Source organism: Duganella dendranthematis (assembly GCF_012849375.1).
GTDB classification, from domain to species: Bacteria; Pseudomonadota; Gammaproteobacteria; order Burkholderiales; family Burkholderiaceae_D; genus Rugamonas; species Rugamonas dendranthematis.
Genome location: NZ_CP051684.1, coordinates 2,675,516 through 2,731,100, shown reverse-complemented (window position 1 = coordinate 2,731,100; position 55,585 = coordinate 2,675,516). Strand labels below are relative to the sequence as shown.

The following is a 55,585-nucleotide window of genomic DNA, read 5'->3' as shown; positions in this document are numbered from 1 at the left end:
CAGCGTCAGCCAGCGGATGGCGCGCTTGAAGTTGACGGCGGCAATGCCCTGGCCCTGGCGCTTGCCGTCGCTGTCCATGCGCGCGAACCACAGGCCCAGCGCCAGCTGGGCGTTGCGCTCGCCGCCATGGGCGGCCAGTTCGCGGCAATGCTGCAATTCGGCGTCGACGCCATCCGCTGGCAGCAGTGCGGCGCAGCGCGCCAGCAAGCCCAGCAACTGCGGTCCCGCTTGCCACTCGGCCATGCGCGCTGCTTCGGCGTCGGCCGGCGCGCGCGCCAGCAAAGGGCGCAGCAAGGACCGGGCCTGTTGCAGAAATGCCGCGTGGTGATGGCGCCACAGTTGTTCCAGTTGCGCCGCCTGTTCCGTCGTCAGCGCCAGGTCACCGGCTAGCGTGGGCAGCGCCGGCGCCGCAGCCGGATGCAATATGGATGGGCGGGCCCCGCACTCGGGCAAGGGCTGGTGGTGCACCGGCATGCTGGCCGGCGGCGCCGTCTGCTGCAATTCCGCCAGCACCAGCGCGGCCGCTGCGCTGCCGGCGTCACTAGCGCGTTGATACCAGCACAGCACCTCCGGCAGCGCGTTGCGGGCGATTTCAAACGGAATGTGGTTGCCGATCAGACGCCAGGCGTCATCGCGCTCCTGGCGCGCGGCGCGCGCCAGCCAGTGCAGCGCGGTCGGCACGTTAAGTGGCAGGCTGGCGCCACCGAACAGATACAGCTTGCCCAGCGCCAGTTGGCAGTCCGCGTCTCCGGCGCGGGCGCCCCTGATGATCCCTAACTCTTCTCGATTTGCCATTGTCTCTTGTTATGCATGTCATCGAAGTGGGATGCGCCGCTGTGTTATCTGCGGCGCCATTTGTATCCTAGTGTAGCGTGCCATCCGCGCCACACGCTAAAACAATATGCGGGTGGGCTTGATTTGCCACAAGCGGCGCCCCCCTCCCTCGCCTGTACGCTAGAACTGTTTTCATGCCCGGCTGAAAGAAAATGCCGTCCAACCTGGGCCGAATACCACGGCAAACAAGCGTTTCAAAAATACAACAAGAAGTTGGCCTTGCGCGGCTTTCGACCAAAACAAGCCGTCCCAATCGACCATTCCGGCGCCACCGGTCCAAGCAACCATTAAGGTTTAAGCAACCGGTCATGCAACAGCGGGGATGAGAAGTACACTTATAAAGGAAAAAAAATGAAAAAAACTCTGGTGGCTCTGGCACTCACGGGTGTGCTCATGGGTGTGACCTCGGGCGCGGTGGCGCAATCGTCGGTCACCATCTATGGCACACTGGACGCCGGCATATCGCGCCGCACCGATACTGACGTGACCGCAGTCGGCAAGCGCGATAACAACAAGCTCGGCTTCCGTGGCGTGGAAGACCTGGGCAGCGGCCTGAAAGCCCTGTTCCAACTGGAAATCCGCTATGAGCCCGACACCGGCGTCATCGAAAACACGGTGCGGCCGCTGTTCCAGGGTCAGAGCCGGGTCGGCCTGCAAGGCGACTTCGGCACGCTGCGCCTCGGCCGTGGCCTGACCGCCTTCCAGGAAACCAGCACCGCCTTCGAACCATGGTCCGGCATGCCGGCCGTGGCCGGCTACCAGACCGACCTGCAAGTGGCCGGCTACACCAGCGATCCGATGAGCGTGGCCGGCAACTCGCTGAACCGCTTCTCCAACGCCGTGTTCTACAACACGCCCGTGATCGGCAACATCTTCCAGCTGAACGTCACCGTGGCCAGCCGCGAAGCCAACAACAATCCAGTCATCATCGGCCGCGGCACCACCACCGCGCCGCAGTTCCCGGCCAACAGCATGGCGGCCAAGTATCCGTACTCGGTCAGCGCCACCGCCACCCAGGGACCGTTTGCCGCCTACGCCGCCTACGAGCGCAACGCCGTGGCCACCAAGCTGTGGTCGGTCGGCGCCTCGTTCAAGCCGATCAACGACCTCAAGCTGATGGCCACCTACCAGCGCCAGGATCAGGACTTCAGCCTGCCGATCAACCCGATCACCAAGGCCTGGATGATCGGCGCCAACTACAACATCGGCCTCGGCCTGGTACGCGCCGGCATCGGCCGCAAGACGCCGGACAATGCGCTCAACGTGCCGACCATCGCCAAGACCAAGCAATTCTCGCTCGGCTACGACTACAACCTGTCGCCGCGCACCTATGTCTATGTGGACGGCACGCGCCGCAAAGCGACCGCCACCACCACCTTCAATTTCTACAGCGTCGGTATCCACCACAACTTCTGAGCGGGCGCAGTCACAGAACTGCCGGTGCGAGTTGGGGAATCACGGGCATGGGTCCACCATGCCCGTTTTTTTTCGTTTAAAATTGCACACCAACCTCGCCTACAAAGTACCTCATGACCGCCCCACTGGATTCCACACTCGTCGCGCAATACCTGACCGACCACCCGCAATTCTTCGAAGAACACGCCGACTTGCTGGGTGAAATCAAACTGGCCAGTCCGCTGACGGGCCGCGCCGTCTCGCTGCAGGAACGCCAGATGGAAGTGTTGCGCGACAAATACAAAACGCTGGAACTGCGCATGAGCAACCTGATGCGCCTGGCGTCGGAAAACGAAGCCATCGCCAACAAGTTCCACCGCTGGACCCAGGTGCTGCTGCAAGCGGAAGATGTGGGCTCGATGCCACACTCGGTCACCAGCGGCCTGAAAAACAGCTTCGAGGTGCCGCAAGTGACCGTGCGCATCTGGGGCGCGGCGCCGGATTACGCCGACGAGTGGTTCGTCAAGGGCGTGTCGGAAGACGCGCGCATCTTCGCCAACAGCCTGCTGGCTCCGTACTGCGGCGCCAACAAGGACTTTGAAGCGGTGCGCTGGCTGGACGATCCGTCCGCCGTGGTGTCGACCGTCATCATCCCGCTGCGCAAGCCGGGCGACAAACAGGCGTTCGGCCTGCTGATCATGGGGTCGCAGGACGCCAACCGCTTCACCGGGCTGATGGCCACCGACTTCCTGGTCCACATCGGCGAAACCTCCAGCACCGCGCTGGCCTGGCTGCTGGCCTGAGCAACACCATGAGCGACGCTCCAGACAGCAAGCTGGCCTGGATCGACGCCTATATCGCCCAACTCAAGGGCGTGCGCCAGCTGTCGCCGCACACCTGCGCCGCCTACGCCCGCGACCTGCAAGCGCTGGTGACGCTGACCGGCGACACCAGCTGGCCGCAGCTGGACCACCATGCGGTGCGCCGGCTGACCGCCAAACTGCACGCGCAGGAACTCGATCCCCGCTCGATTGCCCGCAAGCTGTCCAGCTGGCGCGGCTTTTTCAACTGGCTGGGCGAACAAATCCCGCTGGCGGCCAACCCGGTGCAGGGCGTGCGCGCCCCCAAACGGGCCAGGACGCTGCCGCGCGCGCTGTCGGTGGACGATGCCGTGCAACTGGTGGCGCCAGGCAGGCCGGCGGCCGGCAACGGCGCCGAACCGGCCGACCTGTGCAACCGCGCCATGTTCGAACTGCTATATTCCAGCGGCCTGCGGGTGTCCGAACTGGCCGGACTCGACCTGACGCCGCACAAGGACAGCCTCGGCTGGGTCGACCTCGACAACCGCGAAGTGCTGGTCACCGGCAAAGGCAACAAGCGCCGCACAGTGCCGGTCGGCAGCGCCGCGCTGGCCGCGCTGCAAGCGTGGCTGGCGGTGCGGCCGGTGCCCGTCGATGGCAGCGACGCGCTGTTCCTCAGCACGCGCGGCAGCCGCGTCTCGCCGCGCGTGATCCAGCAGCGGCTGCAGACCCACGGCGTGGCCAACGGCGCGCCGGTGCACGTCCATCCGCACATGCTGCGCCACTCGTTTGCCTCGCATGTGCTGCAATCGTCGGGCGACTTGCGGGCGGTGCAGGAAATGCTGGGCCACGCCAGCATCAGCTCGACGCAGGTCTACACGGCGCTGGATTTCCAGCATCTGGCCGAGGTCTACGACAAGGCCCACCCGCGCGCCAAGGTGAAGTAGCACACGCGTGCTGATATTGCTCAATTGGACGAATTGCTAGCCGCCGCAGAATTCCGGCATAATCAGCCGATTGCATTTCCGCATTTTGAATTAAAGACAACCACCATGATCCCTACCACCATCCTGACCGGCTTCCTCGGCGCCGGCAAGACCACGCTGCTCAACCGCATCTTGCAAGAAGATCACGGCATGCGCATCGCCGTGATCGAGAACGAATTCGGCGAGGAAAACATCGACAATGAAATCCTGGTGCGGGATACCGGCGAGCAAATCGTTGAAATGAACAATGGCTGCATCTGCTGCACCGTGCGCGGCGACCTGATCGTCGCGCTCAGCAACCTGGCGCAGAAGCGCGAGGCCGGCGAAATCGCGTTCGACCGCGTGGTGATCGAGACCACCGGCCTGGCCAATCCCGGCCCGGTGGCGCAGACCTTCTTCGTGGACGAAGAAGTGGGCGCTAACTACATGCTGGATGCGGTGGTCACCGTGGTGGACGCCCGCCATGCCATGGACCAGCTGGACCAGCACGAGGAAGCCCAGCGCCAGGTCGGATTCGCCGACAAGATCCTGTTGTCCAAGACCGATCTGGTCACTGCGGACGAACTGGCGACGTTGACCGCCCGCCTGGCGCGCATCAACCCGCGGGCGCCGATCAGCAAGTCCGACTTCGGCCGCGCGCCGATTGCCGAGGTGCTGGACCTGAAAGGCTTCAACCTCAACGACAAGCTGGAACTGGACCCGGACTTCCTGCTGACCGACCAGGTGCATGAAGACGGCCACGTCCACGACGAACACTGCGGCCACGATCACCATCACCACGATCATGGCCATGACCACGATCACCACCACAGCCACCACACCGACGACATCGCCGCGTTTGTGTTCAAAAGCACCCGCCCGTTCGACACGGCCAAGCTGGATGAGTTCCTCGGCGGCCTGGTGAATGTCTACGGTCCTCGCATGCTGCGCTACAAAGGCGTATTGTTCATGCAGGATGCCGACCGCAAGGTGGTATTCCAGGGCGTGCACCAAATCATGGGCAGCGATCTCGGCGCGAAATGGGGTGAAAACGACGTTCGTGGCAGCAAAATGGTATTTATCGGGAAAAATCTGCCCAAAGACATCTTTATTAGCGGTTTAGAACAATGTCTGGTATAAACTATCCCGGTTTTGTGGGGATGGCTAAATAGCCACAAAATTCGGGCTGATTAATTTGATTGAAAACTCTGTCGTATCGAAGGTAAGCGAAGTTATGACCAAAACTAATAAATCGACCCCCGCCGCCGCCGAGCGCATCCTGACCGAAGAAGAAATTCTGAAGATGGATGACAAGGACTATATGAACCCAGCGCAAATGGCTTTCTTCAAGGCCAAGCTGCAACAGCTGGAAAAAGAGCTGCTGAAAAACGCCGGCGAAACCACCGAACACCTGCGCGAAACCGTGCTGGTGCCGGACCCGGCTGACCGCGCCACCATCGAAGAAGAACACGCGCTGGAACTGCGCACCCGTGACCGCGAACGCAAGCTGCTGAAAAAAGTGCAGCAATCGATCGCCGCGATCGACGCCAACGACTATGGCTGGTGCGAAGAAACCGGCGAACCGATCGGCATTCCCCGCCTGATCGCCCGTCCGACTGCTACCCTGTCGCTGGAAGCGCAACAGCGTCGTGAACTGAAGCAAAAATTGTACGGCGATTAATGTCGCCGCACACCAAGGAAGCACGCGCCTGACACCGCGTGCTTTTTTTACGTAAATTTTCATTTCCCCTCCGACCTGTAATGCGGCAAGCGCGACGCTTCCGGCTACACTATGGCGATGGGATTGTTCTCTCTTTTCAAGAAAACCGACACGCTGCCGCCGCTCACCGACGACGAGCAGGCGCGACTGGCCGCGAATAGCGAACTGGAGCGTCAACACCAGCAAGCGCGCCAGCGCGAGATCGCCCGCGCCACCGCCATGAAGATCGACGCCATCGAATCAGCGATGGAAGCCGACATCTTCAACCTGCCGGAACCGGCGTGGGGCAGCCAGCGGCCGGTCCGCCCGGCGCCCGCCGTCGCAGTCACCGGCGATGACGAACTCGGCGACTTCCCCACCACCTTGCTGCTGAGCGACGAACTGCCGCTGGCGGCCGCCGACGACCACGCGCCGGCGGTGGAAGAAATCGCCATCCTGTACGCCAACGGCCAAGCCGCCGTGGCGCAGCAGATGCTGCTGGCGGCGGTGGCCGACAACAGCCGCCTGAATAGCGACCGCAACGCCTGGTGGATGCTGTTCGATCTGTACCAGGTCAGCGGCCAGCACGACGCCTTCGATAACCTGTCGATCGACTACGCCAGCACCTTTGAAACCTCGCCGCCGGCATGGCAGGCACCGGCCGTGCTGGCGGCCGCCTCGCCCGGCTGGGCCGGCCTGACGCCGACCGCCGCGCTGTCCGGCATGCTGGACCGCCACAGCGCGCCGCAACTCGACCGGCTGCGCCAACAGGCCGACGCCAGCCCGGTGCTGCGGCTGGAATTCAGCCGCGTGACGGCGGTCGACGCCGACGGCTGCACCCTGTTGCTGGCCGCGCTGCGGCAGCTGCAGGCCGGCCAGCGCGAGCTGATCCTGGTGGGGCGCCGGCGCTGGCCGCACTGCTGCGCGCCAGCATCGCGGTCGGCCGCCGCGACGACGGCGAAGCGCCGTGGCTGCTGTTGCTGGAACTGCTGCAACTGCAAAATAGCGAAAAGGAATTCGAGCACGCCGCCATGGACTATTGCGTGACCTTCGAGGTGTCGCCGCCGTCCTTCGTGGCGCCGCACAAGGTGGCAATGGCGCCGGCGCAACACCTGAGCGCCTCACCCGACCGGTTTATGTTGCCGCCGGTCATAGAACATCAACTTGGCGCTTTACTGCCGGGTATCAGGCAGTATGCTGAACAGTATCCGGCACTGGTGTTCGACTGCTCGCGCCTGACGCGCATCGACTACCCCAGCGCCATCCAGCTGCACGGCGTGCTGCAAGCGCTGGCCGACGCCGCGCCGGGGCGCAAGATCGCTTTCCGCGACGTCAATCACCTGGTGACCGCGCTGTTGCGTTTGCTGGGTTATGCTTCCCTGGCCAGAATCTATCCCCACAAGTATTAACTTGCATTTCGCGTTCCCGGCCCCACTTTTTGGTCTTGAAGCAGTCTGCATCATTACTTTGAGGTAACTATGGAACAATTTCACGGCACCACCATCCTGTGCGTGCGCCGCGGCAAGGAAGTCGCGCTGGGCGGCGACGGCCAGGTTACGCTGGGCAATATCGTCATGAAGGGCACAGCCCGCAAGGTGCGCAAGGTCTACCAGGGCAAGGTCCTGGTCGGCTTCGCCGGGGGCACCGCCGACGCCTTCACCCTGCTCGACCGTTTTGAAGGCAAGCTGGAAAAGCACCAGGGCAACCTGCTGCGCGCCTCGGTCGAGCTGGCCAAGGACTGGCGCACCGACCGCGTGCTGCGCCGCCTGGAAGCGATGCTGCTGGTGGCCGACAGCGAATCGACGCTGGTGATCACCGGTAACGGCGACGTGCTGGAACCGGAAGACGGCGTCGGCGCCATCGGCTCCGGCGGCACCTACGCCCAGTCGGCCGCCAAGGCGCTGGTGGAGAACACGGAACTGTCGCCGGCGGAAGTCGTCAAAAAGTCACTGACCATCGCTGGTGAACTGTGCATCTACACCAATCTGAACCACATCATCGAAACACTGGATCCAGCATGAACATGACTCCACAGGAAATCGTCGGCGAACTCGACAAGCACGTGGTGGGCCAGGGCAAGGCCAAGAAGGCAGTCGCCATCGCCCTGCGCAACCGCTGGCGCCGTCAGCAGGTGGACGAGCCGCTGCGCCATGAAATCACGCCGAAAAACATCCTGATGATCGGCCCGACCGGCGTTGGCAAGACCGAGATCGCGCGCCGCCTGGCCAAGCTGGCCGATGCGCCGTTCATCAAGATCGAAGCCACCAAGTTCACCGAAGTGGGCTACGTCGGCCGCGACGTCGACACCATCATCCGCGACCTGATCGACATCGGCGTCAAGCAGACCCGCCAGGCCGAAATGGCCAAGGTGCGTGCGCGCGCCGAAGACGCCGCCGAAGACCGCGTGCTGGACATCCTGCTGCCGCCGGCGCGCGATTTCGGCTTTACGCCGCCGACCGCCACCGCCGAAACGCCGAAGGACGACAGCACCCGCCAGACCTTCCGCAAGCGTCTGCGCGAAGGCGAGCTGGACGACAAGGAAATCGAGATCGAACTGGCCGAGGCTGGCCCGCAGATGGAAATCATGGCGCCGCCGGGCATGGAAGAAATGACCGAGCAGATCAAGTCGATGTTCTCCGGCATCGGCGCGCAGCGCAAGAAAGCGCGCAAGGTCAAGATCAAGGAAGCAATGAAGTTCCTGGTCGACGAGGAAGCCGCCAAGCTGATCAACGAAGACGAGATGAAGCAGAAGGCCATTCAGAACGTCGAGCAGAACGGCATCGTCTTCCTCGATGAGATCGACAAGATCGCCTCGCGTTCGGAAGTGGGCGGCGCCGACGTGTCGCGCGCCGGCGTGCAGCGCGACCTGCTGCCGCTGGTGGAAGGCACCACCGTCAACACCAAGTACGGCATGATCAAGACCGATCACATTTTGTTCATTGCCTCGGGCGCCTTCCATCTGGCCAAGCCGTCGGACCTGATTCCCGAGCTGCAGGGCCGCTTCCCGATCCGGGTGGAACTGGAGTCGCTGTCGATCGCCGACTTCGAACGCATCCTGACCAGCACCGACGCCTGCCTGACCAAGCAGTACGAGGCGCTGCTGGCGACCGAAGACGTCAAGCTGGAGTTCGCGCAGGAAGGCATCACCCGCCTGGCGGAGATTGCCTACTCGGTCAACGAGCGCACCGAAAACATCGGCGCCCGCCGCCTGTACACGGTGATGGAAAAACTGCTGGAAGAACTGTCCTTCACGGCCAGCGGCGACAGCGGCAAAACCATCGTGGTCGATGCCGCCTATGTGAACGAGCGCCTGGATGCGCTGGCGGTCAACGAAGACCTGTCGCGCTACGTGTTGTAAGCGTTGTAGCAGAACCCTCAGCGGGCGCCGGTGGTGGCGCCCGCTCTCAGGTTATCTAGAAGTCGTAACGCAAGCCGGTGCCCAGTATCGGCGCGGTCTTTTCAATATCCGGCGTGATGCGTATCGGCATGTACGTCACATCCACTGTCAACGACACATGCGGCGTCAGCTTGTACGCCAGTCCCACGCCGGCCGTCATGGCAGTGCGCTGATAGTTGCTGTCGCCGGTTTCATACCGGTAGCGCACGGTGGACCAGGTACGATTGATACCCAGCCGGCTGGTCAGCGACCAGTTATCGCTCAGCTTGGTGGACGTGGTCCAGTTAAGGCCAATACCTTTGGTACGGATGCGCTCATCGCCAAATACAAAGCCGTCGCTCAGCACATATTTTGGGGTGTTGGCGTGCGACGTGAACACCATCAACTCCAGTGCATGCACCTGCTGCAGATCGAGCCAGGCGGTGTTGCCCACGTTGTAACCCGCGTACGCGCGGTAGATGGGACTGTCGTTGCCATTGATCCGCGCGCCGACGTCCACGCCGACGTAAGCCGGGGACTGGTCGGCCGCCATCGCGCCGCCGCTGCTCGCCACGGCGATCAACGCTGCGGCCAGTGGTTTCCATATCTTCATCGTTGCTCCGGGTGAGTATTCCAAGGCGCCGTCACTTCTACGAGAGACAGCCGGGAAAGTGTCGCCCAGTTCGAGACCATGTACTAATAGATTATTCCAAGCGCTGGTTTTCACGCCAACGGGTATCGTGTTACGATACCTTGTTATTTTTGTAAGGCGGAAATATGAGTTCACCGGAATTGCTGTTGCAAGTGCTGCGCACGCAGATGCGGGCGGCGGGCGTCACCTACAAAGTGCTGGCCGAACGGATCTCGATGAGCGAGTCCAGCGTCAAGCGCATGTTCGGCCAGCAGGATATGTCGCTGTCGCGGCTGGCACAGATCTGCAAGGCGGCCAGCATCCCGATGGAAGACGTATTGCGCGGCGCCGCCGACGCCACGCCGCAGTCGGACAGCCTGACGCTGCCGCAGGAAAAGTCGATGCTGGCCAATCCGCACCTGCTGCTGATGGCGATCTGCTGCCTGGGCCACTGGACGCTGGAACAGGTGCTGGAAACCTACGACCTGAGCGAACCCGAATGCATCATGCTGCTGGCCGAGCTGGACCGCCTGGGGCTGATCGAACTGAAGCCGCTGAACCGCTACCGCCTGCGCGTCTCGAACGCCTTCCGCTGGCTGCCGGACGGCCCGGTGCAGCAGTTCTTCCGCGAGCACGCGGTGGACGACTACTTCAGCGGCAGCTTCAACGGCGCCGGCGAAACGCTGCTGTGCCTGCCCGCCAGGCTGTCGCAACCGAGCGCGCAGGAACTGGTCGGCCGCATCCAGCAACTGGCCGGCGAACTGGCGCGCCTGCACCAGAGCGACCGCCGCCTGGCGCCAACCGAACGCGATGGTTTTACATTACTGGTAGGATTCCGTTCCTGGGAATTCGCAGCGTTCACCGCGCTGCGCCGTACAGCACCATCCAAATCGACCGCATGAAAATCGCAACCCTCATCAGCCTGGCCGGCACCGTCACCTGTTCCGGCGTCTTCACCGCACAAAAACAATGGATGATGGCGGCCGCCTTCATCTGCATGACCATCTACACCTTGCTGGACCGCGTGATCCACCTCGGCTTCATTCCGCCGCTGGTGGTCACCGCCTTCCCGGTGGTGGCGCTGGTGCTGGTGCTGTACGAAGTGCTGCGCAAGGTGGTGGCTAAATAGTGTTCGTCACGGTCGCTATCGACAGCGCCATTCTGGCCGGCAATCCGCTGGGCGATCCAGCGCGCCGCCGCATTGGCGTCTACCTGCCGCCGGGTTATGAACACGGCACGCAGCGCTATCCGGTCGCGTATGTGCTGGTCGGCTTCAACAGCCGCGGCACCATGCTGATGAACGAATCGCCGTGGGATGAAAATATCGCGCAGCGCATGGACCGGCTGATCGCCAGCGGCGCCGTGCAGCCGATGATACTAGTGATGCCGGACTGCCTGACGCGCTACGGCGGCAGCCAGTACATCAACTCCAGCGCCATCGGCCATTACGAAGACCATCTGCTGCAAGAGCTGGTGCCGTTGATCGACAACAGCTACCGCACCATCGCGCAGCGCGACTACCGCGCCGTGGTGGGCAAAAGCTCCGGCGGCTATGGCGCCGTGATGCTGGCCATGCGCCAGCCGCAGGTGTTTGGACTGGCCGCGTCGCACAGCGGCGACCTGTATTTTGAACTGTGCTACAAGCCCGCCTTCATCGCCTGCGTGCGCGAGCTGCAACGGCGCGACGGCGATCTGGCCGGTTTCCTGCGCGATATCCACATGATCCGCCCCCGCGATGCGGCGTCTCACACGCTGCTCAATACCATCGCCATGGCCAGCTGCTACTCGCCCAATCCGGCGTCGCCGCATGGCTTCGACCTGCCGTTCGACCTGCATACCGGCGAAATCATCGACGCGGTGTGGCAACGCTGGCTGCAATGGGACCCGGTGCATCTGGTGGGGCAGCACGCGGAAGCGCTGCAATCACTGAAGCTGCTGTTCATTGATGCCGGCCGGCGCGATGAATTCAACCTGCAATTCGGCGCGCGCATCTTCTGCGAAAAGCTGAAGCAGCACGGCATCGCCCACGTGCATGAAGAATTCGACGACGGCCATCTGAACATCCCCTACCGCTACGACGTCTCGTTGCAGCGCATCTCCGAGGCCATGGGGAGGCTATGAACAAACTGCTGCTTGCCCTGCTGCTGGCAACACCGGTCGCCCACGCCACCGAGTGGACCGCGTTTCGCTGGGAGAGCTTCGGCGCCTTTCCGCATGCGGCGCTGATGCTGCCGGCAAAGGTCGATAACGTGGCCTGTTTCGTGCAGCTCGATACCGGCGCCAATGGGCGCTTCATTCCTTCCGGCCGCGCCGTCGCCGATGCGCCGGGCCGCGATGTCGCCATCGAGATCGGCCACCACACCGTTACGGCGCGGGTGCCGCAGGCGGTGCTGGCCGCGCTGCCTGCCAGCGGCGACTGCCACGCCGGCACGGTCGGCAATGCCTTCTTCGAAAACGGTTCGCTGATCCTCGACCTGAAACACGCGCGCTTCGCCTACAGCGATGACGCCGTCCTGCGCGACGACAGCGCTGCCGCCCCCATCAAGTACGTGCATCAGCAAGGCTGGGATGGTGGCCACATCGTCGTGCCGATCGCGCTGCCGGGACAGACGCCGCAAGAGGCCATGTTCGATAGCGGCGCCGCACTGTTTACCTTCACGCCATTCAAGCAGTCGCTGTATGAAGCGCTGCGTGGCGCCGATAGCCAGCCACTCAGCGCGCCCAGCTGGGGCAACGAAATCAGCTGCCAGACCAGCCGCCTGACCACGCCGCTGCGCGTCAGCCAGTACACGCTGGACAGCGGCATACTGGGGCACTGCAAGATGGAAGTCGGCATCGGCATGCCGCTGGCCGGCATCGTCGGCCTGGCCGGCTTTGCGGAACAGACCATCACCATCGACTATCCGTCCCGCAAGTGGAAGGTCACCAGATAGGACCGAGGAACAGATAGGCGCTGCTGTTGCCGCCCTTGGTGGTGCCGGCGCCAAAGTACAGCGGCCCGAAACGCGTGTCAACGGCGATAAAGCCGCTGGCTGCATTCTTCAGCTTACCCCAGCGCAGCGGGTCGGTCGGGCTGTACGCGCCACCGGCTTCCAGCGAGAAGCCGAGCCGCACATCGCCGCCCAGCGCGGCCGGCATGGCGCCGATGCTGCGCGCCATCACCACCCGTCCCAGCACGGTGCGGCTGCCCACCACCGACTCCGGCGTGGTGCCGGACAAGCGCAGGAAGCCGCCCAGATTATTATCCGCAGCGCCGCCCTGGCTGCGCGCCCATTCGGCATACACATGGCCCGCCCAGCGGCCGACGTGGAAGGCCTCTAGGCCTTTTACCTGCTGCTGCGCCGGTACTGCCGCCGCCACGTCGTTGGCATGCAGGGCGCGCTGCCAATCGAGGCTGAACAAGGTGCCGCGCGTGGGGAAGGCGATTGTGTCCAGCGTGTCGACGTTGAAGCTCAGCGTCTGCACTGTCTGCGACACATGCTGCCTGGTCAGATCCTCGGGGATCGTGTAGTGGGCATTGCTGTTGGTGCGTGCCACTGTATAGCGCAGATCGCCCCAGCGGCCCAGCTGCCGTCCCAGCGCGATCTGGGTCGAGGTGTAGTCGTAGGCGTAGCGCGCCTGCCGCAAGCCGTTATTGTTGAAGATGTCGGTGGCGCCGGACGCAAATTCCAGCGTCGGCGCCACATACCATTGCGATCCCGCGCCCAGCGGCTGCCAGAACTGGTTACTCAGCACACGCGCCGTGCCCACCCGCGCCGTGGTGCGCAACTCGGCGCCCCAGTCGTTCAGCGACGACAGCACATGCAGCGCCTTGATCTCAAAGGCGTTGTTCTCGCTGAAGTCACTATTCAGCTCGAGGCCCACGCGCAGGCGGCTGTGCGCCCATTCGGCCTCGGTAGGCTTGATCAGCACACTGCGGCCGCTTTCGTCGTCGCGCACCTCGGTCTCCACGCGCGCCAGGTCGCCGCGTCCGAACAGCTGGTTGCCGGCCGCCGTCGCCTGCTCGCTGGTGACCATTTGGCCGATCTTCAGGCCCGATTGCACTTCCAGTTCCTTTGGATTGATGCGGCCACTCGGTGCCACTTCCAGTTTGGTCAGCAGCACCGGCTGGTCGATCGCCACCGGCGCCGACAGACGCTTCACCTCATAGGCGGCATACTGCGCTTCCGGCAAGGCCAGCTTGACCAGCTTCTCGCTCATGGCGCGCACCGCCGCTTCGCCCTCCTTCATGGCGCGGTCGTAACGGCCAAAATCCAGGAAGCCGATGCCGCCCAAATTCGGCTGCACCAGGATATCGCTGGGGCGCAGCTCCTTGAGCGAACGCTGGACGTTTTGCTCGGTGAGGATTTGCAGCATCTGCTGCGCCACGCTGACTGCGCTCACCAGTTCCTTCTCCGGCGCCAGCGGCGTGCCGACGTTGACGGCGATGATGATGTCCGCGCCCATCTCGCGCGCCACGTCCACCGGCAGGTTGCGCACCAGGCCACCATCCACCAGCAGGCGCTGATTGACGCGCACCGGCGCAAACACGCCCGGCACCGCCAGCGAGGCGCGCATCGCCAGGAACAGCGGCGCGTCGCTCAGCTCCACCAGTTCGCCCGTCACCAGGTCGGAAGCGACCGAGCGGAAAGGCAGTTGCAGCAGGTTGGCCGGCTTGTCGCGGGTGCCGGACGGCAGGATGCTGGTCAGCGCCAGTTCCAGCGCCTCATTGCCGGCGGCGGCGGGCGGCAGCGAGACGCCGTCTTCATGCACGCCGAATTCAATCCGCGACGGCAGCAGCAGGTCTTCCTCGCGGCGGCGATAAATCAGTTCATCGCGCGGCGGACGGTCGGCCACCACGGCGTTCCAGTCGGTGCGGCGCACCAGCAGCTCCAGCTGCTCGACCGAACTGCCGGCCGCATAGGCGCCGCCAACCACGCTGCCCATGCTGGTGCCAACCACAAAGTCCACCGGAATGCGCAGCTCCTGCAAGGCGCGCAATACGCCAATGTGGGCAAAGCCGCGCGCGCCACCGCCGGACAGCACCAGCGCGATCTTCGGCCGCGGCTTGACGCTGGCGTCCGGCGCGACGGAGGTGGCGTTGGGCTGCTGCGGCGCCGGTGCACCAGGTGCAGCCAATGCGGCAGACAAGAAAAAGCCGCAGCATAAAGCTGCGGCCAGCGTGCGGATAAAAGCCATGGGCTTGTCCTACTGACGATCGTTGGATGGAATGGGCGGAATCCCCATCGGCGCGATGGGCCGCTGTGCGCCGTTCTGCGGCTGCGCCGGCACCTGGGGCTGCGACTGCACTGCCGGTTGCGCCATCTGCGGAATTTGCGTCGACGTCGGCTGGATCGGCTGCATGCCCGGCTGGGCGACCGGGCTTGCCTGGCCAGGCATGACTGCCGGCCCGCTGGACACGCCGATATCGCTCGGCAGGTCGACGCGCTTGTTCACGCCGCCCTCGGACAGGATCACATGCTTGGCATGCACTTCCTTGACCGTCACGCCCGGCACCACTTCCTTGCCGATGGCGACCGACATCGCCGGCTTGCCGTCCACCGCGATAATGGCCGCGCTGTCTTCACCGCGCGCCGCCACCACGCCTTTCAGCTGGTAGTTGCTGACCGCAGCCACCATCACCTGGCCGCCGAACAGGCCCTTGGCCGCATCGACGTTGATGCCCATCGGCGGCGGCGCCGGCGGCGCGGCAATCGCGCGCTGCTGCGGTTTGAACAACTGCAGTCCCCAATAAGCCAGCGATGCGGACAGCAGCACCACGGCGAGAACAGTAACGATTAAGGGCAAACGCTTCATGGTGTCCTTGTTGTATTCCTGACGATCAGCGTACCAGCTGATTGATTTCGATAATAGGCATCAGCACCGCCAGCACGATCAGCAGCACCACCACGCCCATGGCGAGGATCAGCACCGGCTCCAGCAGGCCCGCAATCGTCAGGGTGCGGCGCTCCAGATCGGCTTCCTGCGCGGCGGCGGCGCGGTCCAGCATGGCCGGCAGCTCACCCGTGATTTCGCCGGCGCGGATCATGTGGATCAGCATCGGCGGGAAGTGCTTCTGCGCCGACAGTGCGCGCGCGAGGCTCACGCCCTCGCGCACGCCGTCGCTGGCTTCTTCCACCAGCTCCTGCATGGCGACGTTGTTGAGCGTATCGCGGCTGGTTTCGAGCGCGCGCAGGATCGGCACGCCGGAGCCGGTGGTAATCGCCAGCGTGCTGGCGAAGCGCGCGGTGTTTAGACTGCGTTCGAATTTGCCGTACATCGGCGCGGTCAGCAGCCAGGTATGCCAGCGCCGCTTCAGCACCGGATTTTGCAAGGCGCGCCGCCAGCCGAACCAGGCGCCGATCAGCGCGATGGCGACGACGATGCCGTAGTGCCGAACGAAGTCCGACACCGCCAGCATGACGATGGTCAGGAACGGCAGCTTCTGTTTAGTGTTGGCGAACACCGAGACGATCTGCGGCACCACATAGGTCAGCAGGAATATCACGATGGAGAACGCCACCACCGTAACGATGGCTGGATAGGTGAACGCCAGCTTCACCTTCGACATCAGTGCATTGCGGCGCTCGATGTAGTCGGCAAGGCGCGACAGCACGCGCGACAGCTGTCCGATCTGCTCACCCGACGCCACCAGCGCGCGGTAGATTTCGGCGAAATCGCGCGGATGGCGTCCCAGCACGGCAGACAGCGAATCGCCGCCGATCACTTCCGAGCGCACCGAGGCAATCAGGTCGCGCAGGTACGGGCGCTCGGCCTGCTCCAGCAAGGCGGTAAACGCCTGCTCCAGCGGCAGGCCGGCTTCCAGCAAACTGGCCAGCTGGCGCGTGAACAGCGCCAGCTCGTTCGACGTCAGGCGCTCGCCGAAGCCGCGGCTTTTGGCGGCGCCGGACGAATCGACTTGCGCGGCGATGGCGTCGACCTTGAGCGGCACCAGTCCCTGCACGCGCAACTCGGCGCGCGCGGAACGGGCGCTGTCCGAATTGAGCACACCTTTTTTGGTGGCGCCGCCGGCATCGACGGCTTCATAACGAAATGCTGGCATGGTTGTTCGCCTAGTCCTTGGTCACGCGCATCAACTCGGCCTGGGTGGTGACGCCTGCCGCCAGCCAACGTTCGCCATCGTCGCGCATGGTCTGCATGCCGTCGCCGACAGCGACCGTCTTGATCTCGGCTTCCGATGCGCGGTTGTGGATTTGCGCGCGGATCTGCTCCGTGGTCTCCAAAAATTCGTACACGCCCACCCGGCCCTGGTAGCCGGTGTGGCCGCAATGTTCGCAGCCGACCGCGTGCCACAGCGTGCCGTCGAAGGTCTTGCAGCTCGGGCACAGCTTGCGCACCAGGCGCTGCGCCAGCACGCCGAGCAGCGTGGACGACAGCAGGAACGGCTCGATGCCCATGTCCAGCAGACGCGTGACGGCGGCGGCGGCGTCGTTGGTGTGCAGCGTGGCCAATACCAGGTGGCCGGTCAGCGAAGCCTGCACCGCGATCTGCGCGGTTTCCAGATCGCGGATCTCACCGATCATGATCACGTCCGGGTCCTGGCGCAGGATGGCGCGCAGGGCCTTGGCGAAGGTCATGTCGATGCGGGTATTGACCTGCGTCTGGCCAACGCCGGCGAGGTCGTACTCGATCGGGTCTTCCACCGTCATGATATTGGTGGTGGAGGCGTTCAGCAGCGCCAGCGCAGCGTACAGCGTGGTGGTTTTACCGGAGCCGGTCGGACCGGTCACCAGCACGATGCCGTGCGGCTGGTTGATGATGGCGTCGAACTTCGGCAGCATGGTCTCGCTCATGCCGAGGTGGTTCAGGTCGAGGCGATTGGCCTCCTTGTCCAGCAGACGCAGTACCGCGCGTTCGCCGTGGCCGGTCGGCAGCGTAGAGACGCGCACGTCCACCGGCTTGCCGCCAATGCGCAGCGTGATGCGGCCATCCTGCGGCAGGCGTTTTTCAGCAATGTCCAGCTGCGCCATGATCTTGATACGCGAGATCAGCGAACCGTGGATCGCCTTGCGTGGACGGACGATGTCGCGCAGCGTGCCGTCGACGCGGAAGCGCACCACCGAGGTTTGCTCGAACGGTTCGATGTGGATATCGGAAGCGCCATCGCGCAGCGCCTGCGTCAGCAACGCGTTGATCATGCGGATCACCGGCGCGTCGTCAGACGATTCCAGCAGGTCTTCAATCGCTGGCACGTCTTGCAGCAGCTTGGTCAGATCGAGGTCGGCGTCGAATTCCTCGGCCACCATGGAAGCGTTGCCGCCGGAGCTGGCGTAGGCCGCAGCGATTGCGGTTTCGAGGTCGGCGCGCGTCATGCTCTTCAGCTGGATGCGGCCGAAACGACGCGACACCTCGGCGATGGCGGCCGGCGCGGTGGCGCCGCAGACCAGCACGTCGACGGTGCCTTCGGCATCCTCGCTGTGCTGGGCCAGCACCACGAAATCGCGGGCGAAGGCGTAAGGAAGAAGATTGCTCATATTACTGCTGCACTGGCTGAGGTACTGGCTGGATCGACGCACCGCCCGGCAGACGTGCAGGCAGCGGCGCTGGCGGCACCGGTGCGGCAATCCCACCGCCGCCGGCTGGCGCGCCGTTCTTCAGCTCCGGCAGCACCGGCTGGCCCAGGTCCTTGACCAGCACACCCTCCGGTGGCGCGATGTTCTGCTGCTGGTCGCGCATGTAGTCGTAGCGGTCGGTGGCAAGGCTGATGCTTTGTTCCTTGTTGCGGATCACGACCGGACGCAGGAACACCATCAGATTGGTCTTGGTACGGGTGCGGCTCTGGTACTTGAACAGATTGCCGATGATCGGCAGACTGCCCAGGCCAGGCACTTTGTCGTTGCCGTCGCCGACGGTATCCGAAATCAGCCCGCCCAGCACGATGATCTGGCCATCGTCAGCGATCACGTTATTCTCGATCACGCGGTTGTTCAGCGTGATGCCGGAAGCGGCGGTCAGCGTCGACTTATCCACGCTGGAGGTCTCGTGGTAAATCGCCAGCTTGATGGTGCCGCCTTCGGAAATCTGTGGTCGCACTTTCAGCGTCAGGCCGACGTCCTTGCGGTCGATGGTCTGGAACGGATTGCTGTTGGTGCCCGAAGTGGTGGTGAACTGGCCAGTCAGGATCGGCACGTTCTGGCCGACGCGGATCGTCGCCAGTTCGTTATCCAGCGTGATCATGTTCGGCGTCGACAGGATGTTGGCATTGGCGTCCGATTCCAGCGCGTGTGCCAGAAAGCCCAGGCCACTCTTGTTGAACAGGCCAAGCGAGAAGCCGTTGCTCGGCAGGACAGTACCCTTGCCGGCGTAGATCGAGGTCAGGTTATTGGTGGTGCCGCCGGTGGTGAACGATTGCAGCACGCCGACCCGCGTACCGCTGTCGGAGTTGCCGGAGGCGCCGGCCCACTGCACGCCGAATTCCGCCGCTTTGTCGGACGTGACTTCGACGATCAGCGATTCGATGTAGACCTGCGCGCGGCGCACGTCCAGCTGGTCGATCACGGCGCGCAGGTTGCGGTACACCGATTCCGGCGCGGTGATGATCAGCGTGTTGGTGGTGGCGTCGGCCTGGATGTAGCCGGCGCTGCCGCCACTGCCGCCTTGCTGCTGCTGGTTGTTGTTACCGGTTAGCAGGGGGTTGCTCGGCCCGGAGCTGCCGCTGCCGGAACCGCTGGTGCTGGAGCTGCTGCTGGAACTGTTATTGTTGAAGCTATTGCTGCCGCTGCTGTTCTGCGCATTGGTGCCGCTGCCGCTGTTGTTGGTCTGCGCGGTATCGCCGGACACCACGGAGCGCAGCGTCTGCGCCAGCTTGGTGGCTTCGGCGTTCTTCAGGTAGACCACGTGCACATTGCCCAGTTCCTGGGTCGGCTGATCCAGCTTGGCGATCAGCGACTTGGCCAGGTTGGCGCGCGCCTGCGATGGCGCGCGCAGGATCAGCGCATTGGTGCGCGGATCGGCCAGCACGCTGACCTTGCCGGAATCGCCGCCACTGGCGCCGCCGCTGCTGCCGTCCAGCAGTTTGTTCATCATCACCGCCAGGTCGGTGGCGATCGCGTAGCGCACCGGGATCACATCCAGGTCGGTGACCGCCGGCGCATCCAGCGCGGCGACGATCTTCGCCAGGCGCTTGACGTTGTCGGCATAGTCGGTAACCACCACGCTGTTGTTGCCCGGGTTGGCGTTGACGGTGTTGTTCGGCGAGATCAGGGGGCGCAGCACCGTCACCACATTGGCGGCCGACTCATAATTCAGGTGGAAGATCTGGCTGATAATCTGGTCGCCCTTGGCGGCAGGCTGCATGCCGATCTGGGTGGGACTGGCTTGCAGCTTGGCTTCCGCTTCCGGCACCACCTTGGCGAAGCCGTCGCCGCTGACCACCGCAAAGCCATTCAGGCGCAGCGCGGACGTCAATAGCGCAAACGCCTGCGACTTGGTCACCGGCTTTTCCGACACCACCGTCAACGTGCCTTTGACGCGCGGATCGATGACGAAGGTGATGTTGGTGTAGTGGCCCACCGCCTTGATGACCGACTCGATATCGGCGCCGACAAAATTCAGTGCCGCGTCATCCGCGGCGGCTTGCGCCTGCAAGGGCAACAGCAACATGGCGGCGGTGGGCGCGGCGCTGATCGCACAGCACAGCATCGCACCTACGCTCAGGCGGCGCAGCGCAGGAAGACGGGATTTGCTCATGGACTGATTTTTCATAGTCGGACTTTAATTTAGTGGAACTCTAATGCGATGACGTTACGATCACTACCTGGCTTGCGCTGGCCCAGCAAATTCAATAGATTGGCCAGCGTCTCTTCGTATCCCTGTGCTGCCTCGGCCTGCCCGGAAAACTGCAGGCGGCCGTTGTTCAAATTGCCCCGGCCACTCAGCAGCAGCGGCCCTTTGACGGAATCCAGCGCCAACTGCGCCTGCTGGCCGTGCCAGTCCAGCGCCAGCGTGTAGCTGCCCAGTGGCCGGATCGACGACAGGCGCGAGGCCATGTCGGTCATCTCCAGCGTGGTGCGGCCGTTGATGCTGGCCTGGCGGTTTTCCAGCGCCAGCTCCAGCCCGGTCCACGACAGCCGCATGGCGCCGCTCGGCGCCAGCGTATTCAATGGCGCGCCCAGGCCGGACAAGCCTTCCGCCGGCAGCAGCAACGCCGACGGACTCAATTGCCAGTGCGACCAGCTGCCGCGGAACGTCACCGGCTGCGCCAGCGCTTCCGGATTCTCCAGCTGCAGCTCGACCATGCCGATCAGCGACAGCGGCGAAATCTTCCAGCTGAAGCGACCCGGCAGCAGCGGCGTGACCGGGCTGTTATTGCCCGCCGCGCCGCCGATGAAGGCCGAACCGCGCCACAGCGTACCTTGCGCATCCCCCAGCGTCAAACGGCCGCCCGTTCGCGATTCAACGATGGAACCGAGCCACGCCGCCGGAAAGAATACCAGCAGCGTGATAGCCATCGTCAGCGCAATGGTCAGCAACCATAGCATGGCGCGCTTCATCGGACTCCCTGGCGCAGCGTCAGCGTGCCGTTCACCACGCCCGCCGTGTCCTGCGCGGTAAAACTGGCGTCCACCACGCTGATGCGGCTTTCGGTGCGGATCGCGTCCAGCCACGCCACGATGCCGGCATATTGCGCGCCGTTGAATTGCAGCTTGGCGTATTCGCCGGTGACGTTGAGCGACTGCGGATTGAGGCCGCGCGCGGTCAGGCCGGTGCTCAAGGTTTCACGCGTCATCGGCGTCGGCGCGATGGTGTTCTGCCCTTGCAGCGCCTGCGCTTCACGCGCCATCCCCTGCATCTCGGCGGCCTGCTGGTGCAGCTGCGGCAGTTGCTTGTGCAACTGGTCAGTGCCGCTGACGGCCGGATCGACGGCGATGCTGTAGAACAGCGCCAGGCCGATGACGATGCCGCCGATGCGCAGCAGCTTGCGTTCCTGCTCGGTGCGCACCTGCCAGAAGGCGTCGGCGCGCGCGCGCAGCGTGTTCAATGGATTCGGCTTGCTCATGATTTTCCTCCAGCGCTAAGCGGCTGGATCTTCCAGGCGCCCGGCACCGGCTCCTGCATATCCAGCTTGCGGCCGGCCAGGGCGGCGCGCAGTTGCTGCACCGCCGTCCCGTCCACGGTATTCGGTTTGACCTTGATCAGCAATGCATGGTCCTTGTATTCCAGCGAGGCGATGATGTCCTTGCGTGGCAGGACGTTCATGGCTTCGCCAAAGGCTGCGCTCAGGGTGACGAATTCGTCGCCGCCCGCTTCGCCGCTGCTGGCTTTCGCCAGGCGGATATTGCGCTGCATCTGTTCCAGCGGCGCCGCCACCAGCGGTTCTTTCGGATAGACCGATTTGAAGGTCTGTGTCATCGACTGGCTGACGGCCTTGGCTTCGCCCTTGAGGCGCATCCATTCGATATTTACGCCCACCACATTGATCAGCACCGCTAGCACGGCGATGCGCACCGGCCAGCGCCAGCGCTGCCACGCGCGCGCCGAGGCGCCGTTGTTGCCCAGCGCCGGCGCCAGGTCCAGCCCCGCGCTGCGCGCGCCGGCTACCCAGTGCGCCCAATGGTCCTCTTCCAGCGTCAGATGCGCAATCTCGGCAGCCAGCGGCGCCAGTTGCGCTCTCTGCGCGGCCGACACGTACAGCGTAACCGGCTGCTCGCCGGCCAGCACACGCAACGTTTGCAGCGCGGCTTGCGGCTGCGCCGGCAGCGTCATACCCAAGCCTTCAAACTGCGACTGGCGCATCACCAGGTCGAAACCGGCGTCGCCCGGCACCAGCGCGGCCGAGACGGCGCCCGGCTGGAACGGCAGGCACAATTGCGACGGCATCACCGACACCGCCTGCGCGCCCTGCGCCAGCAGCGCCTTGACCAGCACTTCCAGCCACGCGCGCTGCACCACGGCCACGGTGCGCATGCCTTCGTCGTCGGCGGCGGTGGCGGCCAATACGCAATCAGCCGGATCGCCCAGCACCTGTTCTTCCACCAGCGCCGGCAAGGCCGCCTTCAGCTTGGCGCCTGACAGCGGCGGCGTTTTCATGCGCAGCAGCGCGGTGTCCGATGCCGCCAGCAGCAGCGTCACCCGGCGTGCCGCCGCCACCATGTCGCCCAGGTTGCCCAGCGGCGCCGCGCCTTGCTGCAGCAGGTTGCCGCCGTCGCCCACCAGCGCGAACGCGCAGGTCTGGGCCGCGCCGCTGTCGACGCTGGCCTTGGCCGGATAGCGGATGATTAGTGTAGTCAAAGGATCTCGCTTTCGTTCATCGCTGTTCTAGTATTCCCGTATCCATTCCACCCTGGTGGTCGGCGTTTTATTCGGCCGCACCAGCAGCGACTGCGTTTCCAGCGTCGCCCGGTCCAGTTTCACCCGGCTGTAGGCCAGGAAGTAATCGCTGCGCACATCCCAAAATACCAGGCTCGCCTTGCCGGACATCTGCGCCGTGCCCGTGAAATCCGCTTTCTGGCGGTAGTACACGGTCTTGCGCGTATTGACCATGGCCGCCGCATCCGACAACGACAAACCCGGCACCAGCGCCGCCACCACTTCGGCCGGCGCGGTATTGACATTGACCGCCGTGCCGCTGGCCGGCAGCACGATCACATAATCGCGCAACTGGTCGATGGCGGTTGGCGTGAAGCCGCTCACCGCCAGCAAATCTTCCGCCCGCACCAGCTCCATCGGTTCAGTGCTGCTGCTCTGCTGCGCGCCGGCCAGCGTCTGCGACTGCGCCACCAGGTCGGCCACGCCCTGCGCCAGGCCGGGGTCGAGCCGCAAATTGCTCAGCAGCCGCTGGAACACCGCCAACTGCTCCTTGCTCACCACTTTGCTCACTGCCAGATTGCCAAGATTGTAGCGCGCCAGCGCATCCGTCATACGGCCGGACAGCGTGGCGTCAAAATTTTCCCCTTGCAGGCGCTCACGTTCGACGTAATCGTCGAGCCGCGTCTCTTCCAGCGGCGTGGCCCACACGCCATTTTGCTGCGTGATGTTGGGCGAGTCCATCAAGTCCTGGTTGAGGATCAAACGGCTCAGGTCCAGCGCACCGCGCAAAATCCAGCGGGTCTGCAACTGCAAGCGCTGGTTTTCCATCGAGCGCACCTGTACCTGCTGCTGCCAGAACAGGCTGGTGACGATGGTGATCGCCAGGGTCGTCAGCAGCAGCGCCGTGATAATGGCGACCCCGCGTTGCCGTTTCAGCTTCACAGTGCCCCCAGCAGGAAGGACTTCACCATCGGGATCTGCTGCCCGCGCAGCATCAGCGACACTTCCAGCCCATTCGGCAGACTGGTGACGCCGGCGCTGGTGACACCGGCCGCCGCCACCCAGCCACCGGCATTGGCGGCGGTGGGAACCAGGCTCGCACCCGGCACCCACAAGCGCATGCTCATGCCCTGCACATTCGATTGCAGCGACACCGCGCCACCCGGATCGGTATCGCTGAGCGCCGCCTGCCACAGGTTGTCCAGCTGCGCCAGGTCACGCGTGGAAGTCGACTCGCGCCGCGTCAGCACGCCGTCGGCGTTGACGCGGTAGGACACCACCTGCAAGCGCGTGGCCTGGTTATCGGCCATCACCATGCGCACCAGCGTAATGCGGCTGTCCTCGGCCTGGATGAAGGCGCGGCGATGCAGCAGCGCGCTGGAGGCCAGGTTTTCACAATCGCTCTGCATCTGCGCGAACGCCAGTTGCAGGCCGCGCGTCTGCTCCATGTCGGCGGTCAGCATCACGCGCGAACGGATGATGCTGTCCAGCCCACGCCAGCCCAGCACCGCGATCACGGCCAGGATGGAAATGGCCAGCAGCAGTTCAACCAGCGTGAAGCCGCGCACCCGGAACTTCATGAATTCAGCACCAATTGAACCAGCTTGATGATGCGGCGCTCCGGATGGCTGGCCTCATACACGCTGACCTCGACCCGGCGGAAGCGCGGATTGGGGCTGGCGATGACGTCTTCCTCGCACATCAGTTGCAAGTCGCCCTGCGGGCATTCGTAGGTGGTCTTGCCGATCGGCGGGAACACGCGCGACAGGCGCATTTGCACCAGCCGGTTCTCGGCCGACCAAGTGGCCATCATATTGGCGCGCAGGCCGTCGCTGTTGCCGGTCAGGCTGCCGACCGCGCGCAGCGACGCGATCAGCGCGGTGGCGACGATCATCAGCGCGACCAGCACTTCCAGCATGGTGAATCCGTGGGAGGAGAAGAAGGAGCGGGAGCGGCGCATGTCAGTCCACCGTGAAATGGCCAATGCCGTCGGCGCGGATGACGACACTGCTGCCGTCGTTGGCGGCCATGGTCAGCACAAAAGGTTTATCCACCGGCTCGCGGCCGAAGACGATGCGCAGCGTGGCTTCCGGCAGCGCCGGCGCCGGGTCCAGCATCAGCGTGACCGGGCTATTCTTGAATTCGCGCTCGCGCAGCAGGTCGTCCTGCACTACCTGCTCCCATTGCTTGTTATCGTTGCGGATCATGAAGCGGTAGCTGTCGCTGCCCGCCTCGAAGGCGATCTGGCGGTTGCGCACGATGGCCTCATCGCGCGCCAATTGCAGCAGCAGCGCGATGCGCTTGGCGTCTTGCTGCATCGACTGCTTCTGGCCCGGCATCGCGCTGAGCGTCACCAGTCCCAGGGTGACGCCCAGGATGACCATCACCACCAGCAGTTCGATCAGCGTGAAGCCCCGCTGGCCGGTGCGCATGATACCGCGTCCCGTCAGTGATCAGTTGTCCCAGGAGCCGATGTCGGCATCGTTGCCGGTGCCACCCGGCTGGCCGTCGGCGCCGTAGGAGAACACGTCGACTTCGCCCTTGATGCCAGGCGACAGGTACTGGTATGGATTGCCCCACGGGTCTTTCGGCATTTTCTCAACATAGCCGCCGGACTTCCAGCCGTTGGCGGCCGGGCCGCTGGCCGGCTTCTCGATCAGCGCCTGCAGGCCTTGTTCAGTGGTCGGGTAGCGCTGGTTATCCAGCTTGTACAGTTTCAGTGCTTGCATCAGGGTCGCGATGTCGACCTTGGCGGCGGACACCTTGGAGTCGCCGGCGCGGTTCAGCAGCTTCGGCACCACCATGGCCGCCAGCACGCCCATGATCACCACGACAACCATGATTTCAATCAGCGTAAAGCCACGCTGGATGCGTCGTGCGGCAGAGCTGCGAAGTGAGAGCTTTTTCATAATCTGATAACAAATTTAAAGAGTGCAGAGTATAAGGCGGAATTCAGGCCATGGCGATATCCGGCCCCAATTTATCCGCTTTAGTGCTTAAATCGATCTTAATATGACAGTTTCTTTACAAGGTCTTACTTGGCGGCGCACACCGGGCAGGCGCCGTTGCGGGCGACGCCGATGCTGGTCCATTCCATGTGCAGCCCGTCCAGCATCAGCAGGCGGCCGGCCAGCGGGGCGCCGACGCCCATCAGCAGCTTGAGCGCCTCGGCGGCCTGCATGGCGCCGACCACGCCCACCAGCGGCGCAAACACGCCCATGGTGGAACAGGCCACGTCTTCAAACTTCTGGTCCTGCGGGAACAGGCAGGAGTAGCACGGCTGTTCGCCGCTGCGCGGATCGAACACGCTGATCTGGCCGTCGAAGCGGATCACGGCGCCGGACACCAGCGGCTTGCCGGCCGCCACGCAGGCGCGGTTGACGGCGTGACGGGTAGCGAAGTTGTCGGTGCAGTCCAGCACCACGTCGGCCTGCGCCACCAGCTGCGCCAGGCGAGCGTCGTCCACCCGTTCGTTCAGCGCGGTGACGGTGATGTCGGGATTGATCTGCTGCAGCGTCAGGCGCGCCGATTCGGCCTTGGGCTGGCCGACGCGCTGCGTGGTGTGGGCGATCTGGCGTTGCAGATTGGTCAGGTCGACCGTGTCGTTATCGACCAGCGTGATGTGGCCAACACCGGCAGAGGCCAGGTACATGCCGGCCGGTGAACCGAGGCCGCCGGCGCCGATCACCAGCGCATGCGCGTCGAGCAGCGCCTGTTGGCCTTCGATGCCGATTTCGTCTAGCAGGATGTGGCGCGAGTAGCGCAGCAGTTGTGAGTCGTCCATCGTCTCTATGCGGCGTTGGCGCGCATGCGGTTATTTGGCTTTGGTGTCGGGCTTGAGCGGCGTCGGCGTGGTTGGCGTGGTTGGCGTATCCGGCTTGGTCTCGCCGACATCATTGGCCGGCTTGGCGTCCGCCTTCGATACCTGAACCGGCAAGCCCTTGAAGTGGTTCAGCGCCTGCGCCAGCTGGAAGTCGTCCTTGGAGCCGAATTCCACCGGTTTCCATTTTTTCGACAGCGCCGACAGGCGTTGTTCGTCTTCCACCACATCGCGCTTGTTGGCCTGTTCCGGTTCCTTGTCGTTGCCGAGGTGTTTTTGCAGGTCGGCTTCGCGCACGCGCAGGCCGTTCAGGCCATCGCCTTCCGCCGTTTCGTCCACCAGCAGATCGGGCGTGATGCCGCGCGCCTGGATGGCGCGGTTTTTCGGCGTGTAGTAGCGGGCGGTGGTCAGCTTGACGGCGGTATCGGCGGTCAGCTGGCGCAAGGTCTGTACCGAGCCTTTGCCGAAGGTCTGCTGGCCGATCACGGTGGCGCGCTTGTAATCCTGCAGCGCGCCGGCGACGATTTCCGAGGCCGAGGCGGAACCGGCGTTCACCAGCACCACCATCGGCACGTCTTTCAGGCCGGCCGGCAGCTTGGCCAGCGGGTCGCTCTTGGCGCGCGGCGCGTAGAATTCCTGGCGGCCGTAGAAGGTCTCCTTGGAAGTCGCCAACTGGCCGTTGGTCGAGACGATGACGGAATCTTTCGGCAGGAAGGCGGCCGAGACGCCGATCGCGCCCGGCACCACGCCGCCCGGATCGTTGCGCAGGTCCAGCACCAGGCCCTTGATGTGGGGGTCTTGCTGGTACAGGGCGGTGATCTTCTTGGCCATGTCGTCCACCGTCGGTTCCTGGAACTGCGAAATGCGTACCCAGGCATAACCCGGCTCGATGATCTTGGCCTTGACGCTCTGCACGCGGATTTCCTCGCGCGTGATGTTGAACACCAGCGGCTTGTCCTCGTCCTTGCGGCTGATGGTGACGCTGACCTTGGAGTGCACCTCGCCGCGCATCTTCTTCACCGACTCGTCCAGCGACATGCCCTTGATCAGCGTGCCGTCGATGCGGGTAATCAGGTCGCCGGCCTTGATGCCGGCCTTGAACGCGGGCGTGTCTTCAATCGGCGAGACCACCTTGATGTAGCCATCTTCCAGGCCGACTTCGACGCCGATGCCGACGAATTTGCCGGCCACCGTCTCGCGCATTTCGCGGAAGGCTTTCTTGTCGAGGTAGACCGAATGCGGGTCGAGCGAGGCCACCATGCCGGAAATGGCTTCGGTCAGCAGCTTTTTGTCGTCGACGGTTTCGACGTAATCGGTCTTGATCAGGCCAAACACATCCGACAGCTGGCGCAGTTCTTCCAGCGGCAGCGGGGTGCCGGTGACTTTTTGCGCGATGGCGGAAAACTGGAACGAGGCGGCAACACCAGCCACCATACCGAGGCCGATCAGGCCGATGTTCTTGACTTTGTTGCCCATATTTTTCCGCAAACCTTAAAACTTGACCCAGCCAGCCGGGTCGAATGTCGCGCCCTGATGGCGAAGTTCGAAGTATAGCCCTGATTCTTCGCTACTGCCGGTATTGCCGACACTGGAAATCACGTCGCCCGGCTTGACCACGTCGCCCGGACGCTTGAGCAGCGCCTCGTTGTTGGCGTACAGGCTCAGATACTGGCCGCCGTGGTCGATGATGATCAGGTTGCCGAAGCCGCGCATCCACTCGGCGATCACCACCCGGCCGGTGGCCACGGCGTGCACCTCGGCCCCCTCGCTGGCGCGGATGAACACGCCTTTCCAGGTCGGCCCGTCGCCGCGGCGCGATCCGAACTTGGCGGTGACCTTGCCGGCCACCGGCGCGCGCAGCTGGCCTTTCAGGCTGGCAAAAGCGCCGGCCGGCGCGACCGGCGCCAGCGCGATGTCGGCCGGCTTGGCCGGCGGCGTGTTGTCCACCGGCGTTGGCGCCGGCGCCGGCCTGACCTCGGCCATTTTCGGCGGTTCGTCGGCATCGATGGCGTCGGCCGGATTCGGCGCGGTGGGCTTCACCGGCTTGATGGTGCCGGACTTGCTGTTGTTGGCCTTGGCCAGACGCTGGCGCTCCGCTTCGGCGGCCTTGGCTTTGGCCAGCGCGCGGGCATCGGCTTCGGCCTTGGCCTTGGCGGCGGCGCGGGCGGCCGCCACTTGTTCCTGACGTTTCTTCTCGGCGGCGGCGGCGGCGGCCTGTTCGGCGATCAGCTTGCTCAGCTTGTCGACCAGGCTGCTCATGCGCTGCTCGTCGCGCTCCAGGTTGCCCGCTTCCTTGCGCTGGGCCACCAGCTTGCTCGACAAACTGGACAGCAAGGCCGCGCGGCGGCCCTTTTCCTGCTCCAGCTTGGCTTTCTGCTGCAACTGCTCCGCAGCGATTTCTTCCAGCTCGTCCTTGGCGTTCTGCGCCTGTTCCTGGTTGACCTCGACGGCCTTGAGGTTGCCGCGCAGCGACTCCAGCAGCCGCGCCTGCGCCTGCGACACATACGACAGCATTTGCAGGTCGCGGTTGATGCGGTTGGGATTGTCGCCGGACAGCAGCAGCTTGATGCGGTCTTCATTGCCCGCCACGTACTGGTCGCGCAGCAGCTTGGCCAGTTGCTGCTTCTGCTGGGCGACCGTGGCCGCCAGCCGCTCGTGCTCGGACGACAGCTGTTGCAGCTTGACGTTGGTGTCGCCCTGCTCCTGCTGCAGGTCGCGCAGCGCGCGGTTGGCGTCGGAAATCGCCTGCTCCGATGCGGCCAGCGTATCGGCGGCGTCATCCTTGGCGCTCTCGGTCTTGCTGATGTCCTTTTTCAGGCTCGACAGCTTTTGCTGCAGGCCGGCGCGCTCGGCCTCGGCCACCGCTTTCTGCTTGCTGCGTTCGGTAGGCTTGGCGAACGGCGCGGCGGCGGTGAGTCCGGCCGCGCCGAGCGACAACATCAGCAGCAGGGCTGCGGTGTGGCGGTACGAAGAAGACAAATTACTTGGCCTTACCCTGGTTGGCGACGGCGGCTTGCGCGGCGGCGATGGCGTCGGCGTCACCCAGATAGTAGTGGCGGATCGGTTTCAGGTTCTCGTCCAGCTCGTACACCAGCGGCGTGCCGTTCGGGATGTTGAGGCCGACGATATCGTTGTCGCTGATGCCGTCCAGCATCTTGATCAGCGCGCGCAGGCTGTTGCCGTGGGCCGAGATGATGATTTTCTTGCCGGCGCGGATGGCCGGGGCGATTTCCTCATCCCATACCGGCACCACGCGGGCCACCGTGTCCTTCAGGCACTCGGTCAGCGGGATTTGCTCTTTCGACAAGCCGGCGTAACGCGGGTCGTTGAACGAGGCGCGGTCGTCGCTGGCGTCCAGCGCCGGCGGCGGCGTGTCGTAGCTGCGGCGCCAGACCAGCACCTGCTCGTCGCCGTACTTGGCGGCGGTCTCGCCCTTGTCCAGGCCTTGCAGGGCGCCGTAGTGGCGCTCGTTGAGGCGCCAGTCGTTCTTGATCGGCAGATACATCATGTCCATTTCGTCCAGCGCCAGCCACAGCGTGCGTACGGCGCGCTTCAGCACCGAGGTGTAGGCCAGGTCAAAGGTGTAGCCGCCCTCTTTCAGCAGCTTGCCGGCGTTTTTGGCTTCGTTGATGCCTTTTTCGGTCAGGTCAACGTCGGTCCAGCCGGTAAAGCGGTTCGACAGGTTCCAGGTGGATTCGCCATGGCGCATGAAAACGATTTTGTACATGTGGACTATCTTTTCAAGAAAAGGTGGAAAACCGGTGCAATGAGTACTGTAACGTCTTCTATTTTATAATGCGCAGATTAAGTTCAACCATTGGAATCCTGTGAAATTCTTCATTGACAATATTTTCCTGATCGCCATCGTGCTGATTTCCGGCGGCGCACTGCTGTGGCCGGCACTTACCGTGCGCGGCAAGCGCGGCACGCCGCAAGACATTACCATGTTGATTAATCGCGGCAAGACCACCATCTTGGATGTGCGCGATGCCAAGGACTATGCCGATGGCCACTTGCCGGACGCCAAGAATATCCCGCTAGCGGACCTCGACAAGCGCCTGCCGGAGCTGGACAAGTTCAAAAGCCGCAGCCTGATCGTGGTCGGCAAGAGCGACGCGCGCGCCTCGGCCGCCGCCGCCAAGCTGGGCAAAGCCGGCTTTGCCGATGTCGTTAACCTGGAAGGTGGCGTTGCTGCATGGCAAAAAGCCGGCCTGCCACTGGCCAAATAACTGGAGGAAACCATCATGACTGCCGAAGTGATCATGTACACCACCGCCGTGTGCCCGTACTGCACCCGCGCCGAACGCCTGCTGGAATCCAAGGGTGTGACCGGCCTCAAAAAGATCCGGGTCGACCTCGATCCGGAACAACGCATGACGATGATGCAAAAGACCGGCCGCCGCACCGTGCCGCAAATTTACATCGGCGACACCCATGTCGGCGGTTTCGACGACTTGTATGCGCTGGATCAAGCGGGCGGATTGTCCCCCTTGTTAAATGGCTAATGCACCTCATAATACAACGCGGGGCGCGAAACCCTTTAAAACCATAATGGTTTTGATACAATTGCCCTCGCGTTTGATTTGAGCTGTCTTCTTGCCATGCCAAGCAAACATCATTGAAACTACAACGAAAGCGTTCCATGTCTGAAGAAAATCTGCAACCAGTATTCCAAATCCAACGCGTCTACCTGAAAGACCTGTCGCTGGAACAACCGAACTCGCCAGGCATCTTCCTGGAACAAGAAGCGCCGACCATCGAAGTCGCGCTGGACGTGGGCGCCGAGCCGCTGGCTGACGGCATCTTCGAATCGACCGTGACCATCACCGTCACCGCCAAAGTCAAAGACAAAGTCGCTTTCCTGGTAGAAGGCAAGCAAGCCGGTATCTTTGAAGCCCGCAACATTCCAGCCGAACAGCTGGACCCACTGCTGGGCATCGGCTGCCCGAACATCGTGTACCCGTACCTGCGCGCCAACATCGCCGACACCATCACCCGCGCCGGCTTCCCGCCAGTGCACCTGGCTGAGATCAACTTCGAAGTGTTCTACCAGCAGCGCCAGCAAGCCATCGCTGAAGCTGCCGCCCAGGCGCCAGCCGCTGACGCGACCCACTAAGCTGTTCGCAACACTCCGCAGCATCTGCATCACCGCCGCCGGGCACGCGTCCGGCGGTCGTTTCATCTCTCAAGGTAAGCCATGACATTTCCCCGTTGGATCGCTGCTCTGTCCATGACGCTGGCCGCAGCCGGCAGCCAGGCATACGACTTCAAGACGGTGGGCGCCAATCCCGTGATCCTATACGACGCGCCCTCGACCAAGGGCGGCAAGCTGTTCGTGGTGCCGCGTGGCGCCCCGCTGGAAGTGGTGCTGGCCTATGGCGAATGGCTCAAAGTGCGCGACGTCAACGGCGAACTGGCGTGGACCGAAGCCAAGGGCCTGAGCGCCAAGCGCAACGTCATCGTGCGCAGCGCCAACCTGAAAATCCGCGCCACACCGGATGACGCCGCCGCAGCGGTGTTCACCGCCGACAAGGGCGTGCTGCTGGAACTGTCGGAAACGGCGGCCGGCGGCTGGATCAAGGTGCGTCATCGTGACGGCCTGATCGGATACGTCAAACAATCGGAAGTCTGGGGCATATAATTGCCGTAGCGGTGCTATCCCACGCGCCGAATGAGATCCCATGCAAGAAAAGACTAGCAAACATGCGGGTGCGTCCCGCAAGGTGAGCGTGCTCGGCGCAGGCGCCTGGGGCACGGCCGTGGCCATGGCGCTCGCCCAGCGTCACGACGTGCTGCTGTGGGGCCGCAATGCGGCCGCGCTGCAAACCATGGCGGCCGCGCGCGAAAGCAACTATCTGCCCGGCTACACCTTCCCCGAACGGCTGCAGGTGGCGGCCGATTTCGACGCCGCGCTGGCCCATGTGGCCGAGCCCGGCAGCCTGCTGATCGCCGCCTGCCCGGTGGCCGGCCTGCGGCCGCTGTTGCAGTCGCTCAAGGGCCGCCCCATCCCGAATGTGGTGTGGCTGTGCAAGGGCTTTGAATACGACACAGGCCTGCTGCCGCACCAGATCGTCCGCGAAGTGCTGGGCGATGCGGTGGCGGGCGGTGCGCTGTCCGGACCGTCGTTTGCGCAGGAAGTGGCCAAGGGCCTGCCGTGCGCGCTGACGATCGCGTCCGAATCGGCCGAACTGCGCGCCTGCGTAGTGGATACCGCGCATGGCGGCAATATGCGGGTCTACTCCAGCGACGACCTGGTCGGCGTGGAAGTGGGCGGCGCGGTCAAGAACGTGCTGGCGATCGCCACCGGCGCCGCCGATGGCCTGGGCCTGGGCCTGAATGCGCGCGCGGCGCTGATCACGCGCGGGCTGGCGGAAATCACCCGTCTGGGCGTCGCGCTGGGCGGCAAGAATGAGACCTTTATGGGCCTGACCGGCATGGGCGACCTGATCCTGACCTGCACCGGCGACCTGTCGCGCAACCGCCGCGTCGGCCTGGGGCTGGCGCAAGGCAAGGCGCTGGACGTGATCGTGCAGGAACTGGGCCACGTGGCCGAAGGCGTGCCATGCGCCAAGGCGGTACGCGAACTGGCGGCCAGGCTGGGTGTCGAGATGCCGATCACCAACGCGGTGGCCGGCGTGCTGTTCGACGGCGACCAGCCGCAAGCCATGGTGGCGCGCCTGCTGTCGCGCGACCCGCGCGGCGAGTAATTACGCTTCTTCGACCGGCTCTTCCTTCGCCTCGCGCATCCACTGCACCAGCGGGTAGGCGTCCTTGAGGCCGGCGGCCAGGATGGGGACCAGCTTTTCCGGCTGGTTCAGCGGCAGGTCGATCTCGGTCCAGATGAAAAAACTCTTCAGCTTGATGTACTCGATGTGCTCATGCTCCGGATCGAAACCCTTGGGCGGACGCATCAGCTTGCCTTCGTTCTGGATGTCGCCAAACGTCGCCACCAGCTTCTTGTTCTTCAGCACCTTGCGAAAGCCGGCCGCGTCCTCCACCATATGCTGGCGCAGCGCTTTGAGCCGGTGCGGCGGCGGCATGTATTCGCCGGCGCCGAACAGCATACGGCCGCTGCCGTCGATCTGCATGTAGTAGGTCGGCCCGCCGGCCTTGCTCGGACGGCGCATGTCGTTGGGCGCCACCGCCGCCGAAAACCGCGTCTTGTACGGGCTCTTGTCATGCGCAAAGCGCACGTCGCGGTTGATGCGGAACATCGCCTTCTTCGGATTGCTGAACTTGACCTGCGGGTCAAACTTGCCCAGCTCGGCAATCATTTGCGTCACCACGTCCAGGAATTCTTCGCGCAGGATGTCATAGCGCGGCTTGTTCATGATGAACCACGGACGGTTGTTGTTGTCCGCCAGCTCGCGCAGGTATTGGGTCAGGTCACGCAGATGCATTACAGTCCTTATTTCGTATTGGGCGGGCGCTTGCCGACCGTGATGTCGAGCGTGGTTTCTTTGCTCTTGCGCAGGACCGTCATTTTAGCTTTTCCGCCCGGCGCCAGCTGAGCGATGAGATTGAGCATGCTGTTGGTGTCGGCCACCGGCTTGCCGTCCACCGACAGCAGGATGTCGCCGGGGCGGATGCCGCCCTTGTCGGCCGGGCCGTTGCGCACCACGCCGGCGATGATGGCGCCGCTCTGGCGCTGCAGGCCGAAACTGGCGGCCAGCTCGGGCGTGATTTCCTGGCTTTCCACGCCGATCCAGCCGCGCACCACGTGGCCGGTCTTGATAATGGCTTCCATCACGTTCTTGGCGGTCGACACCGGAATCGCAAAGCCAATCCCCACCGAGCCGCCGGTCTGCGAATAAATCGCCGAATTGATGCCCAGCAGGTTGCCGCCGGCATCGACCAGCGCGCCGCCCGAGTTGCCGAAGTTGATCGCGGCGTCGGTCTGAATAAAATTCTCGAAGTGGTTGATGTGCAGGTTGTTGCGGCCCAGCGCGGAAATGATGCCCATGGTGACCGTCTGGCCGACGCCGAACGGATTGCCGATGGCCAGCACCACATCGCCCACCTGGGCCTGCTCGGCCTGGCCCAGCACGATCACCGGCAGCTTGTCGAGCGTGATCTTGATGACGGCCAGGTCGGTCTCCGGATCGGTGCCGACCAGCTTGGCGGCAGCCTTGCGGCCATCGGCCAGCACCACCTCGATTTCGTCGGCGCCCTCGACCACGTGGTTGTTGGTCAGGATGTAGCCCTGCGCCGACACGATCACGCCCGAGCCAAGGCTGGACTCCTCGTCGTCATCGTCCCGGTCGCGGTTGTCGAAGAATTTCTTGAAGAAGGGATCGCGCAGCAGCGGATGCTTGCCGCGCTTGGGCGCCTTGCTGGTGATGATGTTGACCACCGCCGGCATGGCGCGCGCCGCCGCCGCCCGGTACGAGCCACCGGCCGACAGCGGCGGCTTGGACGGCCCGGCCTCCAGCATCGCCGCCGGATGGTCGGTGCTGCCCATTTGCTGCACGCGCACCGGCGCCGGGCGCTCGCGGCCCACCGCCGTGTAGACGAAATACAGTGCCAATACGACGGTCACCGTTTGCGCAAACAATAACCAGAGTCGTCGCATCGTAGTCCAGCCTGCCGCTCGGGAGGCGGCTTTCAATTATTTTTTCAGGGAATCGCGAATTTCGCGCAGCAGCACGATATCTTCCGGCGGTGGCGGCGGCGGTACGGCGGCCGCGGCCGCCTCGTCGCGCTTGATGCCCAGGTTGCGCGCCTTGTTCATGATGCGCACCATCTGGAAGATCACAAACGCCAGGATGATAAAGTTCAACAGGATAGTAGCAAAATTCCCGTAGGCGAACACGGCGCCCAGTTTCTTCGCTTCCGCCAGGCTCAAGGTAGCGGCCTGGCCGTTCAGCGGAATGTAGTAGTTGGCAAAGTCCAGTCCGCCGAACAGTTTGCCGATCGGCGGCATGATGATGTCGGCCACCAGCGAGTCGACGATCTTGCCGAAGGCGCCGCCGATGATCACGCCGACCGCCAGATCGACCACATTGCCCTTCATTGCGAATTCTTTGAATTCCTTCATCATTGACATTTTTTTATCCTCGCTGTGTGGTCAATTGTGAACAAAACTGCGCTTGGATCATACTATTTTTTCAATTGGATTCCAAACACGCTTGTCGTTTACGCATTTGCAAGCCGAATTACGCTATAAATTGACCTACATCAATTTCGGCTCATACCCCCAGCCTCTATCATCGCAGCGGGAACGGCGTTTAATCTGGCTAAACTTGGGATTCGAGCAACGTTGGTGTAAAGAGTTGCATCACGCATACCTTCTCAGGTAAGGTTGCGGGATTTCGTGCTATCCAGTTTTCAGCTTCAGGTTTGTACACAGTTCTCGAGATTTTGTTCGCACTTTGACTGATTGGGGTTTGTATGAGTAACGAAAAGCAGGTCGATTCAGGCCGTCGCGGATTGCTGGTTGCGACCGGCGCGGCAGGCGGTGTCGTAGGTCTGGCCACCGCCGGAGCATTGGTAAGCACCTTCCAGCCGTCGGAGCGCGCGAAAGCCGCCGGCGCACCGGTCGAAGTGGATATTTCCACCCTCAACGCCGGCGAAATGAAAACCGTCGAATGGCGCGGCAAGCCGGTCTGGATCATCAAGCGCACGCCGGAAATGATCGCGTCGCTCAAAAAGACCGACGGCAAGGTCGCCGACGCCGAGTCCAAGCGCAACCCCGACGAATTCACCCCCGAATACGCCCGCAACGAATGGCGCTCGCGCAAGCCCGAGCTCATGGTGGCGGTCGGCATCTGTACCCATCTGGGCTGTTCTCCCTCGTCCAAATTCACGCCCGGCCCGCAGCCCTCGCTGCCGGACGACTGGGAAGGCGGCTTCCTCTGCCCTTGCCATGGCTCGACTTTCGACATGGCTGGCCGTGTATTTAAGAACAAACCGGCGCCGGACAATCTGCAAGTCCCGCGCTATATGTTTTTGAGCGACACCAAGCTGGTCATCGGTAAAGACGAGAAAGGCGAGGCATAAGATGGCATTCAAGGAGACAAAATTCCCGGCCGACGCGCCGGCAGCGCAAAAAGCGCTGGGCTGGGTCGACGACCGCTTTCCGCTGACCAAGCTGTGGAATGATCAATGGGGCAAATACTACGCCCCAAAAAACTTCAATTTCTGGTACATCTTCGGCTCGCTGGCGATGCTGGTGCTGGTGCTGCAAATCGTCACCGGCATCTTCCTGACCATGCACTACAAGCCGGACGCCAACCTGGCCTTCGGCTCGGTCGAATACATCATGCGCGAGGTGCCGTGGGGCTGGCTGGTGCGCTATATGCACTCGACCGGCGCCTCGTCGTTCTTCATCATCATCTACCTGCACATGACGCGCGGCCTGCTGTACGGCTCGTACCGCAAGCCCCGTGAGCTGATCTGGCTGTTCGGTTTCGCCATCTTCCTGTGTCTGATGGCCGAAGCGTTCTTCGGCTACCTGCTGCCATGGGGCCAGATGTCGTACTGGGGCGCGCAGGTGATCGTCAACCTGTTCGGCGCCATCCCGTTCATCGGCCCCGACCTGTCACTGTGGATCCGCGGCGACTACGTGGTGTCCGACGCCACGCTGAACCGCTTCTTCGCCTTCCACGTGATCGCCATCCCGCTGGTGCTGCTGGGCCTGGTGGCGGCGCACCTGATCGCGCTGCACGAAATCGGTTCCAGCAACCCGGACGGCATCGAAGTCAAAGAAAACCTGGGCCCGGACGGCCACCCGGTCGACTCGATCCCGTCGCACCCGTACTACACGGTGCACGACCTGTTCGGCGTTTCGGTGTTCCTGCTGATCTTCAGCGCGGTGGTGTTCTTCGCGCCGGAAATGGGCGGCTACTTCCTGGAGTACAACAACTTCCTGCCGGGCGACTCGCTGAAGACCCCGCTGCACATCGCGCCGACCTGGTACTTCACCGCGTTCTACTCGGTGCTGCGCGCCACCACCGCCGACTTCATGTGGGTGCTGATGTTCTTCGTGGCCGCCTACGTGGTGTTCGTCTGGCTCAAATCGCGCCTGGCCAGCCTCACCAAGATCATCATCGCCGTGATTGCGCTGCTGGCCATCGTCGGCATGCTGCCGCAAGTGCTGGACGCCAAGTTCTGGGGCGTGGTGTTCTTCGGCTCGTCGGTGGTGATCCTGGCCTTCCTGCCGTGGCTGGACAAATCGCCGGTCAAGTCGATCCGCTACCGCCCGAGCTGGCACAAGTATGTGTACGCCGTGTTCTTCCTGTCGTTCCTGACCCTGGGCTACCTCGGCACGCTGCCGCCGACCGACGGCCGCACGATTGTTTCGCAAGTGTGCACCCTGCTGTACTTTAGCTTCTTCCTGTTCATGCCATGGTGGAGCGCCATGGGCACGTTCAAGAAGGTTCCGGACCGCGTGGTCTTCCACGCCCACTGACCGCCAAAGTACTCAAAAGGACAACACATGAACTTCCCGAAACGATTGCTTGCCATTCTGGCACTCTTGCCCGGCCTGTCGCTGGCCAATGAAGGCGGCGTGGCGCTCGACAAGGCGCCGGACCGCTCGAATAACATGGCGGCGCTGCAGCACGGCGCCAAACTGTTCGTCAATTACTGCTTAAACTGTCATAATGCGTCCTCGATGCGCTACAACCGCCTGAAAGACCTGGGCTTGAGCGAGGAGCAAATCAAGGCCAATCTGCTGTTTACCGGCGACAAGGTGGGGGAAATGATGACCACCACCATGAAGCCGGCCGACGCCAAAGCCTGGTTTGGCGTGGTACCGCCGGATTTATCGGTGATCCAGCGCGCCAAGGCCTCGGGCGCCGGCAGCGGCAGCGACTATCTGTACACGTATTTGCGCACCTTCTACCAGGACACCACCCGCCCGACCGGCTGGAACAACCTGGTGGTCAACAATGTGGCGATGCCGCATGTGTTGTGGGAACTGCAAGGCGTACAGAAAGTGGTTATGAAAGAAGTACCCGATCCGCACGAACACGGCAAAATGATTCATCAGTTTGCTGGATTTGAGCAGGTCACTCCGGGTAAACTGCAAAAGTTGGAATTTGACACCGCCGTGGCCGACCTGGTCGGCTACATGGAGTGGATGGCGGAGCCTGCTGCGCAGACCCGCAAAAAATTAGGTGCCGTGGTGGTATTGTTTATGGCCCTGTTCGCCTTCCTGGCATGGCGCTTGAATGCGTCGTTCTGGAAAGAGGTGAAATAAGACGAGAGCGCCGGCTGGCCGGCGCTTGTTTTGCGAAGCCCGCATATTGACGGGCCGATATGGGGTGATCCGTTCGCGGCCCACCCCCTTTTGTTCTTCTAAGGAACGATAACATGATGGTTCTCTACTCGGGCACGACCTGCCCATTCTCGCAACGCTGCCGCCTGGTCCTGTTTGAAAAAGGCATGGACTTTGAAGTGCGCGATGTCGACCTGTTCAACAAACCAGAAGACATCTCGACCATGAACCCGTATGGTCAGGTGCCGATTCTGGTCGAGCGCGAACTGATCCTGTACGAATCGAACATCATCAACGAGTACATCGACGAGCGCTTCCCGCACCCGCAGCTGATGCCGGCCGATCCGCTGATGCGCGCGCGCGCCCGCCTGATGCTGTTCAACTTCGAAAAAGAACTGTTCGTCCACGTGCACACGCTGGAAAGCGAACGCGCCAAGGGCAACGACAAGAGCCACGACAAGGCGCGCGCCGAAATCCGCGACCGCCTGACCACGCTGGCGCCGCTGTTCCTGAAGAACAAGTACATGCTGGGCGACGAATTCTCGATGCTGGACGTGGCCGTCGCGCCGCTGCTGTGGCGTCTGGATCACTACGGCATCGAACTGTCGAAGACTGCCGCGCCGCTGATGAAATACGCCGAGCGCATCTTCTCGCGCCCGGCCTACATCGAAGCGCTGACGCCGTCGGAAAAGGTCATGCGCCGTTAATCGGACGCTACCCGTTTAGTCGAAGTACTGCGGCGCGTTTGCCGGCCCCTGGCGGGCGGCGCGCCGTGCTTTACCGCAGTCTGGAATCCCATGTCTGAAATCTCAACCAAGCCCTACCTGCTGCGCGCCATCTATGAATGGTGCACGGACAGCGGCTACACCCCCTATCTGGCCGTCAAAGTCGACGCCGGCACCACGGTGCCGATGGAATACGTCAAAAAGGGCGAAATCGTGCTCAACATCAGCTTCGGCGCCACCTCGGGCCTGAAGATGGACAACGACAGCATCCGCTTCCACGCCCGCTTCGGCGGCGTCTCGCGCGAAATCTACGTGCCGGTCAACAACGTGATGGCGATCTACGCCAACGAAAACGGCCAGGGCATGGCGTTCGAGCCGCAACTGGGCCAGTCGTCGGCGCCGGCAACGGAAGCAGTGGACGACGCGCCGGCAGCGCCGGCCGCACCGGTGTTATCGGCCGTGCCAAGCGCCTCGCCCGACGTCAAAACCGAGCCGCCAGCCCCGCCCGGCGACGACACCGACCCACCCAAAAAGGGCGGCCGTCCCACCCTTACGCGTATTAAATAGCGTATAATCCGCACCGTAAAAGTCACGCCGACTTAGCTCATTTGGTAGAGCAGTTGATTTGTAATCATCAGGTGGCCAGTTCGAAACCGGCAGTCGGCACCAGTACTCTCAGCATTTAGCCCAGCCCTCACCGGCTGGGCTTTTTGTTTTCTGCGCTGATTATTCCCATGGGGACTAGTTCGGGGTGCTAGATCAGATGACCGCTATCAATTCCCCATTCACGATTGAAGATATGCATCCTGAAACGATTGAAGAATTGCTATAGTTAATGCTTCTAGTTTGCTACCTGCGCCTAACCATCGCGCATTCAGTGGCTGTAGCTCTCACCTAATCCCGTGAGCAATTCCTCAAGGTGAGAACTATGCAATCCCGTACCAATCAACGGTTTTCCGAGGCTGTCGAACAGGCGGTCGTCATCGATGCGCTCAGTGGCGCCGCTACGGCGTGGGCGTTTCTGGAAGCGCATGATGTGCCCAGGGAGACGATCCTGCGCGTGCTATCCACCGCCTCGGTCCGCCGCCGCGGCGATACCCCCACCGCCACCACCATCGAAAAATGCCGCTAGGCCCCTGCTGAAATTTTCTTTTTGGCATCTTTATTTCATGCAATAATATTGTTTTCTCAATAGACAATAGTGCAATGAAGCTGAAATATTGCTGCCTGATGCTGCTGGCATCGACGCAGGTGTACGCGGATGATAGTCCGCAAAAAGTGGTGGTGAATGGTCAGACCGATGTGGAAGCGAGCCGCGATTTCGTTGCCGGCAAACTCATCATCAGCCGCAAGACGCTGGAGGATAGTGGCCAGCAAAGCGTCGGCGATGCGCTGCGGCGCGAGCCGGCCATCACCGTCGGCAAGAACGGCATGCTGGGGCTGCTCGGCCTGCCGGGCTACACGCAGATGCTGGTCGACGGCCAACCGAACTTCAGCGCCATCGATCCGGCTGCGATGGATCTGGCGCAGGTGGAAAAGATCGAGATCATCAAGTCGGCCACTGCGGCGACCGGGCCGTTCGGCATTGCCGGCACCATCAATATCATTCGCCGCAAGGCCGCGCGCAAGGCGATGACGCAGTTGCGCGCCGGCGGCACCACGGCGTCCGGCTACGGCGGCGCCAATGCGATGCTGATGAGCAATCAGCTGCCGTCCAATCTGCCGTTGAGCTACAACTTTATGCTGAACGCGAGCAGCCGCACCACGCCCAGCGCCGAACAGTATCAGCAGACACAGAGCCTGGGCACGGCCGCGCCAACGCCGCAATTGCGCGGCGAAAGCACCGGCGTTAATCGCATGGAAACCCTGCTGGCCAGCAGCGATATCGCCTGGACCGCCAATCCCGAGCACAAGCTGTCGATCAGCCCGGAGGCAACCTATTTCGGCGTCGAGACACGGGGGCAGGAACAGCGGCTGTGGGTCGATAGCAGCACCTTGTCCATCGCACGGCAGCAGCGCGATCGCCTGACGTCCGTCGGCTTGCCGCTTGGCTGGGACTGGACCGTCAGCCCGCACAGCAGCCTGTCGATGAAGGCGCGCCTCAACCGCACGCGCAGGACCACCACCGGCCAGCGCATGGAAGACTGGTCAACCGAGGGCGATCACTTGCGCGCGCAAGACCAGGACCGCGATATGACCAACCGCTTCCTTGACCTGACCTTCAAGACGGCATTCAGCAGCAGCCACGATTTCTCCGCCGGCATGAAGCTGATCCGCAACGACAGCGATATCGATTACACCGACCTGATCGACGGCCAACCCGACCTCAGCCAGGCCGTGCTGGGCACCAGCAACCACACGCGCGTGGAGCAGCATCAGTTTTTCGCCCAAGATGAATGGCGTGTGAGCAAGAACCTGTCCGTCAATCTGGGGCTGTCCACCGAGCGCCGCACGCACGAGCTGGACGAGGGCAATGTGCACAACAACCCGCGCTTCAGCATCTGGTCGCCATCGGGGCACGTGGCGTACAAGATTGGCGGCGACAGCAAACGCCAACTGCGCGCTTCGGTGGCCCGCACCTTCCAGGCGCCCGAAACCGGCCAGCTGCTGCTGCATCCGAGCATCAACCCGCTGGCGCCCTGCTATGACCGCGCTCTGTGCGGCGCCAATACGCTGGACACGGCTGACAGCGCCGGCAATCCGTATTTGCTGCCGGAACGTTCGATGGGCATCAACCTGTCCTATGCCCACGGCCTGGGCGCCGCCAGCGAAGCAAAGATCGAGTTCTACACGCGCGATATCAGGCACAAGATCGGCACTGAACTGGCGCTGGAAAACGTCGCCTGGGCGAGCGTGCCGCGCTATGTGATACGTCCTGCCAACCTGGGCGACGCCAGGCTGCGCGGCATCAATCTGGAAGGCCGCCTGGCGATGCGCGATCTGTGGAAGACGGCGCCGAATCTGGATTGGCAAGGCAGCGTCGGCTACGCACATTCCGAACTGCGCGATCTGCCGGGGCCGGATAACCGTCTGGAGGGCCAGCTGCCATGGCGCGCCAAGCTGGGCGTCGGCTATGGTCTCGCCGATATGCCGGTCAAGTTGAACCTGGACGCCAACTGGCTGCCCGGCGACTGGTTCCGCAACAACCTGACGCAGCGCACCTACCAGTCCAGACGCTTCACGCTGAACGCCAACGCCAACTGGAAGGTCAACGCCACGCAGCGCCTGGTCGTCAGCGTCGACAATCTGCTGGCGAATGACAGCAACAGCATCAACGAGTACTACGGCGCCAACCAGGCGCTGCGCCGCTACAGCAGTAACGATGCATACACGCGCTTCTCGGTGCGGCTGGAAATGAGTCTGTAGGCTACACTGGTCTCACTTTATTATTTAAATGGAGCCGAGACATGACCCGCAAGACCGCCGCCGATTTTGATCCGGAAGTTCTCAAGCTATTCGACCAGTACGTGCACGGTGGCATCAGCCGCCGTGGTTTCCTGTCGTCCGCCACCCGTTATGCGGTGGGCGGCACCACGGCGGCCAGTCTGCTGGCCACGCTGAGCCCGAGCTTTGCGGCGCCGCTGGTCACGCCGGACGACAAGCGCATCACCGCCCGCTATGTCGAGCTGCCATCGCCGCAGGGCAATGGCAAGGTGCGCGGCTATCTGGTCTCGCCGGCCGGCGCCAAGGGCAAGCTGCCGACGGTGCTGGTGGTGCACGAGAACCGCGGCCTCAATCCCCATATCGAAGACATTGCGCGCCGCCTGGCGCTGGACGGGTTTATCGCCTTCGCGCCGGACGCGCTGTTCCCGCTGGGCGGCTATCCGGGTGACGAAGACAAGGCGCGCGATTTGTTCGGCAAGCTGGACCAGCCGAAGACGCGCGCCGATTTCGTCGCCGCCGCGCGCTGGCTGCAACAGCAGCCGGAGGGCAACGGCAAGCTAGGTGTGGTGGGCTTCTGCTACGGCGGCGGCATCGCCAACTATCTGGCGACACAGCTGCCGGATCTGCTGGCGGCCGTGCCCTTCTACGGCGCTCAGCCGAAGGCGGAAGATGCGGCGCACATCAAGGCCCATCTGCTGATCCACGATGCCGGCAAGGACGAACGCATCCGCGCCGGCTGGCCGGCCTACGAAAAAGCCTTGAAGGAAGCCGGCGTGCACTACGAGTACCACGTCTATCCCGGCGTTGAGCACGGCTTCAACAATGACACCACGCCGCGCTACGACGAGGCGGCCGCCAAGCTGGCTTGGCAGCGCACGGTCGACTTCTTGCGCGCCCGCCTGGCATAAAAAAACCCCGCGTTGTTCGCGGGGTTTTTACTTACGATTACGATTTGGCGAAGGCCAGGAAGTCGTTGTTGAACTTCTCTTTGTGCGTGTCGGTCAAACCGTGTGGCGCACCTGGATAGGTGATCAGCTTGGCGTGTTTGACGATCTTGGCCGAGGCGATGCCGGCGGCTTTGATCGGCACGATCTGGTCGTCTTCACCGTGGATGATCAGAGTCGGCTTGTCGAACTTTTTCAGGTCTTCGCGGAAGTCGGTTTCCGAGAAGGCTTTGATCGAGTCGTAGGTGTTTTTGAAGCCACCTTGCATACCCTGTGCATACCAGGCCTGGATGATGCCTTGCGATGGTTTGGCGCCAGGACGGTTGTAGTTGTAGAACGGGCCGGAGGCCAGGTCCAGATACAGCTGGCCACGGTCCTTGATCGAAGCGGCGCGGATGCCATCGAATACTTCCAGCGGCGTGCCGTCCGGATTGTCGGCGGTTTTCAGCATCAGCGGCGGCACTGCCGAAATCAGGCCCAGCTTGGCGATGCGCTTGGTGCCGTGACGGCCCACATACCGCGCCACTTCGCCGCCGCCGGTCGAGAAGCCGGCCAGGATGATGTTGTTCAGGTTCAGCGCTTCGATCACTTTCGCCAAGTCGTCGGCGTAGTGGTCCATGTTGTTGCCGTCCCAAGGCTGGCTGGAACGGCCGTGGCCGCGGCGGTCGTGGGTAATCACGCGGAAGCCGTTATTGGCCAGGAAGAACGCTGCCGATTCCCAGCTGTCCGCATTCAGCGGCCAGCCGTGGCTCAGCACGACTGGCTGGCCGTTGCGTGGGCCCCAGTCTTTGTAATAGATCTCGACGCCGTCGCGGGTGGTGATGGTGCTGGCGGTTTTGGTCACAGGACCTTTGCCCGCCGCGACTGGCGCGGCTTCTGCACTACCGCCGGCCAGCGCGGCCAGCGGCACGGCAACAGCGGCCACCGCGGCGCCAGCGCCACTGAACATTGCGGAACGACGGGACAGGCTAACTTGGTCTTGGGTATTGTTGCTCATGATAGGCTCCATTTATTTAGGTAACTATTAAGTAGTGAACTATTATTTTCAGTCTTGCCGGGCTGTATTGCGTTGCCCATGTGCTTAATATATATCGCACGCTATTCAATAGCAAGCTATTTTTAAAAATAAAAAAGCCGGGGACGAACCCCGGCTTTGCTAGCTAAGCAGCGATCAGAAGAACTTGTAGCTGGCGCCGACTTTGAAGTAACGGCCAATCGCGCCGCTTGCATCCATCGGGTTGTAGCTCATGCCGCCGTAGGTCAGCGGATCCAGCGGAGCGACTTTGTCGAACACGTTGTTGATCGAAGCGAACAGTTGGAACTGTTTGCTCACGTTCCAACGGGCCGACAGGTCAACCGTGGTGAACGAAGCGATTTTGCAACCGTTCGGTGCATCAGCACCACTGGCCAGTTTCGATGCGCACAGGTCGCCTTCGAACAGCACGTTTTTCATGTCCGAACGGTAGTTGGCGATGGCGCTGAAGTTCCAGGCCTGGCTAGGATCCCACGATGCGTTGACGCTGATCTTGTCTTTCGGCGTACCGGCGCAGTTCGAGGTGTCGCAGTTGCCGTGGGTGCCGGCGAACTGGTAACGCACGGTGGCGGACTCGGCGCGTACCCACGATGCCACGTGGGTCCAGGTCAGGCCAACGCTGCCGCGGCCATAGTCGCCCAGGCGCAGACGCTGTTTCACATCCAGGTCGACACCTTTGACTTCGGTGAAGCTGGAATTGCGGTACGGCGCCTTGGTGATCAGCAGCGTGCCGCTGTTTGGCACCACCGCGCCATTGATGACCAGGTTGTTGTCGGCGCGGATCGCGGTCGGCAGTGCCGCCGCTTCGTTGTACGGCAGCGGGTTGATCTCGTCGGAACGTTTGATCTTCCAGCCGTCCAGCGACAGCGACAGGTCGTTCAGCGGATCCCACACCAAGCCCAGGGTCAGGCCTTTCGAGGTTTCCGGACGCAGGTTAGGATCGCCGATTTTCACAGCAGCCACGGACGCCGCGCAATCGGTCGAGGTCGCGCCTGGCAGCGGCGTGCCGTTCGGGCAACGGATCGGATCGCGCACGGTCGAGGTACCGGTCGATTGCGACATTGCGCTGTTTTCTGCCGGGCCTGGTGCACGGAAGCCTTCCGAGTAGGTACCGCGCAGGGCGAAGCTCTTCACCGGGGTCCATTTCACGCCGGCTTTCGGCGTGGTCGACGAGAAACGGTCGTATTTGTCGTAACGCACGGCAGCCGACAGTTCCACGGTTTGCAGAACCGGCGCCAGCAATTCAGCGTAGACCGCCGACACCTTGGTGTCGCCAAACGCTGCCACATAGCTGGCGTTGATGGTGCCGTTTTCGGTACCCGACAGCGATGGGTTCGACAGCTTGTCGCGGCGGTGTTCCGCACCGACTGCCAAGCCGAGGTCGCCGCCTGGCAAGGTCATCAGCGAACGGGTGGCCTTGAAGTCGATGATGTCCAGCTTGGTCGACGAGTGCGAGTAAGCGTGGGTCACCATCGCTGCATACAGCGAGGCCGGGTTTTTCGAGGCCTGGTCGCCGATGTAGTACGGGAAGTACTTGCTGGTCGGATCGCCCAGCGCCGCCTTGACCACGGCCATGTTCAGCATATTGCTGTAGTCCAGGTCCAGCTTGGACTCGGAGTGGGTGAAGCCGGTGTCGTAGTCCCAGCCCAGTGCCGAGCCCTTCAGGCCAACCACGAAGCGGGTGAAGTTGTTGTCCACGGCGCGGGTGCTTGGGCCGACGTCGAACGCGCTGTAGCGCACGCGGGCGGCGGCGCCGAACGGATTCTGCGGGTGCGACGGGGCCAGCACGATGGTGGTGCCGGCGCCGGAGCCGTAGTTGATCACGCCGGTAGGATTGGTCGCGTTCGGCGGGAACGCCACGGTCGGGGTGATCGACGGCGGGGTCAGCGTGAACGAGGTGTTGCGCTGCGAATAGCCGGCTTCCGCATACGCCTGGGTGTTCTCGTTGACCTGCCAGGTGCCGCGGGTGTACAGGTTGATGCCTTCGATGTTCGGCTGCATCGAGCGGAACTGGTCCTGATACCACAGGCAGCCGCCCTTAGGATCTTGCGGCGACGCGGTCGACAGCTTGGAGCAGCCTGGCAGCGACACGTAGTCCAGCGTGGTCGGGTTGCGGATCGCGCCGACCGGGCTGGCGGCGGCGTTGTTGTTGCCGCTGATGTAGCCGGATGCGAACTGGGTGCCGATTGGGTAGCCATATGGACGCAGGTCACCCTTGCCGATGTAGGCGCGGTCCTTGCGGTCGCTGTTCATCAGTGGGTCCGATTTGAAGTACTCGGCGTTGACCACGAAGTTGTACTTGTCTTCGTCAAGGTTGCCTTTGCCGTAGGTGACCGATGCCTTATGCTGCTGAGCATCGCTGTAGCGCGACGCGCCGGTGTCAGCCTTAAAGGTCAGACCGGTGAAGTCCTTGCGCAGAATGATGTTGACCACGCCGGCGATTGCATCGGCGCCGTAGGTGGACGACGCGCCGTCCTTCAGGATCTCGATGCGCTCGACGATTTGCATCGGCACGGTCGACAAGTCGGTGAAGCTCTTCTGGCCGTCATCGGCACGGGCGAATGGCGCCATGCGGCGGCCGTTCAGCAGCACCAGGGTCGAGGTCGCACCCAGGCCGCGCAGCGAAATGGCGGTCGAACCAGCGGCGAAACCGTTACCGAAACCGGTCGGCAGCGAACCGGCGCCGTCAGCGGTCAGGGTTTGCAGGTAATCGGCCACGGTGGCCTTGCCCGACTTCATCAGATCATCGCGGGAAATCACTTGCACCGGCGATGCAGTCTCGGCAGTTGCACGTTTGATACTGGAACCGGTGATCTCCACGCGCTGGATCGGCCCTTGGGCTTCCTGCGCCTGCACATGCGCCATCATGCTCAACGTGGCGATGGCGAGACCGCCTGCAAACATCTGGCGCACCGAATGTGCCAGCACTGTTTCTTTCATCATGAACTGCTCCCTGAAGTGGCTTTTTTTTGGTTGGTGAATGTTTAAGAAATACATTTTTTCTCAAACGGGATGATGGAAACACCCGTGGAAAATTGCGTCAATGTAGGGATTCCCCTATTTCTGCACTTAACCACACTCATGCCAACACTGTCGTTGAAAAGCCACAACAGGATAACTTCCAGCTTTAATCGGTCATTTATCTTCTATCTTCAGCCAATTCATTCTGAATTAGTAATATAGAAACGCTGCCATTGCGTCAAAAAACCGCCATGACAGCGCACACAAAATAAACTACTTGCAATTCCAATCTGTCATTTTTAATCCACACTTTTGGTTGCAAAGCAAGTCTCCGTGGGTAAAGTTATGTATCGGCATGCAAGGTTATGTAAATACGGCCCCGTTTTGGGGCCGTATCGATGGATTACGATTTGGCGAAGGCCAGGAAGTCGTTGTTGAACTTCTCTTTGTGCGTGTCGGTCAAACCGTGTGGCGCGCCGGGGTAGGTGATCAGCTTGGCGTGTTTCACGATCTTGGCCGAGGCGATGCCGGCGGCTTTGATCGGCACGATCTGGTCGTCTTCACCGTGGATGATCAGAGTCGGCTTGTCGAACTTTTTCAGGTCTTCGCGGAAGTCGGTTTCCGAGAAGGCTTTGATCGAGTCGTAGGTGTTTTTGAAGCCACCTTGCATACCCTGTGCATACCAGGCCTGGATGATGCCTTGCGATGGTTTGGCGCCAGGACGGTTGTAGTTGTAGAACGGGCCGGAGGCCAGGTCCAGGTACAGCTGGCCACGGTCCTTGACCGAGGCGGCGCGGATGCCATCGAATACTTCCAGCGGTGTGCCGTCCGGATTGTCGGCGGTTTTCAGCATCAGCGGCGGCACTGCCGAAATCAGGCCCAGCTTGGCGATGCGCTTGGTGCCGTGACGGCCGACATACCGCGCCACTTCGCCGCCGCCGGTCGAGAAGCCGGCCAGGATGATGTTGTTCAGGTTCAGCGCTTCGATCACTTGCGCCAGGTCGTCGGCGTAGTGGTCCATGTCGTTGCCTTCCCAAGGCTGGCTGGAACGGCCGTGGCCGCGGCGGTCGTGGGTAATCACGCGGAAGCCGTTATTGGCCAGGAAGAACGCTGCCGATTCCCAGCTGTCCGCATTCAGCGGCCAGCCGTGGCTCAGCACGACTGGCTGGCCGTTGCGTGGGCCCCAGTCTTTGTAATAGATCTCGACGCCGTCGCGGGTGGTGATGGTGCTGGCGGTCTTGGTCACCGGGCCGCCCTTGGCGGTAGCGGCTTGCGCTTCGGCGGTGCCCAGGGCAGCCAGCGGCAGGGCCACGGCGGCGGCGGCAGCGCCGGCGGAGTTGAACAGAGCGGTACGGCGGGACAGGTTGACGTTGGCGTTCATGATCTTATTCCTTTTGGTCGATGTATATATAAGCAGTAGTTGTGCTACAGTCTCTTCGTTCTGCAGCTGCGATGGAGTGAATCTTAGGCCTCGGCCAAAGTTTGTGGAACAGACAAGCCTGCAAGGCCACTTTGCAAAAATGCAGACCCCTCATGCCCCCTAGTACCGACTTCGACTGGAACGACATCCCGCTGATCCTTGCCCTGGCCCGCAGCGGCAGCATGAGCGCCACCGGCCGCCAGTTGGGCGTGGACGCCTCCACCATCAGCCGCCGCATCGCCGCCGCCGAAAAGGCGCTGAAGCTGCGCCTGTTCATCCGCGATAACACCGGCTACCAGCTGACCGACGCCGGCAAGACCTTCGTCGCCCATGGCGAGGCGGTGTATGGCAACGTCCAGAGCATGTTGCAAGCCTCGTCGCAGGAAGCTGGCGCCACGGCCGGCCCGGTCAACATCACCTCGATCGACTTCCTGTTCGATTACTGGCTGCTGGAGCACGTCCCCGCGCTGCATGCCGAGCACCCGCATCTGCAACTGACCTTGCAGGCGGAAAACCAGAATCTGTCCTTCACCCGCCGCGAGGCCGACTTTGCCCTGCGTCTGGGCAAGCCGGGCGAAGACGCGGCGCTGGTGATGCGCAAGCTGGGCGATCTCGGCTTTGCCGTCTACGGTCATCCGAAGTTTGCCGACACCCCGCGCGCCTGCTGGGGCACCCAGCCGTGGATCGCCTACGCCGACGAGCTGGCCGGCACCACCGAAATGCAATGGCTGGCCGCGATGTCGCCGCAGCCGCGCAAAGTGCTCAAGGTGAACAGCCTGAGCACGATGGTGCGCGCCTGCCACGCCGGCGTCGGCATGGCGCTGCTGCCGTGCATCATGGGCCAGCAGCAAGGCTTGCAGCGCATCGGCGACCAGGTCGAGGTGCTGCGCGATATCTGGCTACTGAGCCACCGCGACGCCGGCTCAATCGCCCGCTTTAAAACCGTCTCGGCCTGGCTGTCGCAGACCTATGCCGCCAGCGAACAGCTGTTGTGCGGCGCAGCTTCGCACCCCTAAAACGCATTCTGTCCCCCGTTTTTCGCAGTTCGTCACATCCCGGTGGATGGACGGGGTGCCCTTGTCTATAGTTCACTCAACGCAACGAACTAACCACCCACAAGGAGCTCAAAATGAACATCGCAAAAAACATGGAAGCCATCTTCGTCGCAGCCATCGTCATCGCTAGCGCCACCTCTTTCGCCACCGCCGCCGTGCGCGCACCGGAAGTCATCACTGTCAAAGCCGAAGCGACCGCGATGCCTACCGTGACCATCACCGCCAAGCGCCTGACCGCTGAAGAAAAAGCTGCACTGTAATCCCACCGAGCCGACGGAGCGCATGATGAAAACATACCTGAAGGCCGCAGTGATGGCGGCGGTACTGAGCAGCGGCAGCCACGCCGCGCTGGCCGACGACATCATCAGCGAGAGCCGCAGCGTGGATGCCCGTGCCGTCAAGCTGGAACTGGATGGCGTCATCAGCATCAAGGTGAAGCAAGGCCCGGCGGCGCTGACGATTTACGGCGAACCGGAAGCCATCAAGAAAGTGGTGGTCGAACAAAGCGGCGAGACGCTGCACATCGGCACCCAGAAAATGAATTCGGTCCACTTTGGGAACAAGCGCGAACTGCGCGCCGAACTGACGCTGCCCAATCTGCGCGCAGTCACGTCGGGCGGCGTGGGGTCGACCGAAGTCAGTGGATTCAGCGGCGACAATCTGCGCCTCTCGCTTGAAGGCGCGGGTTCGGTGAAAGTCGACGCACAGTATCGCAATCTCGACGTCAGGCTGGGCGGCGTGGGCGGCATCACCGTCAACGGCGGCAGCAGCGACAGCGTCGATTTGCAACTGAACGGCGCTGGTCGCATCGAGATGACAGGCCAGGCCAAGCAATTACACGCCAGTCTTGGCGGCGTGGGTAGTCTGGACGCGCAGCAGCTGCGCGCCGACGCCATCGACATCAATATGTCAGGCCTCGGCAGCGCCACGGTGTATGCGAAGACCAGCGCCAATCTGAAGTTGACGGGCATGGGGTCGGCCAAGGTGTATGGCAATCCGACCACGCGCAACGCCAGTGCACGCGGCATGGGTAGCGTGAGCTGGCAGTAAGGAATGCGCCGGTGTGTGACACCGGCACAGCAGGAAACACATGGGTGTGTTTTTCACCGTCCGGGAGGCGATCCCTCCTGGACGGTTTTTTTATTTCAGATACCGGCTGTCGTGACCGAGCACGATGCGCATGTCGGCATACGCCGAACCGGCGCGCCGCTGCTCCAGCTGCTGTTCCAGCCGCAGGCCGAGACGCCGGCCCAGCGCCTGCGCCACCTGCCGCTGCTCGCGCGGATACTCGATGCGGCTGAGCGGTACCACGAACGGCCGCAGATTCGACAAGCGCACTGTCTTCACACCGTCCACTTCCAGTGAGCGGGCCAGCCGCGCAGCCGCGCCGGCAACGCCATTGCCGTTGCTGATCTCCAGCCGCACCGCCAGCGCGGACGCAGGCGCTCGCGCAGTCTCCCCGCTGCGCAGCACCTCCACCAGCGCCGGGCCGAGACGCCTGAGCTGCGTGCGCGGCATGCTGTCACCCATCGCTTCATCGCGCGCCTGCATCAGCGTGGCGTAGTCCTGCTGCACATCGTACTTGCGCAGCGACGCCGCCTGCAGATACATGACGGCGGCGCGTTCGCGCTGTCCAGCGACAGCCAGCGCCGCAGCCAATTGTTCCCACCGCGCCGGATCGAGCGGATCACGCATGCAGGCCTGCTCCAGCGGCGTGATGGCATCCGCCACCGGCTCATCAACCTGCATGCCGCTGCACGCCGCCAGCAGCGCACAGGCAGCGAGAGATGATTTCTTCATCATGGCTCCCTAGTGAGTTTGCTGCATCATGCGATAAACCTGAATGCCAGCGGGACCGATCAGCACCAGCATCAAGGTCGGGAAAATGCAGAAGATCAGCGGGAACAGCAGCTTCAACGCGATCTTGGCGGCGGCTTCCTCGGCCAGCACGCTACGCTTGCTGCGCAGGTTGTCGGAATGGATGCGCAGTGAATCGCCCATGCTGGTGCCGAAACGCTCGGACTGGATCAGCATCGCCACCAGCGTGTCCACATCCTCCACGCCGCTGCGCAAGGCCAGGTTGCGCAAGGCGCGCTCCTTGGTGAAGCCGGCGCGCATTTCCATCAGCGCCAGTTGCAGCTCCTGCGCCAGCGCCACGCTCTTGATGTGGATCTCGCCGGCCACCTTGGCCAGCGCGCGCTCCAGGCTCAGGCCCGCCTCCACGCACACCGTCAGCAAATCCAGCGCATCGGGGAAGTTTTCAAAAATGTCGCGGCAGCGCACCGCCGCCTTGTGCGCCAGTACCGCGTTAGGCAGGTAGTAGCCGATGCCGGCCACCAGGAGCAACAAGTACATGAAACCCTTCTGCGGCCCGTTCAACGCAATAGCGCCGCACAAGGCCACGATGGAGGGCAGCGCCAGTGCCAGCACCGTCTTGGCGGCGAAATACAGCGACGGCGCCGATGCGCTGCGCCAGCCCGCATTCATGAAGCGCGTGCGCAGCGGTGACTTCTCCCAGCCCTCCTCCGGCAGCGACAGGCGCGAAAACGGCTGCGCCACGTGCGCGACTTTTTCAACCCAGCCGGTGGCCACCAGATCGGGCGCCGCCGCAGCCGGCTTCACCACCTCGCTCAAACGTTCGCGCAACGCCAGCGGTGAAAATGCCAGCAGCGCAGCCACCGCCACACCGGCAGCCACCAAAAATACAATGGCCAGGAAAATGATTTGCGATCCGTCCATCGTCGTCTCCTTCAAATACGGATGCGTATCAGCTTGCGCATCCATAGCACGCCAAACACCGCCACGCCAAACGCATACCACATCAACTTGACGCCAATTGGATCGGTCCACAGCAGGCGCACGTAGGCGGGATTAGAGATCACCATCAGCAGCATCACACCCAGCGGCAGCACGCCCAGCACCCAGGCGGACATGCGGCCTTCGGCAGACATCACCCGCACCTGAGCCAGCAGCTTCAGACGCGAACGTATCAGGCGGCTGATATTGCCGAGTACCTCGGCCAGGTTGCCGCCGGATTCGCGCTGTATCAGCACGGCGATCACCAGATAGCGCAAGTCCGTCAGTGGCACGCGCAGCGCCAGGTTGTGCAAGGCTTCGTTCATAGGCACGCCGTAGTTGATTTCTTCGTAGGCGAACTTGAATTCGCTGGCGATGGGGTCCGGCAGCTCCTCGCCCACCATCTGCATCACGTTGGCGAAGGAATGGCCGGCACGCAGTGCGCGGCCAAGGAAGTCCGCCGCTTCGGGCAACTGCTGTTCCAGCTTGCGCAGGCGCGCGCCACGGATGCGCATCAGCAGCAGCCATGGCAAAGCGGTGGCAGCGGCCAACACGCCGGCCGCCAGCAGGAACGGCATGGCCACCAGCTGCGACAGCAGCAACCCCACCACCATCATCACCAGCGAACCGCCGAGGAACTGGGCTACCGACCAACGCACGCCGGCCTGCATCAGCAAGCGGTCCAGCGCCGCCAGTCGCGCGATGCGGCGCAGCTGCCTGTCCAGCGCCGGATGACTGCTGTAAGCGCGGCGCTTGAGAATATCCACCCGCTCGATGCCGCCCTGCCCGGTGGCCGCCATCAGCCGCAGACGCTTGGCGATACGCCGCGCCGCGCCGCCATGCGCGCCGGACCACCACAGCCAGGCGCCTTCCAGCATCAGGATCACGGCCGCGAACAGCAACACGGCAAAGGCAGTAAAGACGCGGTCCATGGCGCTTACTCGTAGACCCGTTCCGGATCGAACACGCTGTCCGGCACGCCCACGCCGAACATGCGCAGCCGGTCGGCAAAACGCGGACGCACGCCGGTGGCGTAGAAACTGCCCTGCACCGCGCCATGCGTATCCACGCCCTTCTGCTCGAAGCGGAAAATCTCGTGCATGGCAATCACCTCGCCTTCCATGCCCGTGACTTCCTGCATGCTGACCAGCTTGCGTGTGCCATCGGTCAGGCGCGATACCTGCATCACCACCGTCACGGCGGAGCAGATCTGCTGGCGCGTGGCACGCGGCGTCAGGTTCACGCCGGCCATGCCGACCATATTCTCCAGCCGCGACAGGGCGTCGCGCGGCGTGTTGGAGTGGATGGTAGCCAGTGAGCCTTCGTGACCGGTGTTCATCGCCTGCAGCATGTCCAGCGCTTCCGGCCCGCGCACCTCGCCGAGGATAATGCGGTCCGGCCGCATGCGCAGCGCGTTGCGCACCAGCGAACGCTGATTGACCTCGCCCTTGCCTTCGATATTCGGCGGCCGCGTCTCCAGCCGCACCACATGCGGCTGTCGCAACGCCAGCTCCGCCGCATCCTCGATGGTAACGATACGCTCATGCGCAGGAATAAACCCGGACAGCACATTCAGCATGGTGGTCTTGCCAGAGCCGGTGCCGCCGGAGATCAGGATATTGACCTTGGCCTGCCCCAGCGCCTGCAATACCTGCACCATCGGCGGCGTCAGGCTGCGGTACGCCAGCAGGTTGTCGATGCTGAGCGGGTTGACGGCAAAACGGCGGATCGACAGGATCGGTCCATCGATCGCCAGCGGCGGGATGATGGCGTTGACGCGCGAGCCATCCGGCAGGCGCGCATCCACCATCGGGCTGGATTCATCGACACGCCGGCCCACGCGCGAGACGATCTTCTCGATGATCTTCATCAGGTGCGCGTTGTCGTTGAAGGTGGTCTCGGTCAGTTCCAGTTTGCCGGCGCGCTCCACATACACCTTGCTGGCCGTGTTAACCAGGATGTCCGACACGCCAGGATCGGCCAGCAATGGCTCCAGCGGACCAAAGCCCAGCATCTCGTGCTGGATATCCAGCACGAGATTATGCCGTTCGTGCTGATTGAGCACGATGCGTTCTTCCTCGATGATGCGCTGGACCAGCAGCGCCAGCTCATGCTTGAACTGTTCCGGCGTCAGGCGCTTCAGTCGTTCCAGGTCGATGCGGTCCAGGATCGTCTGGTGCATGCTCTTCTTCAGTTCCTGATACGCCGCGGCGGCCAGGCCCGGTGGACCGTTGCTGCCGTTGTGGCTATCGTCGGCGTGTGACAGGCGTTCGCGTAAG

At 63.0% G+C, this 55,585-nt stretch carries 58 protein-coding genes and 1 tRNA gene (2 of these 59 cut by a window edge); 30 read left to right on the top strand and 29 right to left on the bottom strand.

Features of this window, described 5'->3' with window-relative positions:
• Positions 1-795: the 5' portion of a tetratricopeptide repeat protein gene (locus tag HH213_RS12540; RefSeq protein WP_169112456.1), read on the bottom strand. It extends 645 nt beyond the left edge of the window; the window shows 795 of its 1,440 coding nt (coding positions 1-795); the start codon lies at positions 793-795; its stop codon lies beyond the left edge, outside the window.
• A gap of 390 nt (positions 796-1,185) precedes the next feature.
• On the opposite strand from HH213_RS12540, the gene HH213_RS12535 reads away from it, so the two are divergent.
• The 9 genes from HH213_RS12535 to hslU all read left to right on the top strand — a co-directional run bounded on the left by HH213_RS12535 (position 1,186) and on the right by hslU (position 9,051).
• On the top strand, positions 1,186-2,250 hold the full coding sequence (locus tag HH213_RS12535; protein WP_110846276.1) for a porin: 1,065 nt from the start codon (positions 1,186-1,188) through the stop codon (positions 2,248-2,250).
• A gap of 113 nt (positions 2,251-2,363) precedes the next feature.
• Positions 2,364-3,032: a DUF484 family protein gene (locus HH213_RS12530; RefSeq protein WP_169112455.1), complete on the top strand. Its 669-nt coding sequence runs from the start codon at positions 2,364-2,366 to the stop codon at positions 3,030-3,032.
• 8 nt (positions 3,033-3,040) lie between these two features.
• The gene (locus HH213_RS12525; RefSeq protein WP_169112454.1) at positions 3,041-3,976 is read left to right on the top strand and encodes a tyrosine recombinase XerC; all 936 of its coding nucleotides are present in this window, start codon (positions 3,041-3,043) and stop codon (positions 3,974-3,976) included.
• Positions 3,977-4,081: 105 nt separating this feature from the next.
• Entirely contained in the window at positions 4,082-5,134 is a 1,053-nt protein-coding gene (locus HH213_RS12520) for a CobW family GTP-binding protein (protein ID WP_110846273.1), read from the top strand.
• Between the two features lie 94 nt (positions 5,135-5,228).
• On the top strand, positions 5,229-5,675 hold the full coding sequence (dksA, locus tag HH213_RS12515; protein ID WP_110846272.1) for an RNA polymerase-binding protein DksA: 447 nt from the start codon (positions 5,229-5,231) through the stop codon (positions 5,673-5,675).
• Between the two features lie 123 nt (positions 5,676-5,798).
• Positions 5,799-6,740, top strand: a complete 942-nt coding sequence (locus HH213_RS12510) for an STAS domain-containing protein (RefSeq protein ID WP_229263411.1) — start codon at positions 5,799-5,801, stop codon at positions 6,738-6,740.
• Entirely contained in the window at positions 6,725-7,102 is a 378-nt protein-coding gene (locus HH213_RS30150; protein ID WP_229263410.1) for an STAS domain-containing protein, read from the top strand. Before HH213_RS12510 ends, HH213_RS30150 begins: the two co-directional genes overlap by 16 nt.
• A gap of 69 nt (positions 7,103-7,171) precedes the next feature.
• Complete coding sequence (hslV, locus tag HH213_RS12505; protein WP_090189186.1) at positions 7,172-7,714, top strand: ATP-dependent protease subunit HslV; 543 nt, start codon at positions 7,172-7,174, stop codon at positions 7,712-7,714.
• On the top strand, positions 7,711-9,051 hold the full coding sequence (gene hslU, locus HH213_RS12500; protein WP_169112453.1) for an ATP-dependent protease ATPase subunit HslU: 1,341 nt from the start codon (positions 7,711-7,713) through the stop codon (positions 9,049-9,051). The genes hslV and hslU overlap by 4 nt, the downstream gene beginning before the upstream one ends.
• Positions 9,052-9,106: 55 nt before the next feature.
• Here hslU and HH213_RS12495 read toward each other — a convergent pair whose 3' ends face one another.
• Complete coding sequence (locus HH213_RS12495; protein WP_110846270.1) at positions 9,107-9,682, bottom strand: outer membrane beta-barrel protein; 576 nt, start codon at positions 9,680-9,682, stop codon at positions 9,107-9,109.
• Positions 9,683-9,846: 164 nt separating this feature from the next.
• Between HH213_RS12495 and HH213_RS12490 the strand changes: the two genes are divergently transcribed.
• Genes HH213_RS12490 through HH213_RS12475 form a run of 4 tightly spaced genes read left to right on the top strand, consistent with a single transcriptional unit; the run spans position 9,847 to position 12,633 of the window.
• On the top strand, positions 9,847-10,602 hold the full coding sequence (locus HH213_RS12490) for a helix-turn-helix domain-containing protein (RefSeq protein WP_169112452.1): 756 nt from the start codon (positions 9,847-9,849) through the stop codon (positions 10,600-10,602).
• Positions 10,599-10,829 (top strand): hypothetical protein, encoded by a 231-nt coding sequence (locus tag HH213_RS12485; RefSeq protein ID WP_161047551.1) that lies wholly within the window; start codon positions 10,599-10,601, stop codon positions 10,827-10,829. Before HH213_RS12490 ends, HH213_RS12485 begins: the two co-directional genes overlap by 4 nt.
• Positions 10,829-11,821 (top strand): alpha/beta hydrolase, encoded by a 993-nt coding sequence (locus HH213_RS12480; protein WP_217363512.1) that lies wholly within the window; start codon positions 10,829-10,831, stop codon positions 11,819-11,821. Before HH213_RS12485 ends, HH213_RS12480 begins: the two co-directional genes overlap by 1 nt.
• Positions 11,818-12,633 carry a hypothetical protein gene (locus HH213_RS12475; protein ID WP_169112451.1) on the top strand — a complete coding sequence of 272 codons (816 nt, stop codon included), beginning with the start codon at positions 11,818-11,820 and terminating at the stop codon, positions 12,631-12,633. The genes HH213_RS12480 and HH213_RS12475 overlap by 4 nt, the downstream gene beginning before the upstream one ends.
• Here the strand turns inward: HH213_RS12475 and HH213_RS12470 are convergent.
• The 17 genes from HH213_RS12470 to gpmA all read right to left on the bottom strand — a co-directional run bounded on the left by HH213_RS12470 (position 12,623) and on the right by gpmA (position 30,495).
• Positions 12,623-14,878: a patatin-like phospholipase family protein gene (locus HH213_RS12470; protein ID WP_169112450.1), complete on the bottom strand. Its 2,256-nt coding sequence runs from the start codon at positions 14,876-14,878 to the stop codon at positions 12,623-12,625. The two genes, HH213_RS12475 and HH213_RS12470, sit on opposite strands and share 11 nt — an antisense overlap.
• A gap of 9 nt (positions 14,879-14,887) precedes the next feature.
• Positions 14,888-15,496, bottom strand: coding sequence for a type II secretion system protein N (locus HH213_RS12465; RefSeq protein ID WP_169112449.1), 609 nt, complete (start codon positions 15,494-15,496; stop codon positions 14,888-14,890).
• A 25-nt stretch (positions 15,497-15,521) separates the two neighbouring features.
• Positions 15,522-16,742, bottom strand: a complete 1,221-nt coding sequence (gspF, locus tag HH213_RS12460) for a type II secretion system inner membrane protein GspF (RefSeq protein WP_169112448.1) — start codon at positions 16,740-16,742, stop codon at positions 15,522-15,524.
• A gap of 10 nt (positions 16,743-16,752) precedes the next feature.
• Positions 16,753-18,174 (bottom strand): type II secretion system ATPase GspE, encoded by a 1,422-nt coding sequence (gene gspE, locus HH213_RS12455; protein WP_169112447.1) that lies wholly within the window; start codon positions 18,172-18,174, stop codon positions 16,753-16,755.
• Position 18,175: 1 nt separating this feature from the next.
• Complete coding sequence (gene gspD / locus HH213_RS12450) at positions 18,176-20,404, bottom strand: type II secretion system secretin GspD (protein ID WP_169112446.1); 2,229 nt, start codon at positions 20,402-20,404, stop codon at positions 18,176-18,178.
• A 14-nt stretch (positions 20,405-20,418) separates the two neighbouring features.
• Positions 20,419-21,192, bottom strand: a complete 774-nt coding sequence (locus tag HH213_RS12445) for a type II secretion system protein N (RefSeq protein ID WP_169112445.1) — start codon at positions 21,190-21,192, stop codon at positions 20,419-20,421.
• On the bottom strand, positions 21,189-21,698 hold the full coding sequence (locus tag HH213_RS12440; protein ID WP_110846260.1) for a type II secretion system protein M: 510 nt from the start codon (positions 21,696-21,698) through the stop codon (positions 21,189-21,191). The genes HH213_RS12445 and HH213_RS12440 overlap by 4 nt, the downstream gene beginning before the upstream one ends.
• Entirely contained in the window at positions 21,695-22,930 is a 1,236-nt protein-coding gene (gene gspL, locus HH213_RS12435) for a type II secretion system protein GspL (RefSeq protein WP_169112444.1), read from the bottom strand. The genes HH213_RS12440 and gspL overlap by 4 nt, the downstream gene beginning before the upstream one ends.
• A 27-nt stretch (positions 22,931-22,957) precedes the next feature.
• Positions 22,958-23,890, bottom strand: a complete 933-nt coding sequence (gene gspK / locus HH213_RS12430) for a type II secretion system minor pseudopilin GspK (protein WP_110846258.1) — start codon at positions 23,888-23,890, stop codon at positions 22,958-22,960.
• A complete protein-coding gene (locus tag HH213_RS12425) occupies positions 23,887-24,528 on the bottom strand; it encodes a PulJ/GspJ family protein (RefSeq protein WP_110846257.1) in 642 nt (213 codons plus the stop codon). The genes gspK and HH213_RS12425 overlap by 4 nt, the downstream gene beginning before the upstream one ends.
• The gene (gspI, locus tag HH213_RS12420) at positions 24,525-24,908 is read right to left on the bottom strand and encodes a type II secretion system minor pseudopilin GspI (RefSeq protein ID WP_169112443.1); all 384 of its coding nucleotides are present in this window, start codon (positions 24,906-24,908) and stop codon (positions 24,525-24,527) included. Before gspI ends, HH213_RS12425 begins: the two co-directional genes overlap by 4 nt.
• Position 24,909: 1 nt before the next feature.
• Positions 24,910-25,380, bottom strand: a complete 471-nt coding sequence (gene gspH, locus HH213_RS12415; RefSeq protein ID WP_110846255.1) for a type II secretion system minor pseudopilin GspH — start codon at positions 25,378-25,380, stop codon at positions 24,910-24,912.
• A 21-nt stretch (positions 25,381-25,401) separates the two neighbouring features.
• Positions 25,402-25,857, bottom strand: coding sequence for a type II secretion system major pseudopilin GspG (gene gspG, locus HH213_RS12410; RefSeq protein ID WP_110846254.1), 456 nt, complete (start codon positions 25,855-25,857; stop codon positions 25,402-25,404).
• A 125-nt stretch (positions 25,858-25,982) separates the two neighbouring features.
• The gene (locus HH213_RS12405) at positions 25,983-26,732 is read right to left on the bottom strand and encodes a HesA/MoeB/ThiF family protein (RefSeq protein WP_169112442.1); all 750 of its coding nucleotides are present in this window, start codon (positions 26,730-26,732) and stop codon (positions 25,983-25,985) included.
• A gap of 30 nt (positions 26,733-26,762) precedes the next feature.
• Positions 26,763-28,244, bottom strand: coding sequence for a S41 family peptidase (locus HH213_RS12400; RefSeq protein WP_169112441.1), 1,482 nt, complete (start codon positions 28,242-28,244; stop codon positions 26,763-26,765).
• Positions 28,245-28,259: 15 nt separating this feature from the next.
• Complete coding sequence (locus tag HH213_RS12395; protein WP_169115135.1) at positions 28,260-29,708, bottom strand: murein hydrolase activator EnvC family protein; 1,449 nt, start codon at positions 29,706-29,708, stop codon at positions 28,260-28,262.
• A 40-nt stretch (positions 29,709-29,748) separates the two neighbouring features.
• Entirely contained in the window at positions 29,749-30,495 is a 747-nt protein-coding gene (gene gpmA / locus HH213_RS12390; protein ID WP_110846251.1) for a 2,3-diphosphoglycerate-dependent phosphoglycerate mutase, read from the bottom strand.
• Between the two features lie 100 nt (positions 30,496-30,595).
• Between gpmA and HH213_RS12385 the strand changes: the two genes are divergently transcribed.
• The 5 genes from HH213_RS12385 to HH213_RS12365 all read left to right on the top strand — a co-directional run bounded on the left by HH213_RS12385 (position 30,596) and on the right by HH213_RS12365 (position 33,475).
• The gene (locus HH213_RS12385) at positions 30,596-30,997 is read left to right on the top strand and encodes a rhodanese-like domain-containing protein (protein ID WP_110846250.1); all 402 of its coding nucleotides are present in this window, start codon (positions 30,596-30,598) and stop codon (positions 30,995-30,997) included.
• A 15-nt stretch (positions 30,998-31,012) separates the two neighbouring features.
• Complete coding sequence (grxC, locus tag HH213_RS12380) at positions 31,013-31,273, top strand: glutaredoxin 3 (RefSeq protein WP_161047569.1); 261 nt, start codon at positions 31,013-31,015, stop codon at positions 31,271-31,273.
• 137 nt (positions 31,274-31,410) lie between these two features.
• Positions 31,411-31,884: a protein-export chaperone SecB gene (gene secB / locus HH213_RS12375; protein WP_110846248.1), complete on the top strand. Its 474-nt coding sequence runs from the start codon at positions 31,411-31,413 to the stop codon at positions 31,882-31,884.
• Positions 31,885-31,965: 81 nt separating this feature from the next.
• Positions 31,966-32,409 carry an SH3 domain-containing protein gene (locus tag HH213_RS12370; RefSeq protein WP_169112440.1) on the top strand — a complete coding sequence of 148 codons (444 nt, stop codon included), beginning with the start codon at positions 31,966-31,968 and terminating at the stop codon, positions 32,407-32,409.
• A 40-nt stretch (positions 32,410-32,449) separates the two neighbouring features.
• Positions 32,450-33,475: an NAD(P)H-dependent glycerol-3-phosphate dehydrogenase gene (locus tag HH213_RS12365; RefSeq protein WP_169112439.1), complete on the top strand. Its 1,026-nt coding sequence runs from the start codon at positions 32,450-32,452 to the stop codon at positions 33,473-33,475.
• On the opposite strand, the gene HH213_RS12360 is transcribed toward HH213_RS12365, so the two are convergent.
• The 3 genes from HH213_RS12360 to mscL are packed head-to-tail and all read right to left on the bottom strand — an operon-like array spanning position 33,476 to position 35,814.
• Positions 33,476-34,168: a DUF2461 domain-containing protein gene (locus HH213_RS12360; protein ID WP_169112438.1), complete on the bottom strand. Its 693-nt coding sequence runs from the start codon at positions 34,166-34,168 to the stop codon at positions 33,476-33,478.
• An 8-nt stretch (positions 34,169-34,176) separates the two neighbouring features.
• Entirely contained in the window at positions 34,177-35,340 is a 1,164-nt protein-coding gene (locus tag HH213_RS12355) for a Do family serine endopeptidase (RefSeq protein WP_110846244.1), read from the bottom strand.
• Positions 35,341-35,376: 36 nt separating this feature from the next.
• The gene (mscL, locus tag HH213_RS12350) at positions 35,377-35,814 is read right to left on the bottom strand and encodes a large conductance mechanosensitive channel protein MscL (RefSeq protein ID WP_110846243.1); all 438 of its coding nucleotides are present in this window, start codon (positions 35,812-35,814) and stop codon (positions 35,377-35,379) included.
• 344 nt (positions 35,815-36,158) lie between these two features.
• Between mscL and petA the strand changes: the two genes are divergently transcribed.
• From petA to HH213_RS12305, 9 genes are all read left to right on the top strand, one after another.
• Positions 36,159-36,767 carry a ubiquinol-cytochrome c reductase iron-sulfur subunit gene (petA, locus tag HH213_RS12345; RefSeq protein WP_110846242.1) on the top strand — a complete coding sequence of 203 codons (609 nt, stop codon included), beginning with the start codon at positions 36,159-36,161 and terminating at the stop codon, positions 36,765-36,767.
• Position 36,768: 1 nt separating this feature from the next.
• Entirely contained in the window at positions 36,769-38,178 is a 1,410-nt protein-coding gene (locus HH213_RS12340) for a cytochrome b (RefSeq protein ID WP_110846241.1), read from the top strand.
• A 27-nt stretch (positions 38,179-38,205) separates the two neighbouring features.
• On the top strand, positions 38,206-38,970 hold the full coding sequence (locus HH213_RS12335; protein ID WP_169112437.1) for a cytochrome c1: 765 nt from the start codon (positions 38,206-38,208) through the stop codon (positions 38,968-38,970).
• 113 nt (positions 38,971-39,083) lie between these two features.
• Positions 39,084-39,695 (top strand): glutathione S-transferase N-terminal domain-containing protein, encoded by a 612-nt coding sequence (locus HH213_RS12330; RefSeq protein ID WP_072788101.1) that lies wholly within the window; start codon positions 39,084-39,086, stop codon positions 39,693-39,695.
• A 90-nt stretch (positions 39,696-39,785) separates the two neighbouring features.
• Complete coding sequence (locus tag HH213_RS12325) at positions 39,786-40,280, top strand: ClpXP protease specificity-enhancing factor (RefSeq protein ID WP_169112436.1); 495 nt, start codon at positions 39,786-39,788, stop codon at positions 40,278-40,280.
• Between the two features lie 26 nt (positions 40,281-40,306).
• A tRNA-Thr gene (locus HH213_RS12320) sits at positions 40,307-40,382 on the top strand.
• A 259-nt stretch (positions 40,383-40,641) separates the two neighbouring features.
• Positions 40,642-40,845, top strand: coding sequence for a hypothetical protein (locus HH213_RS12315; protein ID WP_110846237.1), 204 nt, complete (start codon positions 40,642-40,644; stop codon positions 40,843-40,845).
• Positions 40,846-40,919: 74 nt separating this feature from the next.
• Positions 40,920-43,079, top strand: a complete 2,160-nt coding sequence (locus tag HH213_RS12310) for a TonB-dependent receptor (RefSeq protein ID WP_169112435.1) — start codon at positions 40,920-40,922, stop codon at positions 43,077-43,079.
• 41 nt (positions 43,080-43,120) lie between these two features.
• On the top strand, positions 43,121-44,005 hold the full coding sequence (locus HH213_RS12305; RefSeq protein WP_169112434.1) for a dienelactone hydrolase family protein: 885 nt from the start codon (positions 43,121-43,123) through the stop codon (positions 44,003-44,005).
• A 37-nt stretch (positions 44,006-44,042) separates the two neighbouring features.
• Here HH213_RS12305 and HH213_RS12300 read toward each other — a convergent pair whose 3' ends face one another.
• The 3 genes from HH213_RS12300 to HH213_RS12290 form a co-directional block, all read right to left on the bottom strand.
• The gene (locus tag HH213_RS12300; RefSeq protein WP_169112433.1) at positions 44,043-45,038 is read right to left on the bottom strand and encodes an alpha/beta fold hydrolase; all 996 of its coding nucleotides are present in this window, start codon (positions 45,036-45,038) and stop codon (positions 44,043-44,045) included.
• Between the two features lie 174 nt (positions 45,039-45,212).
• Positions 45,213-48,017 (bottom strand): TonB-dependent receptor, encoded by a 2,805-nt coding sequence (locus HH213_RS12295; protein ID WP_229263409.1) that lies wholly within the window; start codon positions 48,015-48,017, stop codon positions 45,213-45,215.
• Positions 48,018-48,438: 421 nt separating this feature from the next.
• Positions 48,439-49,416 (bottom strand): alpha/beta fold hydrolase, encoded by a 978-nt coding sequence (locus tag HH213_RS12290; RefSeq protein ID WP_169112432.1) that lies wholly within the window; start codon positions 49,414-49,416, stop codon positions 48,439-48,441.
• 152 nt (positions 49,417-49,568) lie between these two features.
• Between HH213_RS12290 and HH213_RS12285 the strand changes: the two genes are divergently transcribed.
• The 3 genes from HH213_RS12285 to HH213_RS12275 all read left to right on the top strand — a co-directional run bounded on the left by HH213_RS12285 (position 49,569) and on the right by HH213_RS12275 (position 51,560).
• Positions 49,569-50,471 carry a LysR family transcriptional regulator gene (locus tag HH213_RS12285; RefSeq protein ID WP_169112431.1) on the top strand — a complete coding sequence of 301 codons (903 nt, stop codon included), beginning with the start codon at positions 49,569-49,571 and terminating at the stop codon, positions 50,469-50,471.
• A gap of 113 nt (positions 50,472-50,584) precedes the next feature.
• Positions 50,585-50,770, top strand: a complete 186-nt coding sequence (locus HH213_RS12280) for a hypothetical protein (protein WP_161049226.1) — start codon at positions 50,585-50,587, stop codon at positions 50,768-50,770.
• Between the two features lie 22 nt (positions 50,771-50,792).
• Positions 50,793-51,560, top strand: a complete 768-nt coding sequence (locus HH213_RS12275) for a GIN domain-containing protein (RefSeq protein ID WP_229263408.1) — start codon at positions 50,793-50,795, stop codon at positions 51,558-51,560.
• 90 nt (positions 51,561-51,650) lie between these two features.
• On the opposite strand, the gene HH213_RS12270 is transcribed toward HH213_RS12275, so the two are convergent.
• The 4 genes in view from HH213_RS12270 to HH213_RS12255 are tightly spaced (at most 11 nt apart) and all read right to left on the bottom strand, a layout consistent with a single transcriptional unit that may run on beyond the window.
• On the bottom strand, positions 51,651-52,313 hold the full coding sequence (locus HH213_RS12270; protein ID WP_169112430.1) for a LytR C-terminal domain-containing protein: 663 nt from the start codon (positions 52,311-52,313) through the stop codon (positions 51,651-51,653).
• A gap of 6 nt (positions 52,314-52,319) precedes the next feature.
• On the bottom strand, positions 52,320-53,249 hold the full coding sequence (locus HH213_RS12265) for a type II secretion system F family protein (protein WP_169112429.1): 930 nt from the start codon (positions 53,247-53,249) through the stop codon (positions 52,320-52,322).
• Between the two features lie 11 nt (positions 53,250-53,260).
• Positions 53,261-54,238 (bottom strand): type II secretion system F family protein, encoded by a 978-nt coding sequence (locus HH213_RS12260; RefSeq protein ID WP_169112428.1) that lies wholly within the window; start codon positions 54,236-54,238, stop codon positions 53,261-53,263.
• A gap of 5 nt (positions 54,239-54,243) precedes the next feature.
• Positions 54,244-55,585, bottom strand: the 3' portion of a protein-coding gene (locus HH213_RS12255; protein WP_174864409.1) for a TadA family conjugal transfer-associated ATPase. Its footprint extends 5 nt past the window's final position; the window shows 1,342 of its 1,347 coding nt (coding positions 6-1,347); its start codon lies beyond the right edge, outside the window — the gene reads right to left on this strand; its stop codon occupies positions 54,244-54,246.

Excerpts from the sequence above, each read along its gene's own strand:
- HH213_RS12535 (WP_110846276.1), top strand. The coding sequence starts at position 1,186 with ATGAAAAAAACTCTGGTGGCTCTGGCACTCACGGGTGTGCTCATGGGT.
- HH213_RS12530 (WP_169112455.1), top strand. The coding sequence starts at position 2,364 with ATGACCGCCCCACTGGATTCCACACTCGTCGCGCAATACCTGACCGAC.
- HH213_RS12525 (WP_169112454.1), top strand. The coding sequence starts at position 3,041 with ATGAGCGACGCTCCAGACAGCAAGCTGGCCTGGATCGACGCCTATATC.
- HH213_RS12520 (WP_110846273.1), top strand. The coding sequence starts at position 4,082 with ATGATCCCTACCACCATCCTGACCGGCTTCCTCGGCGCCGGCAAGACC.
- dksA (WP_110846272.1), top strand. The coding sequence starts at position 5,229 with ATGACCAAAACTAATAAATCGACCCCCGCCGCCGCCGAGCGCATCCTG.
- HH213_RS30150 (WP_229263410.1), top strand. The coding sequence starts at position 6,725 with ATGGACTATTGCGTGACCTTCGAGGTGTCGCCGCCGTCCTTCGTGGCG.
- hslV (WP_090189186.1), top strand. The coding sequence starts at position 7,172 with ATGGAACAATTTCACGGCACCACCATCCTGTGCGTGCGCCGCGGCAAG.
- hslU (WP_169112453.1), top strand. The coding sequence starts at position 7,711 with ATGAACATGACTCCACAGGAAATCGTCGGCGAACTCGACAAGCACGTG.
- HH213_RS12495 (WP_110846270.1), bottom strand. The coding sequence starts at position 9,682 with ATGAAGATATGGAAACCACTGGCCGCAGCGTTGATCGCCGTGGCGAGC.
- HH213_RS12490 (WP_169112452.1), top strand. The coding sequence starts at position 9,847 with ATGAGTTCACCGGAATTGCTGTTGCAAGTGCTGCGCACGCAGATGCGG.
- HH213_RS12485 (WP_161047551.1), top strand. The coding sequence starts at position 10,599 with ATGAAAATCGCAACCCTCATCAGCCTGGCCGGCACCGTCACCTGTTCC.
- HH213_RS12475 (WP_169112451.1), top strand. The coding sequence starts at position 11,818 with ATGAACAAACTGCTGCTTGCCCTGCTGCTGGCAACACCGGTCGCCCAC.
- HH213_RS12470 (WP_169112450.1), bottom strand. The coding sequence starts at position 14,878 with ATGGCTTTTATCCGCACGCTGGCCGCAGCTTTATGCTGCGGCTTTTTC.
- HH213_RS12465 (WP_169112449.1), bottom strand. The coding sequence starts at position 15,496 with ATGAAGCGTTTGCCCTTAATCGTTACTGTTCTCGCCGTGGTGCTGCTG.
- gspF (WP_169112448.1), bottom strand. The coding sequence starts at position 16,742 with ATGCCAGCATTTCGTTATGAAGCCGTCGATGCCGGCGGCGCCACCAAA.
- gspE (WP_169112447.1), bottom strand. The coding sequence starts at position 18,174 with ATGAGCAATCTTCTTCCTTACGCCTTCGCCCGCGATTTCGTGGTGCTG.
- gspD (WP_169112446.1), bottom strand. The coding sequence starts at position 20,404 with ATGAAAAATCAGTCCATGAGCAAATCCCGTCTTCCTGCGCTGCGCCGC.
- HH213_RS12445 (WP_169112445.1), bottom strand. The coding sequence starts at position 21,192 with ATGAAGCGCGCCATGCTATGGTTGCTGACCATTGCGCTGACGATGGCT.
- HH213_RS12440 (WP_110846260.1), bottom strand. The coding sequence starts at position 21,698 with ATGAGCAAGCCGAATCCATTGAACACGCTGCGCGCGCGCGCCGACGCC.
- HH213_RS12425 (WP_110846257.1), bottom strand. The coding sequence starts at position 24,528 with ATGAAGTTCCGGGTGCGCGGCTTCACGCTGGTTGAACTGCTGCTGGCC.
- gspI (WP_169112443.1), bottom strand. The coding sequence starts at position 24,908 with ATGCGCCGCTCCCGCTCCTTCTTCTCCTCCCACGGATTCACCATGCTG.
- gspH (WP_110846255.1), bottom strand. The coding sequence starts at position 25,380 with ATGCGCACCGGCCAGCGGGGCTTCACGCTGATCGAACTGCTGGTGGTG.
- gspG (WP_110846254.1), bottom strand. The coding sequence starts at position 25,857 with ATGAAAAAGCTCTCACTTCGCAGCTCTGCCGCACGACGCATCCAGCGT.
- HH213_RS12405 (WP_169112442.1), bottom strand. The coding sequence starts at position 26,732 with ATGGACGACTCACAACTGCTGCGCTACTCGCGCCACATCCTGCTAGAC.
- HH213_RS12400 (WP_169112441.1), bottom strand. The coding sequence starts at position 28,244 with ATGGGCAACAAAGTCAAGAACATCGGCCTGATCGGCCTCGGTATGGTG.
- HH213_RS12395 (WP_169115135.1), bottom strand. The coding sequence starts at position 29,708 with ATGTTGTCGCTCGGCGCGGCCGGACTCACCGCCGCCGCGCCGTTCGCC.
- gpmA (WP_110846251.1), bottom strand. The coding sequence starts at position 30,495 with ATGTACAAAATCGTTTTCATGCGCCATGGCGAATCCACCTGGAACCTG.
- grxC (WP_161047569.1), top strand. The coding sequence starts at position 31,013 with ATGACTGCCGAAGTGATCATGTACACCACCGCCGTGTGCCCGTACTGC.
- secB (WP_110846248.1), top strand. The coding sequence starts at position 31,411 with ATGTCTGAAGAAAATCTGCAACCAGTATTCCAAATCCAACGCGTCTAC.
- HH213_RS12370 (WP_169112440.1), top strand. The coding sequence starts at position 31,966 with ATGACATTTCCCCGTTGGATCGCTGCTCTGTCCATGACGCTGGCCGCA.
- HH213_RS12365 (WP_169112439.1), top strand. The coding sequence starts at position 32,450 with ATGCAAGAAAAGACTAGCAAACATGCGGGTGCGTCCCGCAAGGTGAGC.
- HH213_RS12360 (WP_169112438.1), bottom strand. The coding sequence starts at position 34,168 with ATGCATCTGCGTGACCTGACCCAATACCTGCGCGAGCTGGCGGACAAC.
- HH213_RS12355 (WP_110846244.1), bottom strand. The coding sequence starts at position 35,340 with ATGCGACGACTCTGGTTATTGTTTGCGCAAACGGTGACCGTCGTATTG.
- mscL (WP_110846243.1), bottom strand. The coding sequence starts at position 35,814 with ATGTCAATGATGAAGGAATTCAAAGAATTCGCAATGAAGGGCAATGTG.
- petA (WP_110846242.1), top strand. The coding sequence starts at position 36,159 with ATGAGTAACGAAAAGCAGGTCGATTCAGGCCGTCGCGGATTGCTGGTT.
- HH213_RS12340 (WP_110846241.1), top strand. The coding sequence starts at position 36,769 with ATGGCATTCAAGGAGACAAAATTCCCGGCCGACGCGCCGGCAGCGCAA.
- HH213_RS12335 (WP_169112437.1), top strand. The coding sequence starts at position 38,206 with ATGAACTTCCCGAAACGATTGCTTGCCATTCTGGCACTCTTGCCCGGC.
- HH213_RS12330 (WP_072788101.1), top strand. The coding sequence starts at position 39,084 with ATGATGGTTCTCTACTCGGGCACGACCTGCCCATTCTCGCAACGCTGC.
- HH213_RS12325 (WP_169112436.1), top strand. The coding sequence starts at position 39,786 with ATGTCTGAAATCTCAACCAAGCCCTACCTGCTGCGCGCCATCTATGAA.
- HH213_RS12315 (WP_110846237.1), top strand. The coding sequence starts at position 40,642 with ATGCAATCCCGTACCAATCAACGGTTTTCCGAGGCTGTCGAACAGGCG.
- HH213_RS12310 (WP_169112435.1), top strand. The coding sequence starts at position 40,920 with ATGAAGCTGAAATATTGCTGCCTGATGCTGCTGGCATCGACGCAGGTG.
- HH213_RS12305 (WP_169112434.1), top strand. The coding sequence starts at position 43,121 with ATGACCCGCAAGACCGCCGCCGATTTTGATCCGGAAGTTCTCAAGCTA.
- HH213_RS12300 (WP_169112433.1), bottom strand. The coding sequence starts at position 45,038 with ATGAGCAACAATACCCAAGACCAAGTTAGCCTGTCCCGTCGTTCCGCA.
- HH213_RS12295 (WP_229263409.1), bottom strand. The coding sequence starts at position 48,017 with ATGATGAAAGAAACAGTGCTGGCACATTCGGTGCGCCAGATGTTTGCA.
- HH213_RS12290 (WP_169112432.1), bottom strand. The coding sequence starts at position 49,416 with ATGAACGCCAACGTCAACCTGTCCCGCCGTACCGCTCTGTTCAACTCC.
- HH213_RS12285 (WP_169112431.1), top strand. The coding sequence starts at position 49,569 with ATGCCCCCTAGTACCGACTTCGACTGGAACGACATCCCGCTGATCCTT.
- HH213_RS12280 (WP_161049226.1), top strand. The coding sequence starts at position 50,585 with ATGAACATCGCAAAAAACATGGAAGCCATCTTCGTCGCAGCCATCGTC.
- HH213_RS12275 (WP_229263408.1), top strand. The coding sequence starts at position 50,793 with ATGATGAAAACATACCTGAAGGCCGCAGTGATGGCGGCGGTACTGAGC.
- HH213_RS12270 (WP_169112430.1), bottom strand. The coding sequence starts at position 52,313 with ATGATGAAGAAATCATCTCTCGCTGCCTGTGCGCTGCTGGCGGCGTGC.
- HH213_RS12265 (WP_169112429.1), bottom strand. The coding sequence starts at position 53,249 with ATGGACGGATCGCAAATCATTTTCCTGGCCATTGTATTTTTGGTGGCT.
- HH213_RS12260 (WP_169112428.1), bottom strand. The coding sequence starts at position 54,238 with ATGGACCGCGTCTTTACTGCCTTTGCCGTGTTGCTGTTCGCGGCCGTG.